At 42.1% G+C, this 57,671-nt stretch carries 52 protein-coding genes and 1 pseudogene (1 of these 53 cut by a window edge); 34 read left to right on the top strand and 19 right to left on the bottom strand.

The window, feature by feature from the left end; all coding sequences use genetic code 11:
• The 3 genes from C0J08_RS13095 to C0J08_RS13085 form a co-directional block, all read right to left on the bottom strand.
• A protein-coding gene (locus C0J08_RS13095) for a carbohydrate ABC transporter permease (protein ID WP_012070453.1) crosses the window boundary here: on the bottom strand, nucleotides 1-332 show its 5' end (the start). 496 nt of this gene lie to the left of the window's left edge; the window shows 332 of its 828 coding nt (coding positions 1-332); its start codon is at nucleotides 330-332; the stop codon falls past the left edge of the window.
• 12 nt (nucleotides 333-344) lie between these two features.
• Nucleotides 345-1,292, bottom strand: coding sequence for a carbohydrate ABC transporter permease (locus C0J08_RS13090; protein WP_212652388.1), 948 nt, complete (start codon nucleotides 1,290-1,292; stop codon nucleotides 345-347).
• 70 nt (nucleotides 1,293-1,362) lie between these two features.
• The gene (locus C0J08_RS13085) at nucleotides 1,363-2,658 is read right to left on the bottom strand and encodes an ABC transporter substrate-binding protein (protein ID WP_212652387.1); all 1,296 of its coding nucleotides are present in this window, start codon (nucleotides 2,656-2,658) and stop codon (nucleotides 1,363-1,365) included.
• Between the two features lie 592 nt (nucleotides 2,659-3,250).
• Here C0J08_RS13085 and C0J08_RS13080 point away from each other — a divergent pair.
• The 6 genes from C0J08_RS13080 (at nucleotide 3,251) to purU (ending at nucleotide 12,184) form a co-directional block, all read left to right on the top strand.
• Nucleotides 3,251-5,617, top strand: a complete 2,367-nt coding sequence (locus C0J08_RS13080) for a glycoside hydrolase family 3 N-terminal domain-containing protein (protein ID WP_212652386.1) — start codon at nucleotides 3,251-3,253, stop codon at nucleotides 5,615-5,617.
• A gap of 354 nt (nucleotides 5,618-5,971) precedes the next feature.
• The gene (locus C0J08_RS13075) at nucleotides 5,972-7,225 is read left to right on the top strand and encodes a sarcosine oxidase subunit beta family protein (RefSeq protein ID WP_212652385.1); all 1,254 of its coding nucleotides are present in this window, start codon (nucleotides 5,972-5,974) and stop codon (nucleotides 7,223-7,225) included.
• 15 nt (nucleotides 7,226-7,240) lie between these two features.
• A complete protein-coding gene (locus C0J08_RS13070; RefSeq protein WP_212652384.1) occupies nucleotides 7,241-7,540 on the top strand; it encodes a sarcosine oxidase subunit delta in 300 nt (99 codons plus the stop codon).
• Between the two features lie 11 nt (nucleotides 7,541-7,551).
• Nucleotides 7,552-10,569 carry a sarcosine oxidase subunit alpha gene (locus C0J08_RS13065; protein WP_212652383.1) on the top strand — a complete coding sequence of 1,006 codons (3,018 nt, stop codon included), beginning with the start codon at nucleotides 7,552-7,554 and terminating at the stop codon, nucleotides 10,567-10,569.
• The gene (locus C0J08_RS13060; RefSeq protein ID WP_212652382.1) at nucleotides 10,562-11,215 is read left to right on the top strand and encodes a sarcosine oxidase subunit gamma; all 654 of its coding nucleotides are present in this window, start codon (nucleotides 10,562-10,564) and stop codon (nucleotides 11,213-11,215) included. Before C0J08_RS13065 ends, C0J08_RS13060 begins: the two co-directional genes overlap by 8 nt.
• A gap of 102 nt (nucleotides 11,216-11,317) precedes the next feature.
• The gene (gene purU, locus C0J08_RS13055; RefSeq protein ID WP_212652381.1) at nucleotides 11,318-12,184 is read left to right on the top strand and encodes a formyltetrahydrofolate deformylase; all 867 of its coding nucleotides are present in this window, start codon (nucleotides 11,318-11,320) and stop codon (nucleotides 12,182-12,184) included.
• Between the two features lie 80 nt (nucleotides 12,185-12,264).
• Here purU and C0J08_RS13050 read toward each other — a convergent pair whose 3' ends face one another.
• Nucleotides 12,265-13,641, bottom strand: a complete 1,377-nt coding sequence (locus C0J08_RS13050; protein ID WP_212652380.1) for an FAD-binding oxidoreductase — start codon at nucleotides 13,639-13,641, stop codon at nucleotides 12,265-12,267.
• Nucleotides 13,642-13,828: 187 nt separating this feature from the next.
• Between C0J08_RS13050 and C0J08_RS13045 the strand changes: the two genes are divergently transcribed.
• Nucleotides 13,829-14,707 (top strand): alpha/beta hydrolase, encoded by an 879-nt coding sequence (locus C0J08_RS13045; protein ID WP_212652379.1) that lies wholly within the window; start codon nucleotides 13,829-13,831, stop codon nucleotides 14,705-14,707.
• Here the strand turns inward: C0J08_RS13045 and C0J08_RS13040 are convergent.
• Nucleotides 14,704-15,450 carry a helix-turn-helix transcriptional regulator gene (locus C0J08_RS13040; protein ID WP_212652378.1) on the bottom strand — a complete coding sequence of 249 codons (747 nt, stop codon included), beginning with the start codon at nucleotides 15,448-15,450 and terminating at the stop codon, nucleotides 14,704-14,706. The two genes, C0J08_RS13045 and C0J08_RS13040, sit on opposite strands and share 4 nt — an antisense overlap.
• A 90-nt stretch (nucleotides 15,451-15,540) precedes the next feature.
• Here C0J08_RS13040 and C0J08_RS13035 point away from each other — a divergent pair, with 90 nt between their 5' ends.
• Together C0J08_RS13035 and C0J08_RS13030 are read left to right on the top strand one after the other, a co-directional pair.
• Nucleotides 15,541-15,993, top strand: a complete 453-nt coding sequence (locus C0J08_RS13035; protein WP_212652377.1) for a GyrI-like domain-containing protein — start codon at nucleotides 15,541-15,543, stop codon at nucleotides 15,991-15,993.
• A gap of 134 nt (nucleotides 15,994-16,127) precedes the next feature.
• Nucleotides 16,128-16,559: a BLUF domain-containing protein gene (locus C0J08_RS13030; protein ID WP_212652376.1), complete on the top strand. Its 432-nt coding sequence runs from the start codon at nucleotides 16,128-16,130 to the stop codon at nucleotides 16,557-16,559.
• A 46-nt stretch (nucleotides 16,560-16,605) separates the two neighbouring features.
• Here C0J08_RS13030 and C0J08_RS13025 read toward each other — a convergent pair whose 3' ends face one another.
• A complete protein-coding gene (locus C0J08_RS13025) occupies nucleotides 16,606-18,462 on the bottom strand; it encodes a hypothetical protein (protein ID WP_212652375.1) in 1,857 nt (618 codons plus the stop codon).
• A 349-nt stretch (nucleotides 18,463-18,811) separates the two neighbouring features.
• On the opposite strand from C0J08_RS13025, the gene dld reads away from it, so the two are divergent.
• Nucleotides 18,812-20,551 (top strand): D-lactate dehydrogenase, encoded by a 1,740-nt coding sequence (dld, locus tag C0J08_RS13020; protein ID WP_212652374.1) that lies wholly within the window; start codon nucleotides 18,812-18,814, stop codon nucleotides 20,549-20,551.
• A 42-nt stretch (nucleotides 20,552-20,593) separates the two neighbouring features.
• Here dld and C0J08_RS13015 read toward each other — a convergent pair whose 3' ends face one another.
• Both C0J08_RS13015 and C0J08_RS13010 read right to left on the bottom strand, forming a co-directional pair.
• Nucleotides 20,594-20,761 carry a hypothetical protein gene (locus C0J08_RS13015; protein ID WP_212652373.1) on the bottom strand — a complete coding sequence of 56 codons (168 nt, stop codon included), beginning with the start codon at nucleotides 20,759-20,761 and terminating at the stop codon, nucleotides 20,594-20,596.
• Between the two features lie 14 nt (nucleotides 20,762-20,775).
• Nucleotides 20,776-20,973, bottom strand: coding sequence for an addiction module protein (locus C0J08_RS13010; protein ID WP_212652372.1), 198 nt, complete (start codon nucleotides 20,971-20,973; stop codon nucleotides 20,776-20,778).
• Nucleotides 20,974-21,115: 142 nt separating this feature from the next.
• Between C0J08_RS13010 and C0J08_RS13005 the strand changes: the two genes are divergently transcribed.
• From C0J08_RS13005 to C0J08_RS12960, 10 genes are all read left to right on the top strand, one after another.
• Nucleotides 21,116-22,624 carry a carboxypeptidase M32 gene (locus C0J08_RS13005; RefSeq protein WP_212652371.1) on the top strand — a complete coding sequence of 503 codons (1,509 nt, stop codon included), beginning with the start codon at nucleotides 21,116-21,118 and terminating at the stop codon, nucleotides 22,622-22,624.
• A 702-nt stretch (nucleotides 22,625-23,326) separates the two neighbouring features.
• A complete protein-coding gene (locus C0J08_RS13000; RefSeq protein ID WP_212652370.1) occupies nucleotides 23,327-23,767 on the top strand; it encodes a hypothetical protein in 441 nt (146 codons plus the stop codon).
• 95 nt (nucleotides 23,768-23,862) lie between these two features.
• Complete coding sequence (locus tag C0J08_RS12995; RefSeq protein ID WP_212652369.1) at nucleotides 23,863-24,636, top strand: hypothetical protein; 774 nt, start codon at nucleotides 23,863-23,865, stop codon at nucleotides 24,634-24,636.
• A 63-nt stretch (nucleotides 24,637-24,699) separates the two neighbouring features.
• Nucleotides 24,700-25,107: a hypothetical protein gene (locus tag C0J08_RS12990; protein WP_212652368.1), complete on the top strand. Its 408-nt coding sequence runs from the start codon at nucleotides 24,700-24,702 to the stop codon at nucleotides 25,105-25,107.
• Between the two features lie 86 nt (nucleotides 25,108-25,193).
• Entirely contained in the window at nucleotides 25,194-26,243 is a 1,050-nt protein-coding gene (locus tag C0J08_RS12985) for a hypothetical protein (protein WP_212652367.1), read from the top strand.
• Nucleotides 26,233-27,552 carry a hypothetical protein gene (locus C0J08_RS12980; RefSeq protein WP_212652366.1) on the top strand — a complete coding sequence of 440 codons (1,320 nt, stop codon included), beginning with the start codon at nucleotides 26,233-26,235 and terminating at the stop codon, nucleotides 27,550-27,552. The genes C0J08_RS12985 and C0J08_RS12980 overlap by 11 nt, the downstream gene beginning before the upstream one ends.
• 297 nt (nucleotides 27,553-27,849) lie before the next feature.
• The gene (locus tag C0J08_RS12975; protein ID WP_212652365.1) at nucleotides 27,850-28,089 is read left to right on the top strand and encodes a hypothetical protein; all 240 of its coding nucleotides are present in this window, start codon (nucleotides 27,850-27,852) and stop codon (nucleotides 28,087-28,089) included.
• A 134-nt stretch (nucleotides 28,090-28,223) separates the two neighbouring features.
• Nucleotides 28,224-28,457, top strand: coding sequence for a PNPOx family protein (locus C0J08_RS12970; RefSeq protein WP_249344282.1), 234 nt, complete (start codon nucleotides 28,224-28,226; stop codon nucleotides 28,455-28,457).
• A gap of 176 nt (nucleotides 28,458-28,633) precedes the next feature.
• Nucleotides 28,634-29,104: a GNAT family N-acetyltransferase gene (locus C0J08_RS12965; protein WP_212652364.1), complete on the top strand. Its 471-nt coding sequence runs from the start codon at nucleotides 28,634-28,636 to the stop codon at nucleotides 29,102-29,104.
• Nucleotides 29,105-29,144: 40 nt separating this feature from the next.
• A complete protein-coding gene (locus C0J08_RS12960; RefSeq protein ID WP_212652363.1) occupies nucleotides 29,145-30,023 on the top strand; it encodes a transglutaminase domain-containing protein in 879 nt (292 codons plus the stop codon).
• 315 nt (nucleotides 30,024-30,338) lie between these two features.
• Here the strand turns inward: C0J08_RS12960 and C0J08_RS12955 are convergent, their stop codons facing one another.
• From C0J08_RS12955 to C0J08_RS12940, 4 genes are all read right to left on the bottom strand, one after another.
• On the bottom strand, nucleotides 30,339-31,754 hold the full coding sequence (locus tag C0J08_RS12955) for a Na+/H+ antiporter NhaC family protein (protein ID WP_212652362.1): 1,416 nt from the start codon (nucleotides 31,752-31,754) through the stop codon (nucleotides 30,339-30,341).
• Nucleotides 31,732-32,931, bottom strand: coding sequence for a pyridoxal phosphate-dependent aminotransferase (locus C0J08_RS12950; RefSeq protein ID WP_212652361.1), 1,200 nt, complete (start codon nucleotides 32,929-32,931; stop codon nucleotides 31,732-31,734). The genes C0J08_RS12955 and C0J08_RS12950 overlap by 23 nt, the downstream gene beginning before the upstream one ends.
• A gap of 5 nt (nucleotides 32,932-32,936) precedes the next feature.
• Complete coding sequence (locus tag C0J08_RS12945; RefSeq protein WP_212652360.1) at nucleotides 32,937-33,308, bottom strand: Rid family detoxifying hydrolase; 372 nt, start codon at nucleotides 33,306-33,308, stop codon at nucleotides 32,937-32,939.
• Between the two features lie 65 nt (nucleotides 33,309-33,373).
• The gene (locus tag C0J08_RS12940) at nucleotides 33,374-34,012 is read right to left on the bottom strand and encodes a helix-turn-helix transcriptional regulator (protein WP_212652359.1); all 639 of its coding nucleotides are present in this window, start codon (nucleotides 34,010-34,012) and stop codon (nucleotides 33,374-33,376) included.
• A 440-nt stretch (nucleotides 34,013-34,452) separates the two neighbouring features.
• On the opposite strand from C0J08_RS12940, the gene C0J08_RS12935 reads away from it, so the two are divergent.
• From C0J08_RS12935 to C0J08_RS12915, 5 genes and pseudogenes are all read left to right on the top strand, one after another.
• Entirely contained in the window at nucleotides 34,453-34,605 is a 153-nt protein-coding gene (locus C0J08_RS12935; protein WP_212652358.1) for a hypothetical protein, read from the top strand.
• 124 nt (nucleotides 34,606-34,729) lie between these two features.
• A complete protein-coding gene (locus C0J08_RS12930; protein WP_212652357.1) occupies nucleotides 34,730-35,809 on the top strand; it encodes a DUF418 domain-containing protein in 1,080 nt (359 codons plus the stop codon).
• Nucleotides 35,810-35,958: 149 nt separating this feature from the next.
• A complete protein-coding gene (locus tag C0J08_RS12925) occupies nucleotides 35,959-36,564 on the top strand; it encodes a pyridoxamine 5'-phosphate oxidase family protein (protein ID WP_212652356.1) in 606 nt (201 codons plus the stop codon).
• Between the two features lie 525 nt (nucleotides 36,565-37,089).
• Nucleotides 37,090-38,181, top strand: a pseudogene (locus C0J08_RS12920) (methyl-accepting chemotaxis protein); the annotation flags it as partial.
• A 414-nt stretch (nucleotides 38,182-38,595) separates the two neighbouring features.
• Complete coding sequence (locus C0J08_RS12915; RefSeq protein ID WP_212652355.1) at nucleotides 38,596-39,078, top strand: 2-thiouracil desulfurase family protein; 483 nt, start codon at nucleotides 38,596-38,598, stop codon at nucleotides 39,076-39,078.
• A gap of 197 nt (nucleotides 39,079-39,275) precedes the next feature.
• On the opposite strand, the gene C0J08_RS12910 is transcribed toward C0J08_RS12915, so the two are convergent.
• A complete protein-coding gene (locus C0J08_RS12910; RefSeq protein ID WP_212652354.1) occupies nucleotides 39,276-40,040 on the bottom strand; it encodes a hypothetical protein in 765 nt (254 codons plus the stop codon).
• Nucleotides 40,040-41,146: a hypothetical protein gene (locus tag C0J08_RS12905; protein ID WP_212652353.1), complete on the bottom strand. Its 1,107-nt coding sequence runs from the start codon at nucleotides 41,144-41,146 to the stop codon at nucleotides 40,040-40,042. Before C0J08_RS12905 ends, C0J08_RS12910 begins: the two co-directional genes overlap by 1 nt.
• Before the next feature lie 113 nt (nucleotides 41,147-41,259).
• Here C0J08_RS12905 and C0J08_RS12900 point away from each other — a divergent pair, with 113 nt between their 5' ends.
• Nucleotides 41,260-42,165 (top strand): ankyrin repeat domain-containing protein, encoded by a 906-nt coding sequence (locus tag C0J08_RS12900; RefSeq protein ID WP_249344278.1) that lies wholly within the window; start codon nucleotides 41,260-41,262, stop codon nucleotides 42,163-42,165.
• Nucleotides 42,166-42,249: 84 nt separating this feature from the next.
• On the opposite strand, the gene C0J08_RS12895 is transcribed toward C0J08_RS12900, so the two are convergent.
• Nucleotides 42,250-43,125 (bottom strand): MYG1 family protein, encoded by an 876-nt coding sequence (locus C0J08_RS12895; protein ID WP_212652351.1) that lies wholly within the window; start codon nucleotides 43,123-43,125, stop codon nucleotides 42,250-42,252.
• A 277-nt stretch (nucleotides 43,126-43,402) separates the two neighbouring features.
• Here C0J08_RS12895 and C0J08_RS12890 point away from each other — a divergent pair, with 277 nt between their 5' ends.
• Complete coding sequence (locus C0J08_RS12890) at nucleotides 43,403-43,756, top strand: DUF1428 domain-containing protein (protein ID WP_212652350.1); 354 nt, start codon at nucleotides 43,403-43,405, stop codon at nucleotides 43,754-43,756.
• A 55-nt stretch (nucleotides 43,757-43,811) separates the two neighbouring features.
• On the opposite strand, the gene C0J08_RS12885 is transcribed toward C0J08_RS12890, so the two are convergent.
• On the bottom strand, nucleotides 43,812-44,246 hold the full coding sequence (locus C0J08_RS12885; protein ID WP_212652349.1) for a MarR family winged helix-turn-helix transcriptional regulator: 435 nt from the start codon (nucleotides 44,244-44,246) through the stop codon (nucleotides 43,812-43,814).
• A gap of 211 nt (nucleotides 44,247-44,457) precedes the next feature.
• On the opposite strand from C0J08_RS12885, the gene C0J08_RS12880 reads away from it, so the two are divergent.
• The 3 genes from C0J08_RS12880 to C0J08_RS12870 all read left to right on the top strand — a co-directional run bounded on the left by C0J08_RS12880 (nucleotide 44,458) and on the right by C0J08_RS12870 (nucleotide 46,573).
• Nucleotides 44,458-44,631 (top strand): hypothetical protein, encoded by a 174-nt coding sequence (locus C0J08_RS12880; protein WP_212652348.1) that lies wholly within the window; start codon nucleotides 44,458-44,460, stop codon nucleotides 44,629-44,631.
• Nucleotides 44,632-44,778: 147 nt separating this feature from the next.
• On the top strand, nucleotides 44,779-45,855 hold the full coding sequence (gene hppD / locus C0J08_RS12875) for a 4-hydroxyphenylpyruvate dioxygenase (protein ID WP_212652347.1): 1,077 nt from the start codon (nucleotides 44,779-44,781) through the stop codon (nucleotides 45,853-45,855).
• 337 nt (nucleotides 45,856-46,192) lie between these two features.
• Nucleotides 46,193-46,573: a nuclear transport factor 2 family protein gene (locus C0J08_RS12870; protein ID WP_249344276.1), complete on the top strand. Its 381-nt coding sequence runs from the start codon at nucleotides 46,193-46,195 to the stop codon at nucleotides 46,571-46,573.
• A gap of 95 nt (nucleotides 46,574-46,668) precedes the next feature.
• On the opposite strand, the gene C0J08_RS12865 is transcribed toward C0J08_RS12870, so the two are convergent.
• The gene (locus C0J08_RS12865) at nucleotides 46,669-48,156 is read right to left on the bottom strand and encodes a Na+/H+ antiporter NhaC family protein (RefSeq protein ID WP_212652346.1); all 1,488 of its coding nucleotides are present in this window, start codon (nucleotides 48,154-48,156) and stop codon (nucleotides 46,669-46,671) included.
• Nucleotides 48,157-48,413: 257 nt separating this feature from the next.
• Between C0J08_RS12865 and C0J08_RS12860 the strand changes: the two genes are divergently transcribed.
• From C0J08_RS12860 to C0J08_RS12850, 3 genes are all read left to right on the top strand, one after another.
• Nucleotides 48,414-49,205: a class I SAM-dependent methyltransferase gene (locus C0J08_RS12860; RefSeq protein ID WP_249344274.1), complete on the top strand. Its 792-nt coding sequence runs from the start codon at nucleotides 48,414-48,416 to the stop codon at nucleotides 49,203-49,205.
• A gap of 67 nt (nucleotides 49,206-49,272) precedes the next feature.
• On the top strand, nucleotides 49,273-49,962 hold the full coding sequence (locus tag C0J08_RS12855; protein WP_212652345.1) for an alpha/beta hydrolase: 690 nt from the start codon (nucleotides 49,273-49,275) through the stop codon (nucleotides 49,960-49,962).
• A 392-nt stretch (nucleotides 49,963-50,354) separates the two neighbouring features.
• Entirely contained in the window at nucleotides 50,355-53,054 is a 2,700-nt protein-coding gene (locus C0J08_RS12850) for a glycoside hydrolase family 2 TIM barrel-domain containing protein (protein ID WP_212652344.1), read from the top strand.
• 82 nt (nucleotides 53,055-53,136) lie between these two features.
• Here C0J08_RS12850 and C0J08_RS12845 read toward each other — a convergent pair whose 3' ends face one another.
• A complete protein-coding gene (locus tag C0J08_RS12845; protein WP_212652343.1) occupies nucleotides 53,137-56,025 on the bottom strand; it encodes a ligand-binding sensor domain-containing diguanylate cyclase in 2,889 nt (962 codons plus the stop codon).
• A gap of 440 nt (nucleotides 56,026-56,465) precedes the next feature.
• Entirely contained in the window at nucleotides 56,466-57,272 is an 807-nt protein-coding gene (locus C0J08_RS12840; RefSeq protein ID WP_502711616.1) for a M48 family metallopeptidase, read from the bottom strand.
• A gap of 137 nt (nucleotides 57,273-57,409) precedes the next feature.
• Between C0J08_RS12840 and C0J08_RS12835 the strand changes: the two genes are divergently transcribed.
• The coding region (locus C0J08_RS12835; RefSeq protein WP_212652342.1) for a helix-turn-helix domain-containing protein at nucleotides 57,410-57,671 on the top strand (262 nt) is incomplete at its 3' end.

The raw sequence follows: 57,671 nt of genomic DNA, 5'->3' as shown, positions 1-57,671 counted from the left end.
ATTAAGAAGTAGTTATAAATGTATTTGTAGCCCGCAAACTTAATATGAGAAAAGGTAAACGCGGTCATGGTGCCGATGATAATGGTCAGTAGCACCGAGAAAAACGCAATAATCAGTGAGTTTTTCATCAGCTGCCAAATGGAACCATCGGCAAAAACCTGTGCGTAATATTCAAACTCCCACACATCTGGCAAGCCAAATGGGTTGGTGCGTAATTCGCCTAAGCTTTTGAACCCACCGAGCACAGTGGCAAACATAGGCACTAAGACAAAGCCCGCGACCAAGATTAAGAAGATGTATTTTCCCCAAGATATTCTTCGCATTGCTAACATAGGGTGTTCCTTTTATTTTTTGTCTTTCATAATGGTGCTTTGATACGTGAAGGCAAAAATCACACAGCATATAAACAACACCACACCCACCGCACTACCAAAGCCAACATTCATTCTGGTAATACCAAAGGTGTAGAGGTAAGAAACCAAGGTGTGAGTACTATGAGATGGGCCACCGCCAGTAAGCGGCATAATCAGATCGAAGGTTTGTAGCGCCCCCAAAATACTGAAAAAGATGGAGATGGTGATGCCCGACATAATGAGCGGAATCTTCACATACCAAATCGCCTGAAAACGGCTCGCGCCATCTAACTTGCTCGCTTCGATAAGGTCTTTTGGAACGCCTTGCAAAGCCGCGATGTAAATCATCATATGGAAGCCAAAATATTTCCAAACAAGCACCACTAAAATGGCAACAAATGCCCAGTTTTTATCCGCCAAAATGTACCAAGTGTCGGTATTAAGCGCCTCGGTAAATTTTGCCATCACGCCGTAATCGCCATCAAAAACAAAACGCCAAATAAGCCCTGCGGCCACTTCGGCCAAAATATAAGGCAAAAAGAAAATCAAACGGAATAGACTGTTGGCCCAGCTTTTTTTGTAGATAGAAAGGGCGATAATCAAAGCCAAGGGCAGTTGAATAATCAGTGAAACAATAATTATTTTGAGTGTATTCCACACCGCCGTTTCAAACGCACTGTGTTTGAATAGACGAATGTAGTTACTGAATTCCACCCATTTGCTCGGCTCTCCATAACCATTCCAGCGGAATAAACTGTAATAACCCGCTTCACCAATGGGCAAAATGACAAAAATGGTAAAAAGTAATAGGGCGGGTGGCAAAAATAATACGAGTGTCAGTAGGCGATTGCCGTGATTGTTTTTTTTAAACCAGCGAGACACGTTTTGATTCGAAGAAGTACTGGAGCGATTTTCAATAGTGGTGACATCATTACTCATAGCAAGCCTCATGAAAGAGATAACAGCCAACCTGAGTTGGCTGTATGGATCGATTCGTGCTTAGTTCGCGTTATTCAAATTCCCACGCTTCTTGCACTTGTTCAGCGGCTTCTTCTGGAGTGAGCGAGTCACTAACAATACCTACAGAGACATCATTCACCACGCTACCAACATTGGCACCAAAGGCTTGATCATAAAACAACTGGTGCCAAGTTGAGTTGGCAATGTTTTGCGCAATACGCTTCTTGAAAGGGTTTTCAATCGCGCTATCAGCGCCTTTGACAACGGGAATGATCATATTGATTTTGGCCAGGTGTTTCTGCATTTCGATATTCGAGAAATACTTCAACCATTGAACGGCTTCAGGGCTGGCTTGGGCGGTTAAAACCCAACCGGCAATACCACCTAGCGTATCGGTCGCTTTGCCTTTGCCATCTTTTAGAATAGGGAAGTTCATCCAACCTAAGTTTTTATCGCCCACGCCTTTGCCGGTAATAGATTGTTGAGCTTGGAATAAGTAGTTCCAATCTCCCATTAGCTGCATAGCGGCTTTGCCATCACCAAAGTTACCTGATGAGTCTCCAAAGGATGCGGCTAAATAGCCAGGTTGGAAGGGTTTTAGGTCGACTAAACGTTTTAGCTCTTCGCCCGCTTTGATGAAGTCTTTACCCGCGAAGCCATCGCCTTTTTTGTCAATGGCATCTTGAATACCTTGCTGACCAGCTTGGCGCATAGTCAGTAGCGCCCAATAAAATTGCACTGGCCACTTATCACCACCCGCGGTGGTAATAGGCGTAATACCGGCGGCTTGGAGTTTTTGGATGGCGGCTAAAAAGTCATCCCAAGTGATAATCTTATCGGCGTCTACACCGGCTTTTTGGAACAGGCTTTTGTTGTACCAAAAACCCACTTGGCTCACCATGTAGGGAAGGCCATATTGCTTGCCATGATAGTTGTAGGCATCAAAGCTGGCTTCAGAGAATCTGGATTTGATGTCTTGCATTTCTTTCGTAACGTCTTTTAACAGACCCGCATCAACACGAGTTTGAAAGTTTCCGCCACCCCAGCTGTAGAAGATGTCAGGGCGCTGATTGGATTGAAGCAGTGTTGGCAGTTTTTGTTTGAAGGCTTCGTTTTCTAAATACTCTAGTTTGACGTGTTGGCCTGGGTTGGCTTTTTCATAGTCTTTTGCGACTTGTTCCCAAATGGCAACCACTTTGGGGTCCGCTTCAAGGTGAAGCATACGAATGGTCGTATCCGCCCAAGAGAAGGAAGAAGTAAGAGAGGCCGCAATGGCGACTGGATAAAAGAGTTTTTTCCAATTTGTTCTATTAGGTTTAGTATGCTTATTATTTTGCTGGTACATAAAGAACGTCCTTTTTTATTATTAATGTGATCGTGCTTTTATTTTATCGCTTGTGCTTTTTTTATATGGAATAAAGTGCGTCTTTTAAACGTCTTAATTATCTTTTTAAATTCAATGATTAAGCTGTTAAGTAGATTTTAAGTAATTTGTCTCTAATCCACTTTGACAACAAACTTTTAGTGGCTTGATCATTGCTGTATATGCTTTTTTGCTCAATTATGAAATTTGATATTCAAGTTCATTTATTTTTTGGTTGTGCTGTGTCTATGATTAGATCCAGTTCATAACTGAGGGTTTTTATTTATTAACTGTATGATTTTAAAAAATAAAATATGATTTTTTGGGACGTTTTGGCTCTCTATTAGGTGACTTTCAAAGGCGAATTTTCTGGTAAGGCTCGGTTACTTATCTATGTGAAATAACGTAGCGGATTTGGGATATTACATAATGTTAATTTTGATGGTCTTATGGGAAAAAGAAGTCAAAATCGAGGAAGCGAAATCCATTTTCTATATAAGGTATTGGTCGCAAGAATAATCGTTTCTAAAATGAAGTAATGATAATAAATATAAATAGTTAAGGTATTCGTTATATGGAAGTTTATAAAGACTCAAACTTTACTGTTCAGCAACGGGTGGATGATTTACTGGCTCGTATGACGCTAGAAGAAAAGATTGCTCAGCTTGGTGCGCAATGGTTGATCTTAGCCTCGAATGGCGAGCATCAAGACCGCGATTTTGAGATGGGATCTCAGGACGAACGTAAATCCATTCAAGAGCGCTTAAAACACGGTTTGGGACAAATTACACGTCCCTTAGGTACGCAAGTTATCAGCCCCAATGAAGGGGTTAAAGCACTCAATCATCTGCAAAAATATTTGGTCGAAGAAACCCGGCTGGGCATTCCTGCTATGTCTCATGAAGAGTGCTTGGTGGGGTTGATGGCCAAAGACGCGACACTTTTTCCTTCCTCTTTGAATTATGGCCATACCTGGAATCCGGAATTGATTCATCAAGTTGGGCAAGCCATTGGCGAGCAAACTCGGCTGGTTGGTGCTCATCATGGTTTGGCCCCTGTATTAGATGTTTCGCGGGATGTTCGCTGGGGCAGAACCGAAGAAACGCTGGGTGAAGACCCTTATCATGTTGGTGTATTGGCAACGGAGTTTGTTAAAGGCCTTCAAGGTGAGAAGCGCGACCTTCTGGCTACGCTAAAACATTATGTTGGCCATTCGTTTAGTGAGGGGGCGAGAAACCATGCCCCCGTGCATCTAGGTTTTAAGGAGCTCAACGATACCTTTATGTTGCCGTTTGAAATGGCGGTGAAGCTTGGCAATGCGGGTTCTGTTATGCCGGCTTATCACGATATCGATAATGAAGCTTGTCATGCTTCCTATCATTTATTGACCGAGGTGTTGCGTGAGCAATGGGGATTTGATGGCTTGATTGTGGCTGACTACGGTGGGGTAGAGCTATTGGCGAGTCATCATGGTGTTGCCGCCGATAAAGCCCATGCCGCCGCTTTAGCCTTTAATGCTGGCTTGGACATCGAATTGCCTGATGATGCTTGCTCAAGTCAGCTGATTTTGGCATTAGAGCGAGGTTTGATCGAAGAGCAGAAGATAGATGACATCGTCGCGCGTATTTTATCGGTGAAATTTTCAATGGGCTTGTTTGAAAATCCCTACTGCGATGAATCGCCTATTGAACTGCAAAATGATACAGCGACTGAATTGGCTTATCAGGTGGCTTTGCAGTCCGTGGTCATGCTTGAAAATCGTGCGGGTTTGCCACTGAAACAGGAACAAAAAATCGCCGTTGTAGGACCCACAGCGGATGATCAACTGGCTTTGTTAGGAGGTTACAGTTTTCCCATTCACCTTATTTTGAGCAGTGATGACGACAACAGCAAAGTGTGCCCAACGATACTGGAAGCTATGCAGAAGGCATTTGCGCAGGTTTCATACAGTAAAGGTTGCGACATTTTAACGGAACGTCATAGTAATGCCCCGGTTTTTCCGGGTGATGTGGATTTGGCCATGAACCAGACTATGACGTCTCCGGTCTCGCGGGATACCAGTCAAATCGCGCAAGCGATTACAACGATTGAGCAAGCCGACGTGGCGGTTGTTTGTGTTGGGGATCTCGCCGGTTTATTTCAAACTGGAACGGTAGGGGAAGGCTCAGATACCGACAGCTTGGATTTACCTGGCGTTCAGCAACAACTCATTGATGACGCCATCGCGACAGGCAAGCCTGTGATTATTCTGGTCACTGGTGGCAGGCCTTATAATTTGAATGGCGCGGAAGAAAAAGCTGCTGCGGTATTATTTGCTTGGGCGCCGGGTCAAGAGGGCGCTCGCGCTATTGCTGACATTATCGCGGGTAACGCCTCACCATCGGGGCGTTTGACGGTATCCATTCCGAAAAATGCTGGCGCTGTGCCCTATTTTTATAATCACAAATTGAAAAGTGGCGGTACTCCTATCGCTTATCACTTTGGCTCCAAATATAACTTTGGCTACGGTCTGACCTACACGGATTTTGCTTATAACAATATGCAGGTCGATCAGTCGCAGTATCCTATTGAAGACGGTGTGATTCGAGTATCCGTTGACATAGAAAACATTGGCAGCCGCTCAGGTTGTGAAGTGGTACAGCTTTATGTAAGAGATAAACTCTGTTCTTTAGTTCGACCAATCCGCGAATTAAAGGGATTTCAGCGGGTAGATTTGTCTGCTGGTGGCTCGGCTACAGTCGTTTTTGAGTTGCCGGTTGATATGTTGAACTTTACTAATTCTGCTCATCAAAGAATGGTCGAAGCCGGTGAATTCGATATCATGATTGGCAAATCTGCCACTCATATTTTGTTTACTAAAACCATAGATGTGGTTGGAGACAATCGAGTGTTACCACAGCATTGGAATATGCTGTGTCATTCTTACTATAACCTCCATTAATGCTTTCATGCCATCAATGTGAGAGGGAGGAAGAATCGCTTTCTTCTCACATTGATTAATCTCTGATAATTCAATTTATTAGCCTTTGTTTCTGACATAGTAAAATGGTCGTTTTGTACGATAAATTTTGTCTTTTGCTACCTCCTTTTTTATACCATATCCAAAGCCGTCATCTCCTCTGTCGTAAATTGTCATTCGCTGGACGCTTCCAAGCATTAGGAGCGAAATCTTTCTCTCTATTATCACGGTGAACGCTTAATCTACGGCGCCTCGGCAGGCCGTGGCGTTACAACCTTTTTTTAACCACACCACGATAATCGTTGAATCGATTATTTATGTAAGGGAGCTGATCTGATGCAGCATTATTCAGGCTTTGGGTTGTTAAAGCACAGTTTTAGCCACCATGAGAACTGGCAACGGGTATGGCGCAATCCAACCCCTAAAAAGAAATACGATGTGATTATTGTGGGCGGCGGTGGCCATGGTCTGGCAACAGCCTATTATTTAGCGAAAGAATTTGGCGTCACCAATGTTGCTGTAATCGAGAAAGGCTTTTTAGGTGGTGGTAATACGGCGCGTAATACAACAATTGTACGCTCAAATTATTTATGGGATGAAGCCGCGCATTTATATGAACATGCGATGAAATTATGGGAAGGTCTGTCACAGGATTTGAACTATAACGTCATGTTCTCCCAACGTGGTTGTTTGAACCTTGGGCATACCTTGCAAGACATGCGTGACATCGAGCGTCGTGTTAACGCCAACCGTCTAAACGGTATTGATGGTGAAGTGCTAGATGCCAAACAAGTTCAAGAAATTGTCCCTATATTAGATTGCTCAGATCGAGCTCGCTACCCAGTGATGGGAGCGTCTTGGCAGCCACGTGCGGGTGTTGCTCGTCATGATGCCGTTGCTTGGGGATTTGCTCGTGGTGCTGATGCCCATGGTGTGGATTTAATTCAGCAAACCGAAGTAGAAGATTTAATTATTGAAGACGGTACTGTCGTTGGTGTTCGTACTGGTCGTTACGGTGAAATACGCGCGGACAAAGTAGGCTGTGTTGTTGCTGGTAATTCCAGTGTGTTGGCAAAAATGGGCGGCTTTGAATTGCCATTGGAGTCTCACCCTTTACAGGCTTTGGTATCTGAACCAATTAAACCAATTCTTGATACTGTGGTTATGTCCAACCAAGTGCATGGTTATGCGTCACAGTCAGATAAAGGTGACTTGGTTATTGGTGCCGGGATTGACGGCTATAACGGCTATGGTCAACGTGGTTCTTACACGACTATTGAGCATACCATACAAGCGATAGTGGAAATGTTCCCTATTTTTAGTCGTGTGCGCATGAATCGTCAGTGGGGCGGTATTGTTGATACGTGTCCTGATGCTTGTCCAATCATTAGTGAGACACCAGTGAAAAACTTGTTTTTTAACTGTGGTTGGGGAACGGGTGGCTTTAAAGCAACGCCTGGGTCAGGTCATGTATTTGCTGCGTCTTTGGCGAAAGGCGAAATGCATGAGTTGGCTAAACCTTTTTCTATGTTCCGTTTCCATGACGGCGCGCTGATCGATGAACACGGCGCTGCTGGTGTAGCGCATTAATCGGGAGAGTTAATCATGTTTCATATATATTGCCCGCATTGTTGCGAATACCGTGAAGAAAATGAATTTCACGCAGCAGGACAAGCACACATTTCTCGTCCGGTCGATCCAGATAATTGTTCGGATAAAGAATGGGGGGAGTTTTTGTATTTCCGTTCGAATCCTAGAGGAATACACCATGAACTTTGGGTGCATGCGGTAGGTTGTCGTAAGTATTTTAATATTACTCGTGACACCCAAACTTACGAAATTAAAGAAGTCTACAAAGTTGGCGAAAAGCCTTCTGTTGTGGCCAACGCAACTCAGAGTAAGTAAGGAGCGGATCAATGACTCAGAAGAATCGTCTTCAAAATGGCGGCCGTATCGATCGCTCCAAAACGCTGACTTTTACCTACAATGGGAAAAAGTACAAAGGGTTCGCTGGCGACACACTTGCGTCTGCTTTGTTGGCTAATAAGGTTGATATTGTCGGCCGTAGTTTTAAATACAGTCGTCCACGTGGCATTGTTGCAGCGGGAGCAGAAGAGCCAAATGCGATTATGCAAATTGGTGCGACCGAAGCGACACAAATTCCAAACGTGCGTGCAACTCAACAGTCGCTGTATGAGGGTCTAGTTGCTGGTTCAACAAACGGTTGGCCGAGTGTTGAAACTGACCTGATGGGGTACATCGGCAAATTCGGTGGGAAAATGATGCCGCCGGGCTTTTACTACAAGACTTTTATGTACCCAAAATCCATGTGGGAAACGTACGAGTCTTATATTCGTAAAGCGGCAGGTCTTGGTCGATCTCCAAAAGAAAATGACCCAGATATATACGATAAAATGAACCAGCACTGTGATGTGATGGTGGTTGGTGCGGGTCCTGCAGGTTTGACTGCGGCTTTAACTGCTGCACGAGCTGGTGCGCGGGTAATTATTGCTGATGAGCAAAGTGAATTTGGTGGAAGTTTATTAAGCAGTAAAGAAACACTTAACGGTAAGCCTGCAACGGAATGGGTGGCTGAAACCGTTAACGAATTGGCTGGGTTTGATAATGTATTAATGTTGCCAAATTCGCAGGCGAACGGCTATCACGACCATAACTTTTTAACTATTCAGCAGCATTGTACTGATCAGTTTGCCGATCGTGCACCTAACGGTCAGGTTGCTCAGCGCTTACATCACGTGCGTGCTAAATGGGTTGTTTTGGCTACAGGTGCCCATGAACGTCCTCTTGTTTTTGGTAACAATGATGTTCCTGGCTGTATGGTGGCTAATGCCGTTTCTACTTACATTAATCGTTATGGTGTTGTGCCTGGTAATGAATTGGTATTAATGACTTCTAACGATAACGCATATCGTACGGCATTGGATTGGCATGATGCTGGTCGTAATGTAGTAGCCATTGTCGACTCTCGTAAAAATCCTCAGGGTACTTTTGTTGATGCGGCGCGTGAGCGTGGCATTAGTATTATGGTTGGCTCCGGTGTCATTGATGTTCAAGGCAGTAAACGTGTGACTGGTGTTTCCGTTGCGCCATTGAATGAAGAGGGCGATGCGATTGTTGGTGCTATTGCTAAGTTATCTGCTGACACAGTTGCCTCATCAGGTGGTTGGAGTCCTGTTATTCACTTGTCATGTCATACAGGCGCACGTCCAGTATGGAATGAGGATATCCTTGGCTTTACTCCTGGAAAAACGCTTCAGAAGCAATTAACAGCTGGTGCTATCAATGGCTCATTTGATACTAAGCAAGCTTTAGAAGAAGGTTTAAAGGCCGCTTTGGATGCTTTGTCTCATTTAGGATTAGAAGCACAAGAAACAATGCTTCCCGAAACAGAAGTAATTGAAGAAAGCAAAGCCATGGCTTTGTTTCATATTCCTCACACTAAGCCAACATCACAGGCGCCTAAGCAGTTTGTCGATTATCAAAATGACGTAACCGCATCAGGCATTGAATTAGCATGTCGTGAAGGTTTTGAGTCCATTGAACACGTTAAACGCTATACCGCGATGGGCTTTGGTACTGATCAAGGTAAGCTTGGCAATATTAATGGTATGGCCATTGCGGCAAAAGCTTTGAAGCAATCAATACCAGAAACTGGCACAACGATATTCCGCCCTAACTATACACCAGTAACCTTTGGTGTCATTGCTGGCCGTGATTGTGGCGAGTTGTTTGATCCAGAGCGTTACACGGCAATGCATGCTTGGCATGTTGAACGAGGTGCGAAATTTGAGGATGTGGGTCAATGGAAACGTCCTTGGTACTATCCTCAAGGTAACGAAACAATGCAGCAAGCATTGGATCGCGAGTGTTTAGCGACTCGTGAATCCGTTGGTATTTTGGATGCTTCTACTTTGGGTAAAATTGATATTCAAGGTAAAGATGCACGTGAATTCCTAGGTCGTGTCTACACAAACGCTTGGGCGAAATTACCAGTAGGTAAATGTCGTTATGGTTTGATGTGTGGTGAAGATGGCATGGTGTTTGACGATGGTGTGACGTCATGTTTGGCGGAAAACCATTTCTTGATGACAACGACATCAGGTGGCGCGGCTCGTGTTCTTTCTTGGTTAGAAATTTATCATCAAACTGAATGGCCTGAATTGGAAGTGTATTTCAATAGTGTGACAGATCACTGGTCAACTATGACCATTTCTGGTCCAAATAGCCGCAAGTTACTAGAAAAACTGACTGATTATGATGTTTCCAAAGAAAACATGGCTTTTATGGATTGGAAGGCTATGACGGTCGCGGGTGTACCAGCTCGAGTGTTCCGTATTTCTTTTACAGGCGAACTGTCTTTTGAAATCAACGTACAAGCCAACTACGGCTTACATGTTTGGAAAGAACTGTTTGAAAAAGGTGCTGAGTTTAATTTGACACCTTACGGCACAGAAACCATGCATATATTACGTGCGGAGAAAGGCTTTATTATTGCAGGTCAAGATACCGATGGCTCTGTTCATCCATTTGATCTAGGCATGCCTTGGGCTGTGTCTATGCAGAAGCCATTTAGCTTTATTGGTAAGCGCGGTATGCAACGTGAAGATTGTGTTCGAGCTGACCGTAAGCAACTGGTAGGTTTGAAGACAGTTGATCCAAACGTAGTATTGCCGGAGGGCGCGCAAGGCGTTCTTGATCCTAAAGCGCCGATTCCTATGCCAATGGTTGGTCATGTTACTTCCAGTTACTGGAGTGCAAATTTAAATCGTTCGGTAGCAATGGGATTCGTTAAAGGTGGACACAACAAAATGGGTGAAAAAGTCTTTTATCCATTGGTTGATGGTCGCGTAATTGAAGCTGAAATTTGTAGCCCAGTATTCTTAGATCCAAAAGGGGAGCGTCAAAATGTCTGATGTCACGTTAGGAGCAATGGAAGGGAAGTTGGTAACAAACCAACTTCCAGACGCAACTATTGCAGGTGAAAGTCCACTGCATCACTCTGATCTCGCTACTATGGCTAAGAAAGGGCCACAAGAAGGTGGGGTGTATTTCCATGAGCGTAAACTTATGGGCTTGCTCACTTTGCGTTGTGTGCCATCTGATGAACAAAAATCAGTAATTGAGTCACTGCTTGGCGTGGCTTTGCCAATGGAGCCTCTGACTTCAGTAACAACAGATAAGGTGTCTGTTCGTTGGATTTCTCCTGATGAATGGCTAATTATCGTTGCTGGTGATCAGGCGTTTGAATTGGAGAGTCGTTTTCAAGAGACGTTACCAGGCCACTATGCCTTAGTGAATATCAGTGGTGGTACGACGATATACGATGTTTCAGGTAGTCAAGTTGTTAACATGCTGAAAAAGTCTACCAGCGTGGACTTGTATCCAACAGAGTTTCCTGTTGGCAAGGTTGTATCGACGGTATTTGCTAAAAGTAGTGCGATGATTTGTCGTCTAGCAGATGACAAGTTTGAATTAGTGGTGCGCCGTAGTTTTGCTGACTACTTATGGTTGTGGATTCAGGACGCAAGTCGTGAATACGGTCTAGTAGTAAAAGCTTAATTCCTTCTCATCCACTTGCTTTATTTCACTGTTTTGGTTGGCCACTTTTTGTGGCCAACCTCATTTTGAAGTAAAAAGCCTAATATAATAAGAGACTATTGTATGAAATCAAAAACCGCTCCTTGGATTTTTACTGCCAGCTGCCCAAGTATTATTGGAACCGTTGATGTAGTAACTCGATATATGGCGCAAGCTGGTAATTATGTAGATGAGATTCATTCCTTTGACGACAGAGAATCCGGTCGTTTTTTTATTCGCATAGAATTCCTGCCGCAAGATACTGATTTCAATGAAGAAACGTTTAAAGAAGGTTTTACCGAACGTGCTGCTGAATTTTCAATGGATTGGTCGCTAACTGCTCCGAATCATAAGCCAAAAGTCGCTATTATGGTGTCCAAGTATGACCATTGTTTGAACGATTTACTGTATCGTTTTCGTACTGGTCAATTGAACATTGATGTTACTGTTATCATCTCAAATCACCCTGATTTGGAGGATCTTGCGAAATGGCATGGTATTCCGTATTACCATTTGCCGATTACCGCTGAGACTAAGCTTGAACAAGAAGCGCAAGTGCGAGAATTAATTGAGCAATACGATACCGAATTAGTCGTGCTAGCGCGCTATATGCAAGTGCTTTCACCGGGGATGTGTGAATATCTAGATGGCCGCGCCATTAATATTCACCACTCTTTATTGCCTGGTTTTAAAGGCGCTCGACCTTATCACCAAGCATGGGAGAAAGGCGTGAAAATGGTTGGTGCGACAGCTCATTATGTTAATAATGATTTGGATGAAGGCCCGATTATCTCCCAAGGTATTCAAGTAGTTAACCATGCTCATTACGTTGAAGACCTTATCGCTAAAGGCCAAGACATCGAACGTGTTACTTTGTTTAATGCTGTGAAATGTCATGTTGAAAAACGTGTGTTTTTAAATGGCAAGCGTACGGTCGTATTTGGTGGGTAACCTGACGACTTAGAAGAAGGTTGGTAAAAGCCGCTCTCACGAGCGGCTTTTTTGTTTTTGAAATACGTTAATGAGAGGAGTTAAATAACTCTACCTGCATTTAAAATCCCATTCGGGTCCATGGTGTTTTTTAACGCTCGCATGAGGGCAATTTCTTCTGGCGTTCTTGAGTAGTGTAAGTACTTTCTCTTTAAGACTCCGATACCATGCTCCGCTGAAACCGAGCCTTTAAATTGCCCTGTCATCGCCATTATATTTGCCGAGATAGCGTCTAGGTCCTCAGCAGATCCGGTTCCAGCGCAAAGGTGCAAGTTACTATCGCCGATATGACCAAAAATACGCAGTTTGATATCCGAAAAGGCTTCATAGAGTGATGATTCTAGTTGTTCTACAAAGTTTTCCATTTGGCTGATTGGTACACTGATATCGGTATTAACCACAGGACCCATGGTGGCAAGAAGTTCACCTATGCCGTCACGGATCTGCCAGAATGAAGCCGTTTGTTTAGCGGACTGGGCAACCACGGCATCAGAAACTAATTCCGCTTCCATGGCTTCGAACAGTACCCTTGAGAAGGTTTCATTATCCTGTTCATGGTCTCGCCCTTGGTATTCGATCAGAGCGTAAAAAGCATGTTTCTCTTGAAAAGGACTGCTGGCTTGCTCAACCGTATCAATGACTTCATCAAAGTAATTGGCCCACATGACTTCAAAAGAGGTGATGCCATCACCTAATTCGGAATAGCTTTTTTTGAGTAATGCGAGCACATCGGAAAAATTCGATAAAGCGCACAAAGCCGTTTGAACGGCGTTCGCTTTTGGAAAAAGTCGCATCACGACTTTAGTGACAATCCCCAATGTGCCTTCAGAGCCGATAAATAAATGTTTAAGGTCGAATCCCGCATTGTTTTTCAGCATCTTGTTGAGAGCGCTGATAACGGTGCCATCAGGAAGCACGGCTTCTAAACCAAGTACCAAGGCTCGGGTTGAACCATAGCGAATAACTTGATTACCACCTGCGTTGGTAGAAACGACACCGCCAGCCGTACAAGTGCCACGTGATCCCATATCTAAGGGTAAACAGAGTCCTACTTCTTCTGCGGCTTCTTGGAGAACTTGGAGAGGGGTTCCCGCGTGAGCGGTAATGGTCATTGAGTCTGTGTCTATTTCGATAACGCCAGACATTCTTTCTAATGAAATGGCGATTTCGTTGTGTTGCGGTACAGCGCCACCGCTAATACCGGTGAGGCCGCCTTGAATGACCACAGGCTGTTTATTTTCATTGCAGATTTTTAATGTGTTGGCGACGTCTTCTGTTGAAGAAGCTCGAATAAGAGCAATAGGTAAAGAGCCTGCAACGCCACTCCAATCGGTTTTGTATTTATCACTAATCGAAGAGCCTGAGATAAGCGTGTTTTTTCCAAGTGCATCCGTTAATTGCGCAATGATATCCTTCATGAGTCCTACCTGATGTTAGTCAATTGTTATTGTTGTGTGTCGTGTGACTTTTCTTTATGAAAATAAAGTAAGGAGGTCAGCAAAGCAAAGGGCAGCTTTAAAAATTTCAAAAAATTGTGATCTTCTTTCCTGTTGTCTTCGTAGTAAATAACTATGTGCTCAATGTAAACGAAATAAGGAGACCGTCTTGGGCGTAAAAAAAATAGGTGTCGCGCTAAGCTCTTTGCTACTGGCGGCCTGTACCAAAGTAGGTATTGAAGTCGCCAACTTACCAAGTCATTTTAGTGATACTAAATCTACAAAAGACATAGCCTATGGGGCGAAGAAGTGGCAGAAACTCGACATTTATGTGTTTCCTAATGAGACGCAAGAATCCAAGCCAGTCATTGTCTTCTTCTATGGCGGAAGCTGGAAAGACGGTTCAAAAGACATGTATCCTTTTGTGGGTGAGCTGTTTGCAAAGCAAGGTTATGTGACGGTTATTGCCGATTACAGCAAGTATCCACAAGTCAAATTCCCTACCTTTGTTGAAGATGGGGCGAAAGCGGTCGCTTGGACCTATCGTCATATTGCCGAATATCAAGGTGATCCGGAGCGCTTATACGTAGCCGGTCATTCTGCTGGTGCTCACATTGGTGCTTTGGTCACCGCCGATAAACATTATTTGGAAGCAAATGGATTGTCTCCCTCAATTATTAAGGGCTTTGCGGGTCTGTCCGGTCCCTACGATTTTGTGCCGAGGGAAGAAGATTATAAAGATATGTTTGGGCCGCCTGAAAACTACCCCAATATGCAAGTTCCTACTTTTATCGATGGTACGGAGCCTCCAATGTTACTTCTGTGGGGAGCCGATGATGAAATTGTCTACAAAAGCAACATGGATAAGCTGATCGATAAAATACAGACAGAGAAAGGGCAAGTTGAGAGCAAGGTATATGAAGGCGTAGACCATGTAGAAATGGTTTCAAGCCTAATGTGGTTCTTTAAGAGCAAGGCGCCAATTGCCCAAGATATGAATGCATTTTTTCAGCGACATGGCGCAAACGCAAAAAAAGTGAAGGATTAGAGAGTTCTAACATTCTGCTTGGTAAGAATGTCATGAAAATCACTTAGCGGTCTTACTGTAAATTCTTGTGGCAAAATGTCCGCTTGTTTGATGCGATCATAGCGAAAAATGCGTACGTCATTTCTAAGATAATCCCACGCTAATAGATACCAAACAGGGAAGCCCAAATATAAATAATGGGCTTCAATGTCTCGCTGCGTTTCTTGGTTATAAAAGTCTTGATAAATAATTGAGAGACGACGATTAAAAAGAAAAGCGTGATGTAGGGTTTCAATCGTTGCTTTTGTCTCTTGTTTTTTTGTGCTGAAAGACTGTAAAACATCTGGAGATGCTTGCTCTCCAACATGGATACGTTTGCGTAGTTGGTGCATTTTTTCTTTTTGTTTAGGAGAAAAAGATGCCATCAGCTTTTGACGAACGGTATCGATATTCCTCATAAACAAGGTTGGCCCCATGCTTTCTGCAATGGCGAGACTGATGAGTAAATCAATTATTTCTTGGCTTTCTAATGACAGCCGTCCAACGCCCCAATGTCGATGAAGTTTAATGCCGCCACCGCGACCTTTGTCGGCTTCGATGGGTAAACCCCGTTCTCGCAAAATACCGATATCGCGAAATAAAGTTCGCTCACTGATATTCAATTCTTCTGCAATCATTTTACTCGTCAGAGCATCTTCTGATTTCAGAATGGCGGTTAATTGCTCTAATCGATCTAAATGTTTTGTTGTATTGGCGCGGGTCATTATTTTAATGTGACATAAAGTGTCATAGTTGTCGATATAGTGGCAACATTCGAGTTAAGTCCTATTAAGATGAAGAAAGTTGGAGGAGCCATGAAGCAAGTCACCCTAGTTGAACATCGTGTAGCAGGTTTAAGTGTAAGAACCAATAATGCCAGTGAAATGCAGCCGGAAACGGCGAAGATCGGAGCTTTGCATCAAACTTTTGCACAGCAAGCTAATGTGAACTACGAAAAGGGGGCCTGTTTATATGGCGTGTATTATCAATATGACTCGGACTATACGGGTGACTTCAATGTTTTAGTGGGATCTGATCCCAGTATGGTGGAGTCAAAAAAAGAGCTCGAAATGGTAGTCCTGCCAGCTGGGGAATATTTAGTCTTCTCCGGCGAAGGAGAAATGCCACAAATCGTGATCGATGTGTGGGGTGAGATCTGGCGCTACTTTAGTGGTGACAATTGTGCTCACCAGCGCCTTTATACTGTGGATTTTGAATGTTATACCAGTGAAAACAGCGTTGATGTATATATTGCTGTTGAGCACTAACATTAAGATTGGAAAATATCCGATTAAATAAAAAACCATATAAAAATTACTAAAGTCCACATTATTTTTATAGATAAAATCGTTAACCTCAACCTGAATGATGTATTTATGTATTCGTTAGGGGAGGGCTTAATGTGGATTTAGTTCGACTTATTTATACAAGTACTATTACTGAGCAATTTGAAGTGGATGACATTGCTCGTATTCTAAAAGTGGCTAGAGTGAATAATAAAGCCTTGAATGTGACTGGCTTGTTATCATTTAATCGCCGCTTCTTCCTTCAGTGCTTAGAAGGAACTCGTAAAGATGTGAATGAGATTTATCATAAAATAGTGACAGATGATCGTCATAAGAACCCCGAGATTATAGATTATCAAACGATTTCAGCTAGAGAGTTTGCTGGTTGGAATATGGGCTATTTACAGAATACAGACAGCCTTCGTGAACTCTTTTATCAGCATACTAAGAGCGTAAACTTTGACCCTTATAATATGAATGGCGAGAATGCGTTATCGCTTTTGCTGGATATCCGAGATGAGATTAAAAAAGCAGAAGCGGTATCTTAAGCTTCTGCTTTAGTTTGGACTTTAGATTAAAACGTAACTGATCTTGTTATGGCTGTTTGCTAGCGGGTACAACATCTTTGGCAAATAAAAATCCCCAAATAAAATCGGTTTGTAAGGCTTCAACTTTAGGTGCATCACTGTGGTCGTTGTAAAACCAATTAGGGTTAGGAATACCATGAGTGCCACGGCGGTATCCAAAAGCACTTACATCTCGTTGGAACATAGATAAGGGGGAAACGATCGCTGTATCGCCAGGTACCGGGTTAAGATTGGGGGCAATGGTCGCTCGTGAGTGACAGGAAATACAGCTAGAACCCTCCATAAAACCGGCTTCAGTAATCGAATTGCCCAGTATTGTCGGCATCCCTTTTGCGTTAACAAACTCCACTTGAGAACCTTTCAAACGATAATGTCGCCAAGCCTTGTCTGCGGCGCTCGGTTCTATCGCCGATTTCTCTTCTGTACCAATGTTTAATGTATTAAGCAGGGCTTCCCACTCGGGACGTATGTCTTCTGCCGGATAGCCGGCATCGTTATCAAAAACAATTTGCCCATCGCTCAAATTATCACTGTGTTGATTGGCGGCCACGTAGTTGTCTGCTGTGCCTTCTGGGCGGCGTTTATCTGAGCTTTTGAATCCATATGAATCATTGCAGCCGGTGAGATCGCATCGTCCCGGTAGATTGACGTGTTCGAAGGTTGCCCACACCCAGTTTGGTATGTCTTTCGATGAGATATGAAAGGACAGCAAATAATGTGTGCCTGTTAGATTGCAATGCCGCTCTTCATGGCTAATACCAAGCGCCTGCAAATTAATATCCGTTGAAATGTTAGCCGTATGGATAAACTGATTTGACTGAGCGGACTCTTTTCGCTGTGCTAGGGCGTTATCTAGCTCGACTTTCTGTTCCGCATTTAATCTTCCACCATGAGCTTGAATAAACTTAGTGGCGTATTGCTTAGCAAAACGCTCAGCCAGAGTTTCGTACAGCGCTTGATGTACCCAATTGCTTTTCATCATGACGGCATCAGGAGGCAGATCAATCCGGGAAAGGTTTGCTGACCTTGAGCGCGTCGCGGATTGATTTCGTAAATGATAAGGGGCGCTGTTTTGTAGGTTGTCGTTATTTTGGTTATAAATCGCTAACAAACCTGAGGTGTTATAAAGATTGTTCTTGAACAGATAATCATGGAAAGGCTGATTTCGTAACGTTAATTCCGTACTGGTTTGTCGAATAATACGGCCAATACTTTCGCTATTTTCTGGGGCAAATGTGGCGTAAATCTGTTTTCTTACATCGGTGACAGAGCCATTTATTTCTACCGCAGAGCAGCTTTGCTGGTTTGAGCGAGATTGTTTTTTGGCGTTTTTAATACGCTGTTTAAATTCAGATTTACTGATGGCGGCGCCATGAAGAGACGCGCTAGTAGAGCGCAACGGATCTTGTGTTTTATTTGATGATGTTTTGTTGCCCGGATAAATAGGGCAGTGGCCTTGGCTGTTTTGATTATTCCCAAAGGCACAACACTGATCGGCTGGTGGACTCTGCCCTGCTGCACACAGTGGATAGGGTTCATTTGGCCAATTCTGCTTTTGGTCCGCCCAATTACGCCAGAATTGATCTTCAACTGATTCTGCAAATAATTTCCATGAAAACATGTCTGGGCAGGTCATGGCAGGGTTGGAAATGATTTTGCCATTGTATTTATTAACAGCGAGCAATTGCTGATTTTCTTGAGAGAAGACCATAGAACAAAACTCAGCATCTCTGATATTGGCATTAAAATACAGGGCTTTATCAATATTTGATGGTTCATAAGTTTGTGCGTCGGCCAGTGAAGCGATAAGAGCGCTCATCAAAAAAAGAGAAAACCAAAGTGCTCTGCCGATTGTTTGAATCATTATATAAACTCTATTTCATTCAAATAATTAGATAAATTTCTATTGTAATAGAAAGAGATAAACTTACAGGATAAAGCGTAAAGCAAGATGACCCTAATAGTATTTCCTATGTTACTACATCTTATGATTGGTTTGAGCTTCTAGGTATTTTAGAGAATGGCGCCTTATGCTTGATTCAGTATTTCTATGCTTGTCAAATGATTGATGCAACCCTCTTTTTGCATAAGCATCCTTTATGAGTAGGATTCCTATTTATTTTACTGGAGTTTTTTTTACTGGTTGATCGGTTTAGTATACCCGCCTCTTTCCCCCGACACGTTGCGAAGTACCCTCTATGACGGAAAACAGTATGACGGAAACTCATTTCAACTTAGATTTGGCTGCTGAATTAAAGGCCATTGTAGGAAATCAATATACCTTAACCGATGAAGATAAGACCAAACCTTACAGTCAGGGTTTTCGTCTTGGTGGTGGCAAGGCCTATGCGGTCGTTCGTCCTGGTAGTCTGGTTGAAATTTGGAAATGTTTACAAGCTTGTGTGAAAGCGGACGTGATTGTCATTATGCAGGCGGCCAATACTGGTCTGACAGGCGGTTCAACACCTAATGGTGCGGACTATGATCGTCCTATCGTGATCATCAGCACCATGCGTATTGACGACATTCAGTTGCTTGACCAAGGTAAACAGATTGTGGGTTTTGCGGGAAGCACCTTATTTGGTTTAGAGGACACCCTAAAACCATACGGCCGTGAGCCACATTCCGTCATTGGCTCTTCTTGTATCGGTGCCTCTATCGTAGGTGGTGTATGTAACAACTCTGGCGGTGCCTTGGTGCAACGTGGGCCAGCGTATACAGAAATGTCCTTGTTTGCCCAAGTCACACAAGACGGCGAACTGCAATTGGTGAACAACTTAGGCATTGAGTTGGGAAGTGATCCAGAAGAAATTCTGACCAATCTGCAAAACAAAACCTACCAAGAGAAAGACGTACAGTTCCCAGAAAAACGCGGTTCTGACAACGAATACCACGAGCGTATTCGTGACGTCGATGCAGACACCCCATCACGTTTCAATAACGATCCTCGTCGCTTGTACGAAGCATCTGGTTGTGCGGGTAAATTGGCGGTCTTTGCCGTGCGTATTGATACCTTCCCGATTCCAGAAAAGTACCAAGTCTTCTACATTGGCACCAATGATCCTGCGGTTATGGAACAAATGCGCCGTGATATGTTGTCTACCTTTAAAAATCTGCCTGTGTCTGGTGAATACATGCACAGCAGCAGCTATGACATCAGTAAAAAATACGGCAAAGACAGTTATTTGGTGATCGATAAATTGGGCACTAAATACATTCCTAAAATGTTTGCGCTAAAACGTACAGTGGACAGATGGGCTGGCAAGCTGAAATTCATGCCGTCTAAATTCTCTGACATCATGATGCAATACGCGAGTCAGCTGTTCCCAAATCATTTGCCAAAGCGCATGGAAGATTTCCGTGAAAAATACGAACATCATTGGATAGTCGAAACCAGCAACGATGGTGTAGCCGAAGCGCAAGCCTATTTAGAAAACTTCTTTAAAGACAATGAAGGGGGCTTCTTTGCTTGTACTAAGCGTGAAGCAGACCAAGCCATCTTACATCGCTTCGTGACCGGTGGTGCTTTGACTCGTTACCACATAATGAACAAAAAAGACTTGGGTTCTATCATGACCATCGACGTGGCCTTCCCACGAAATGAGCGCGATTGGTTCGAAGAACTACCACAAGACATCGAAAAAAAAGTCGCGGTGAAAATGTACTACGGTCATTTCTTCTGTCACGTCATGCACCAAAACTACATCATGAAAAAAGGCGTTGATGCCAAAGCAGTGAAGAAGCAAATTCTTTCTAGCTATGACGCCCGCGGTGCAGAATACCCAGCCGAGCATAACGTTGGACATGAGTACATTGCCAAGCCTGCGTTGCGTGAGTTTTACCAAAAAACCGACCCAACCAACAGCTTCAACTCAGGCATCGGCGGCACTAGTAAATTGAAAAACTGGCAAGAACTCAGTGGCGAACACACAGGCTGTGGTTGTCATAAATAAGCGTTAGAACAAGAGTTAATGCAAAAAGCCGAGACGTTTCTTTTAAAGATGTCTCGGCTTTTTTGTTGATAGGTTGTTTGCTTTGAATAGTTTATTTGTTTTGTGATTTGAACTAGACATATTGGCAATGATTTTATCAGCTTTTGCCTTTGCAGCTTCTTGTACTTCTGGCTTAATTTTCTTTCTAAATTCTTTTAGTGATTTTGTCATTTGGTAATCACCCTTTAGTTAAAAAATTTAGACTTAACGTTGTCCCAATCTGAGCCGACATTTTGATCTAATTCGAATTGTGCCAGTCTATTGTCTAATTCATTTTTTTGGGTTGTAGTGAGCTTTATGGCATTTTGATCACTTGCGACAGAGTCCCAAAGCTGCTGAGCTAGTGTCACTTTTTCGCTCGCAGTTAAATCGTTTAGTTTCATCGTCGTCACCTAGCAATATTTCATGTCTAAGAAGTATAAAACGATTTAGACTAAATGTAACTGATGACAAATTTTACCTCGCTATCACACATTTATATCAATCTGACACGAAGAACAACTGTTACATAGGATGAAAACGACCATGTCCAACTACGACAAGTTAACGTCACACTACCAAACACTCAGCCATTTTAACCACGCTCAAGCCATGCTGGGCTGGGATGCGGCCGCGAACATGCCATCGGGTGGCAGCGAAGCACGTTCTAACGCCATGGCGGAATTATCGGTTCACATTCATCGACTATCGACACAACCCCAACTAGAAGAATGGTTTGGTAACGCCGAGCAAGAATCCTTCAATACGGAACAAATAGCCACAGAACAACAAGCCAGCCTACGCGAGATGAAACGCCAATGGCAGCAAGCCACTGTGGTTCCAGAAGACCTAGTACAAGCGCAATCCATCGCGGGTTCGAAATGTGAACATGCGTGGCGCACTCAACGCCAAGAAAACGATTGGACAGGTTTTGAGAAGAACTGGAAAGAAGTGGTCACCTTATCTCGTGAAGAAGCGAAAATTCGTGGCGAAGCACTAGGTCTTACACCTTATGATGCCATGCTCGACAAATTTGAACCGAGCACCACAACCGCATCTCTTGATACCTTATTTACCGATGTGAAAACTTGGTTGCCAGAACTGATTGAAAAGGTTTTAGAAAAACAGAAGTCTGAATCCATCCTATTGCCGTCTGGGACCTATTCTACAGCAACGCAAAAAGCCCTTGGTTTAGAAGTGATGAAGCTGCTGCAATTCGACTTTGACCGTGGCCGACTTGACCAGAGTGTGCATCCATTTTGTGGTGGTGTACCAAGCGATGTGCGCATTACCACGCGCTATGATGAAAAAGACTTTGTGCAAGCCTTAATGGGCATCGTACACGAAACAGGGCACGCCCGTTATGAACAAGGTTTACCCAAAGCCTTTGCTGGATTGCCTGTTGGCGAAGCCCGCTCCATGGGCATTCATGAATCTCAGTCGCTCTTCTTTGAAATGCAAATAGGGCGCAGCAAGCCGTTTATTTCCCACTTATCACGACTCTCTGCCGAAGCTTTCAACGCACACAACGACCCCGTCTTTGCCGAAGACAACCTGTACAAAATCTACACCCAAGTAGAAAAAGGTTTCATTCGTGTTGACGCCGATGAACTCACGTATCCCGCTCACGTCATCCTGCGTTACGAGATCGAGCGAGACCTGATCAACGGTGTGATAGAACACACAGACGTACCCGCATTGTGGGATGAGAAAATGAAAGCCGCCCTTGGTATCTCCACCAAAGACAACTATAAAAACGGCTGCATGCAAGACATCCACTGGACAGACGGCGCTTTCGGCTATTTCCCAAGCTACACACTCGGTGCCATGTACGCCGCTCAATACAAAGCCACCATGATGAACACTGTAGACTTCGGCTGTGATTTCGATATGGCCATCCAAAGTGGCGACCTAAACCCAATCTTCCAATGGCTCAGCGACAACATCTGGTCACAAGCCTCGCTTCACACCACAGATGAGCTCGTCAAACGCGCTACAGGCGAAACCCTAAACGCCGCACATTTTAGAAAACACCTAGAAGGGCGGTACTTGTAGTCGGACTGTGCCTTCCCTTTTTACTTGAACTAAAGAGCCAAGGGGAAGGCTTTACCTCTGACTGCCACCTCGGCGCTTGGAGCAAACCAAACACCACCGCTCGACTTTATTTTGAGAATTGACGTTTAACCTCGCTCTGGCGTTCTATTTGCTCCTCGCTACTGAACATAAACTCCCCAAAATGTAGGGCACGATGAGCGAAGCGTGATCTGCCTTTGTTCGTAAACGCATAACTTTTAAATACTGCTGCAAAGTCTTTTTACCTTTCTTCAAGGGGAAGACGGAAGATGGGGTGGTGGTTTTTTCCGATACAAGTTAGCCGATCAGGTTTAGCAAGAGGCTTGAAAGTATCTAAAACCCTATGTGGATAACAGAGTCAATTAACTGCATGTATATACAGTCTATTTTTATGGTGGCCATTTTTTAGCGCGCTTTGCCTAAAAAACATTCACAATTTTGCGCGTTTTTACTGGTGGAATATAAATAAGTCTTTTAGTATCAATGGATAAGCATCTACCACACAGAAATAACGCGCTGTGGATAAATGAAATAACGCGCATGCTCGTTTATCCAGTTTTGATTTTTGTGGACATGAGTAAAAATGTATTGTTCTTCAGAAACTTAAAAGGATTTTTGAATGAATTTAATAATGTGTAAACGCGCATGCGCACTATTAAAATGTTAGCTGTCCGAGGAAGAGTCATGGGATACGATTTACATATCACCAGAAAAGAAGAATGGTTTGAAGAAGAAGGTGATCAGATAACGCTTGATGAATGGAATAATTTTGTAAATTCGTCATCAGATATGAGGCTAGACGGATACGCAGAAGCAGAGACTCCCAATGGGGTTTTAAGAGTGGAAAGCGAAGGACTAGCCGTCTGGACTGGTTATTCTGGTCATGACAAAGATGGGAATATGGCCTGGTTTGATTATTTTGAGGGCAACATAAAAGTTAAAAACCCCGATGATGAAATTATAAAAAAAATGTATCAGATAGCTGTTGCTCTCAATGCAAAGGTTCAGGGAGAAGAATGTGAAGTATATGGAGAGGATGGCCAGTCCAACTGGAAAGAGCTAAAAGCCGAAGGTGAAGCAATGAGAGCCGCCGGTTCAAAAAAATGGTGGCAGTTCTGGAAGTAGCAGCTAACAATCCAAGCCAGCAGGACTTATTTCGCTGTCGCTTCGCTCCAAAACGCAAAATAAGCCTCTGCTTGGGGCGTTAGGAATACTAAAAAATGGCAGGACCACAAATCATACCTGAAAAGGTAACTAGCCCATTCCAATTAATGGCTGCATGGTTTGTCATGTTGGTCTTACTAACTTCTGTGCTGTTGACGGCTGCTTCAAGAATAGAAAAACCTGACTGGGCAGCAGGCTATTTAGTGATATTCACATCCATTCTAGTCTTGCTGGTTATTGGCTGTGTAACGTTAATGCTTACAAAGTTCAGGCCTCACCTCCAAGACGGTAAAGAATATGCTCAGTGGCTTAAGGATAAAGGAAGATATTCCTCAGGAATTATTTTTAAAGAAAATAAAACGAAAAGTAGTTTAGCTATTAAGAGCAGCTCAAATGTCATAGAAACAAAATCGGTGCCAATTACTAATGTTGATATTAGTGTTGTAAATGCTTACGACTCTGGAAAGATGATAAAAGCTCTCAAAGAGAATGGCTTCAACGCCGATATTTATCAGCCTAATAGCGCCCCATACAATAGCCACTCTTCACATGAAGCGATCTGGCTTGGCTATCTTGTGAACTCAGCGGTCGCATGCCGGGTTATTAAAGCTGCAATAAAGCAGTGGCCGCATTTAAAGTATGTGCATTTATCGAGTGATGGCGGTGGCGATCCACCAGATGAAGTACATGACCAAATATTCTTGGGTGGCTCAACTAATACCGCTAAAGAATTTGGTTTGAAAAAATGGGAACCTCAAGATTTTGAAAATTTGAGTGAATCTATGAATGGAAATGAATTGCATGCCATCGTGCGTTCAAAGTATTCCTAACAATCGCATCAAAGACGACGCTCGTACCTCGCGCGCTTTATGCGGGCGTTATGCGTAATATATATGAATACATGGATCGAAATTAACAGGCCTGTGGATGTAGAAGCAGATATTCCTCTAAAGGATCAGGCACCTAGTGGTGTTAAAGAAAAGTACGCCAATTCTTGCAAGGACAAATTTATCGCTTGGACTAGCGAAGATGGGAAGTTTATAGGCTGCATTAAAAATAATAGAAGTGTTGTTGCTAGTACTGCTGAAGCTTATGCAGTCGAACTTTATGAGATGGAGCCTGCGAAGGGAACTGGTTTTGTTGGGCTTGATATTATATCTGAAAATGGTGAATGCCTAGCTGTTATAGTAGCTTCTAGATATTCGAAAAAATCATTAAGTTGGCTCAAGAACATTCAGCCTGTTTTAGCAAAAGCATTTGGATTAAAAGAAACATATGATTATCAAGGCAAAGACGCATAACAAAAGGCTCAAGGTAATGGACAGCGCAGAGCGCCGCCCCTTAGCCTAGGCGTTAGATTATCTATATAAATCGGGGATACTAATAAATGGAAGAGAGGTCGCTTAGATCTCATGTATTGGATTTGATTGGAAGCTTTCTTTACCAAGAAAAATTTCCGAGCTATCCGTATTTGAGAGAAGGTATTCTGGATTTAGTTGACTCTACTTCTTCGTACAGAGAGGAAGGTGAGGAGTTATATCCAGAGATATTTATTACAAATAATATTGAGTCAGTTCTTGAAACCCTCCCATTCTGCAAAAATCTAGAGATAGATAGGAAATCAGCATCCGTAAAAGAATTTTCTAATGCTTTAAAGTTATGCGCACCATTGTCACGAAATGGATGGGTCATATACATAAATGTAGAAGAAAAGTATATAAGCTACGGTGTGGTCTCTTCTGAAATATCAGAATTAAGCCCTACATTCAGAACTCAGGCTGTTGGCGAGCTGAGCCAGAATGCCGACGAATATAGTATTGCCTACCTACAAAACGTGGGCAATAAAACAGTTCTTTTAAAAGGCTCTGAAGCTAGCGCTCTTATCTGCCTTACTTTAAACAGTAAAGGGTCTGCTCATGGCCATGAGCTGCAAAAACTTTGCTCATTCATCACTCAAGATGTCGGTGAGCAATACAAAGATATTTCGGCCTCCTACTTTGAAAAGCTAATTGGTAGTGCATTAATTGTCGGCCATGGAAATTTAATTGGTGTTGTTAAAGATGTGGAAGATAAGTTGACTACTTTAAAATCAAGACATAGTGATGGCATATACCTAAGTAAGCCAATTGACATGTATGAATTGCTAGCCGCTTCAGAAGAAGAGAAAACTCGGGAAGCATGTACGTCTAATCGGCTTTATAGCTCATTGCTTGAGTCGATGCTAAACCATGATGGTATGACTGTATTGACAACTTCAGGGAAAATCCTGGGCTATCACGTATTCGTAAAACCTCAAGGAAATGAGGAGGATGGCCTTGTAGGGGGAGCTAGAACTAGAGCTTTTGAAATAATGAAGCGTAGTGAATGTTTTGAGTGTTGTTTTTATAAGTCTCAAGATGGAAACGAGAAGATTTGGAGCGTAACCGATGCCCAGTAAAGAGTTAGTGTGGGCTGGCCCCACGGGTACAGTAATACCTGCAAGTTGCTCAGAACCGCAAGAAATTGTTCTTTACGCAAACGGTTTGAACGATAAGCAGAAAACAGATATTGCACGTGCCTTTGAGCATGGCGCTTACGACATGGGTGCAGAATACACGTGGCGTAGAGCCATGGTCAGGCTTAAATCAACCTTAAAAACATTAGGCATGGGCTTTATCGGAGAAATGCTTAATGATGATGATATTGATGAATACAGCAATATCGATATTGTTTTGAACGACTATAGTGCGATTAGCTTGGCAGAACAGCTTGGCGCTATCAATAGTACTGGAGCATTGAAACTCCGACATGCATTGGAAGTAATAAGTCATTACTTGTCTGATGAAGCTGAAAAGAACAATGAAGAATTATCAAAAATCGATGCTGCGGCTTTGGTTAGCTCTTGTGTTAGATATGTTTTAGGCGAAGCAGACATATCTATAGCAATCGAGTTTTCTGAGCTAAGAAATCGACTTTACACTGAGACATTAACATTAGCTGACCCTCAGATTGAACAGCTTTTAGATTCCCCGCCGTTTTATATAAAAACAGTTGTTTCTGTACTGCTTTCAGGAATAAAAAATGAACAAGGCGCAGCTCAAGAGCATGCCGTTGGCAATTTGGGGGTATTGATACAGCCCATTTGGAGTCATATTCCAGAAAAAGACAAATGGCAAATTGGTAACGCGTACAGAGATGCAACTGCTGCAGGTGACATTTCAGCGACAAAAGGCCTTAAGAATGCGTTGCTGAAGGTGAAAGGTTTCGATTATGTTCCAGAGAATCTACGCTCATCTACCTTTAAAAAGGCAGCCAAATCTCTAATTGATGCCCATTTTGCAATGAATAACTTTTATACTGAAGCCCCATTGGTTGCCAATTTATCGAAGCTTGGGAGTTCAATACCAGCTCCGGCTTTTATCGATTGCGTTCAAGCATACCTATGTGTTTATCTCGGAAATTCGTATGGTGTATCCAATGCAGCATTTCCAACAGCTAAAGCTGAATTGCTAAAGATTCCAGAGGATCGGTGGAGGTATTATTTTGATAAGGTGTTGAGTACTGATGAAATAATACTTTCAAAATTGTTTAATGAAAAACCAAGAGAAAGATTCAAAACCTTGATACAGGATCATCTATCGTTTCTTGTTGATAGTGAAAGCTTAAATACGGACATTCTTAAATTGGTCCAAGCTTTAAACAATGGCTACAATAGGCGAATTAATTCAATTTCGCTTAAACTATACGACAAATTGCGAGAGAAATAATCTAACAAGTGGCTGTTGTCGGACACGTCTACGCTACGCTCCGCTCCGACACGCCGCAAAGCCAAGCGTTGGTATCGTACTGATAGCCAACATATTTAATATCTCCAAAGCTGCGCGTGTTGGCGGCGTTACAAAAATTGGAATGAATTGGGGTCAGATGAAAAATTAAGATATTTAGGATTTTTTATCTGACCCCTTTTACTCCTTTTACTCTCTCCGGTGGTTTTTCAAGTGTTGTGTATTTTTTATATTGGGCGCGTAAGTTTTCTAATTAATTTTTACAAAGGAGGTATGTCGGTGAATTTAATAACGGATGATGAAATAAAGAGTATTGTTAAAAAACATATACGTTTTTCTATTTTTTTAGTCATTGTGCCAATTGTTTTCATACAATTAATTGAATATTTTTCGGGTGATGCGCAATTGAATTATTTAATGTTCTATATTACCCCTATTTCTTGTGTTGGTGCATGTGGGTATTTAATCCAAGGTGTACTAATCGATATAAATGCAAGTAGATCAAAAAACACAGGATAATTCGGATCATAGTAAACTCAAAAAATGCGCTATAGCTAAATAAAGAAGCAAAAATACTGAGTAAGAACAAAACCATTTTTTAGTTATACTCTGATTTCTTTCCGGAAGTTAAGCGCTAAATATAAGGAGGTTTTATGTATCTTGAATCCGAAGAGCAGCTTAGAGAACTCTATGGTTATCCAAAAGGGCACGCCAAAGACAAGCAATTAACTTCCTTAGAGCGTCACTCCAGTAACTTTCTCGCGCATTCTCCGTTTGTGACAATTTCGACCTACGCAAAATCCGGCTCTGTTGATTGCTCTCCTCGTGGAGGAAATCCGGGATTCGTAAGGGTATCTTCGATTTTTTCGATTTTTTGGTTTCTTTGAAAACGCCAAAATGATTAGAGCCAAGTCAGTATCGTTTGCAGGAAATAGCATCAGGGATAAATGCTAAAAAAGGATTTATAACAATCCGAATAGATGGCAGCAAAACGGTTCTTGTTAGATCTTGATTTTGCTTGCAAAATTGAGGTCCATAGATTTTAAGTTATTGGGAGACATTGATGATTATAAGGAAGATGGAAGAGAAGGACCTTGAAGCTGTCAGTGCCGTTTGCATGGACTCTTTTTTGCAGTCTGTTGCAGATACATTATCTGATGAGGGCATTTCAACCTTTTCGAGTATTTCTAGGTGCAATGCTTTCCTAGACAGAATGAAGCAGGATAACTTGATGTTGGTTGCTGAAAACGAGGGGAAAATAGAAGGGGTAATAGAATTAAAGGAAGGTCGTCATGTTGCAATGCTCTTCATCCGCCCTGAGAGTCAAAAAAGTGGTATTGGGAGAAAGTTGCTTTCATCAGCCCTAAATCATGCAAAGGTGGAAACTGTTACCGTCAGCGCATCTCTAACTTCAGTTCCCGCCTATGAAAAATATGGTTTTGAGTGCAACGGGGAAGTGGGTGAATCGGCAGGCTTAGTTTATCAGCCTATGGAGATCAAACTTAACAAGGCAATGCACGCGACAAGCGCGTGATTGCGGTGTGACTGACTAAAATTGTGGAAAATACTCATATATGGATATAGACCAATACAAATCACATAGTGCTATTTCAAATGTGGGCGAGTTTAGTAAAGAAATTGGGCTGCTCCCAAATGATATTCGCGAGTTATGCAAATTCGTGCAAGACAACCTGATTCACTCTTATTGGATCTCTCACTACGGCTGTGAAGTTGAAGATCATATTCGATATTCAGAAATGCAAATCCGCAACGCACAGGATTTGCTAGTGAAGTCGAAATCTAAACGAAAACAGTCAACTACTGAACATAGTAGTCCAGTAAATAAAGTGGTAAGTGTCTGCCGAGATTTCTCATTGTTACTTTGTGCTACTTTAAGAGAAAAAGGTATCGCTGCTCGAATTAGGTGTGGTTTTTCAAAGTATTTGAATCCGGGTAAGTACGAGGACCACTGGATATGTGAGTATTGGAGTGAATTGCAAGCTCGCTGGGTGTTGGTTGATGCACAACTTGATGGCATCCATCGTGAAATTCTTCAGTATGAATTTGATGAATGCGATGTACCAAGCTCCGAATTTATTTATGCTGGAAAAGCTTGGCAGCTTTGTCGTAATAGTGAAGCTGTACCGGAAAGTTTTGGTATATTTGAGTTAAGTGGGCTTCCTTTTATCAAAGGAAATATAGTTAGAGATCTTTTTGCTTTATGTAAAGTAGAGCTAATGGCTTGGGATACAGGCTGGGGAATCCTAAAAAATCCTCATCAAACCATAGTGGATGATGTTGAGTATCAGTTATTGGATCAACTAGCTGTTCTTAGCAGTGAGTCTGATTACATGAATGCTATGATTGCCATTCAATCTATGGAGGAATTAAATTTCCCAGAAGGATGGGAGATTACTCAGGCTCCAACAATATCCGAGTTGCTTTCTACTTAGATTAAACTGGGATAATCAGGGTTAGACTAAAATTAAAGCAAAGAAATAGTCTGCAGAAAGATAGTGTAGCGAACAACAACTAGGGTCACTTTTGGGGGCGGTGCCTCTAGTTTAATTGTAAAAAATTTCCGGTTACTTTTGTTTAGGCTGACTCGAGATATTCAGTTTCGCGTCATGGGACAGAAAGACAATGTTAATGTAGAAAAAATCCAATTAACAAACATGTTAGTTGGATTTTTGTAGAAAGTTTCATTAAACATAAAATTGTAAGTGAACAAGACTTTAATCAGTGTTCAGTTTTAGGTTTCATTAATGTTATTCGTTTTCCATACGACGGCCATAGCCAGTAAGCACTGAGGCCATGAGTACAAAGAACAATATGACGGGGTAGAAAAAAACGCTTGCAATCGCATTGGGTTCTAAGCCGCTCAGGGCTGCTGGAATGAAGACAAATACACTGAAGAATGGTACTACTACCGCTAACGTGTTGGTGAAACCATCTAAGATATTTGCTCGACGATAAGGATGAATATTTAAGCGTTGACCCGCTTCATTTATGATAGGTCCAACGGACAGTATGGTTGCACTGGTAACACCGCCAAATAGCATAGTGACAATATTTAGCACAAGCGCACTAACTATCTCAAAACCACGGGCGGTTTGACAAATGGCAGAGTTCATCAAGCTATTTGTGATGGTTTCTACGATTTTGGCGGCTTTTATCACTCCCATGATACCAAAGATAGAAACGACCAGAACGGCGGTTCCCATCATGCCATTAATGCCATCGGCTAAGAAACCTGCTGCATGGTTACCCAGAGTACCATCTGAATTAAATACTTGAGATAGGTCAAAAATACCAGTTACAAGTCCAAGAATAACGCCAAATGTTAATGCGATGCTGGTGGCAATGAAGATGTTTTGAGTCATTTTTGAAACGACAAGTAACACAACCACAGGTAACAGCATTAATAAGTTATAAGGTGAAACTTCACGAAGTGTGGCGTCATAACTTAAAGGATGACTATTGGAAAGAAAAAAGTATAGAAGTGAGGTGATGATTGCGGCAATAGCAGAGTATTTGAAGCGTGATCGAACAACGCCACCAATATCAGCAGATTGACCTGTTTTTTTCATGATTTGAGTGGAGGACGATGCAATGGTTGTATCAGAAATGGGGGCCAAGTTGTCGCCAAAAATAGCACCCGAGGCAATGGCTCCAGCAAGAAAAGCACTATCAACACCAATATCTACACCCGTTTGAAAAAACACTGGAAAAGCAGCAAACATGGTTCCAATAGAGGAGCCTGTGGCGGTTGCAACAATACACACTGAAATAAAGGTAAAAGTGACAAATCCTCCTTCTGAGAAACGGAAAGATTGTGCAAACCAAATCAGACCATCGGTTAAACCACTAATTTTGATCATCTGCGAAAACATACCGATCAATAAAAGTAGTAAAAAAATAGTGACGCTTTCTTTGCTCGAAATGCCTTGGATCACCGCATTCCAATAGGCATGGCGATTAGAGGCTAGTAAGCTAGTTAACATTAAACTAATAAAAGCCGCACCTGCCAACACATGCATGTCGTATGTCATGTAGTGCATGAACAAGGTCATACAAGATAAGAAAAAAAGTACTAAAGGAATTAATGCTAAAATCTTGTTATTGAAAATTGGGATCTCTGGGATCAACCCTTTTTCTGTATTATTTAAAGTTGATGATGCCATTTTTAATCCTCTCACAAGCGTTGAACAAAGTGTTGTTATCACGAAAACAGCCATAAATCATGCGTAAGTTACTTTCATAACCTTTGCCATATTGACCACCAGGATTCACTAAAACGTTTTGATCTTTCAGGATGAACTGAGTTACCTCGTTGCCATCACCGATTCCACTAATATCAACCCAATGTAAAATTCCGCTTTCTGGTTTATTGCAGCTGACACCAGTAATAGTGTTGAACATTTCGGTCACGGTTGAACGTCTTTGATCGAGGCGTTCTTTGCGCTCGTTGATGATGCTTTCGTCGTTTAATGCGGCAATAGCGCCTGCACATGATAGGTGAGAGGGCGCTCCCAAAATATTAACTGCAGCTCCGTAATATTTGTCGATCATGACATCGCTGGTATATAGATAGCCGATTCGTAAACCACTTAATCCATAGCCTTTAGAGAGAGAACAAACTGTAATAGTCCTTTCTAACATGCCTTCTATCGAGGCGGGTGCGATAAACTCTATGTCATCAAATATGATGTCTTCGAAAGCTTGGTCGCAAACTAGAATAAGGTCGTGCTCAATAACAAATTCGGCTATATCTCGAATGGAATCGGGGCGATAGACTACTGAAGTGGGGTTGTTAGGATGGCAAATAACCAACATTTTCGTATTGGGAGTGACATACTTTTCTAGGTCCGCTTTTCGAATTTGGTAATTATCTTCTTTCGAGGTGGGAACTTGAATGGCATTTGCGCTCATTAAGCCAACATTAACAAGATTGTTAGGGTATGTGGGGGTTGGAATGAGTACGTCACAGCCTTTCTCAAGAAACGGGTACATAGCGTAGAAGAGTCCAGAATCCGAACCTGGGGTGACGATGATGTTACGACTTGGGTCCAGCTCAAGGCCTGTTTGGCGTTGAATCTTTTTGGCAATGGCAAGACGAAGTTCTCTTGGTCCGATTGGCATAACATAATGAGAGGAAACCCCATTTTGCACACTGTCCATTAACGCTTTTTGAACACTCTCAGGCATAGAAGGGTCGGGAAAATCAGGATCTGCCCACGCCAAAATTGTGCCACCGGATTCGATGATTTTACCTGCTCCTTCACCAACATCAGCCTTGATAACCGTATCAAATAAGCCGCCAGAAACAGAGGAGAAAGCATTACGTAGATGTTTTTGCATAGTATTTAACCCTCAGTCGCTATGGCATCAATTTCGACTATTGCACCTTTAGGCAGAGCTCGTACTTCTACTACAGCTCTAGCAGGGGTGTGATCACCAAAGAACGTTTGATATTCGTTGTTGATGTCCGTGAATGAGTTCAGGTCAGTAGTAAAAATCTGCACTTTTAAAACGTTATTTTTAGTGAGATTTTTAGCAGCAAGAATGGCTTCAATGTTTGTTAGGCTTTGTTTGGTTTGTTCTTTTACGCCTTCGACCATTAACCCTTCTTTGGTTAGAGGTAATTGTCCAGAAATGAACATCAAACCATTGCTAGCAGTGGCTTGAGCGTATGCGCCGATCGGCATAGGGGCATTTGGGGTATTAATAAAGTCCATATATCTCTCCGGGTGAATAAAAATTATCTTTCTAATAAAAAATTATCACCATTAGGTAAAATTTTTTATTTTAAGTTTTGAAGGTATCTGTACATGGTGGCATCAGAAACTTTCAATGTTTTAGCAACCTCAGTAATGGCGCCTTTCAATAAAAAAATCCCTTTTTTGTCTAGCTCGCGCACAATGTCAATACGCTCTTCTTTCGATAAATGACCGACATTGGACACTTTCTTATGTGTCACTTCATGGATGACACTCATCGGTAAACTGTCTACAAATGGAACAAGTCTTTCGTTCACAGTGGACACGGACTCAGGTTGCTGCGCTTTTGTTTTCCCTAGAATGCCTGCAACAGAGTCAAACACATTTTGGTATGTTGTTAAGTCTTGATTCACACATAACATACCTAATAAGGCATCGCCTTCTTTGATAAAAAATGTGGAAGAATTAAAAATCACACCGCTATTGGATACACTTTTATAAATACCAGTGAAATCCGCTTTTAAATATTCCTTATCTCTTAATACACGAAGCACTAAATCAGTCGCAGAATCACCAGCCTTTCGGCCACTAATATGACCATTACCGATGAAAACAATGGAGTGCTCCAGATTACTTAAATCATGTATAACGAATTCACAATCTTGCATTTGCTGTGCCAAAAATGCGGCTAAGCTCTTAAATAGGTCTAACTTACTGTTCATAATGAGTTTTTATTCCATTAATAAAAAATTATTAAAAATATGAGATATAGGCGGATATTGTATTAGTGCATTACGATGGTGCAGTGTAACTTTTATGGTGCAATAATTTAAAATGAATCCAATTAATATTTAAAATTCAATAAAATCAATGCTTTATTATTTTTATGTACTATTGATTATGTTAACAGGTAGTTAAGTAACTCTGTTTAATTGAATTGATAATAATTTATCAATTTATGCTAAGTTATCCTTCAGGTGTCTAAAAATCAACCGGTTTTTGCCTGTTACTACTGATAGTGGCCCTTAAAGTTTCTAAGGTAGGGAAAAGGTTTTTGATTTAAAGAAGGTAGAATCAGTCGTCGCTAAGATTTGTTATCTTCTAAATCCTTCCTGAGCTAGAATAGCGGCCTAATTCATACTTCAATACAAGAGATTTATAAATGACCGCATTTGATACAAAAGTGGAAGAGTTGATCGCTAAGCATCCCCATTTAACCAAGGATGAAGCCATCAAGATTGTGACTGAGAAAAATAACCGTAAGAAACAAAAGAGAAATGCGAGATCTAATAAAGGCAGTGTGAACAAGGGATAGAAACAAGCAGTAAGTGATCATTGTTATGATCACTTGTACGTCAATTAACGTCGTTAACTCTGCTCCAAAGTGGCCGCACTGTGTTGGTCGTTTTTGACGACGTCAGTTTTCCTAGAGACTTTTTATGAAGCAAAGAGTGAATGGATTCGACCTTGCAAGAGCGTTGGCGATATTTGGCATGGTCATTGTGAACTTCAAAATTGCAATGAACGCTGAAATGGGCAATGTGTGGTTGATGAAGTTTGCAGGGCTTTTTGAAGGAAGGGCGTCGGCCTTATTTGTTGTGCTGGCAGGTGTGGGTGTGACATTTCTTACGAAAGAAGCAAGAGGATCTAGGGACAGAATACAGGTATTTAAAAAGCGCGTCTTGCTGATAAAACGTGGACTCTTACTTATTACCATCGGCCTTTTATTTACGCCAATATGGGAAGCCGACATCCTGCATTTTTATGGTTTTTACTTTCTAATAGCCGCTGCCATATTTGGACTGAAAGACCGCACCTTGTTATTGGTATCAGCGGTCATTATGTTGATATTCCCTGTTTTCATGTTGTTTTTTAATTATGAGCAGAATTGGAATTGGTCGACATTAGCCTATGCAAACTTTTGGTCATTCGATGGAATGATTCGGCATATCGTATTTAATGGTTTCCATCCAGTTTTTCCTTGGGCGGCCTTTCTGGTGTTTGGCATGTGGTTGGGGCGACAGAATTTATTAGACAGGCTGGTAAGAAACAGACTGCTTGTTTGGTCGCTCATCATTTTGCTTGTAACCGAATGTGGCTTTTATTGGTTAAGAAACCTTGTGGGTGACGGTAGTGTTCTTGAAATGACACCGGATGAAGTGACATTTCTGTTTTCCACTTCGATTATCCCTCCGTTACCACAATACATTCTCTCTGCTGGCAGCTCTGCCGTTGTTGTGCTGGTGGCTTGTTTATATTTTTCAGAGATATTTTCTGAAAACCGTATCAATAAATGGCTGTGCCAAACGGGGCAATTGTCTTTGACCTTGTATGTGGCTCACGTCATTATCGGTATGGGGCTTCTTGAAGCGATTGGCCGCTTAGAACACCAGACCATAGATTTCTCTCTATGTAGTGCGCTGATATTTTGTGTTGGCGGGATTGTTTTTAGTCTTGTATGGCGGAAGCGTTTTAAAACTGGGCCACTAGAATGGATCTTCCGTAAGATGGCAAGCTAATTAAGCTTTGATGTTTAAAAGCTGAAAACTTAGGCCTCGATATTCGTGATAGTTTCGCAGTTTTTAAGCGACCTAGTTAATGTCATAACATAGCCGCGCGAGGTGTTTGTGTTGATTACCAAGTTCGGCGGTAAATATAAGGAGATTTTATGTATCTTGAGTTCGAAGATCAGCTCAGAGAAATCTATGGTTATCCAAAAGGGCGCGCTAAAGATAAGCAGTTGCCTTCCTTAGAGCGTCACTCCAGTAACTTTCTTGCGCATTCTCCGTTTGTGGCGATTTCTACCTACGCAAAATCCGGTTCTGTTGATTGTTCTCCTCGTGGAGGAAATCCGGGATTCGTAAAAATAATCAATGACAACTGCATTATTTTGCCCGATGGGAAAGGGAATAATCGGCTTGATAGCCTTGTTAATATCATTGAAACGGGGCAAATCGGGTGTTTGTTTTTGATTCCTGGTGTTGATGAAACGCTTCGAATTAACGGGCTTGCTCGTATTTCAACCTCACCTGAATATTTAAGCTTGTTTTCTGACGACAGAAACCCACCCAAAACCTGTATTGAGATCACCATCAAAGAAGTGTTTTTACATTGCGCTAAAGCGTTAATGCGCTCTGAACTTTGGTCTTTAAAGGCGCAAATAGATAGGGCGGATTTTCCTACGATGGGAGCGATGATTAACGATCAGCTATCGATAGAAGATGATCCCGAAGCGCAAGAAGATATGATCGCTCGATATAAGCGGGATTTATAATTTTGTCAGCATTTTAAATAAACGCCAATTCACTCTGAGCGAGGAGAGGCGGCCCCCGTTGTGTTTATCATTAGAGGTGTCGTACGCTTAATATATTGTGTTTAGTTGTATGACGTGATTAATCTTAATGAGTTGTTTTTTATCACGGAAGTTAGGCTATCCATTTCGATGGGTCGTTCTTATTAAAGTTATTTCGTCGGAAAGCTATATAAGCGGATGAAAGAGCGGCTATCATTTGGCTGTTGCTAAATTCAATTAATCAATACTGAAAGAGTTTCTTTATATTGTCACATGTTGATGGCATAGAGACTTGAATTCTTTTTCAAATCGTCGATGCATTGTTTTTCTTTGGAGTGCGTTTTATTTCCATTGAATGTATAGAAAGGTTACTCGACTCACCTAACCATCGTTTATTGTTACTAACCCTTACTAATTAGCATCGAAAATGCAGCTTATTAGTTGGCACTGAAAATGTAGATTAATACTAAGTCTATAACCATTAGAATAGGCCATAGAGGAAAGACCATGAAAAAGTATTACCGTTTGGCACTAGGTATCATTATTGCGTCGATAGTCGTTGCTTCCCTGTTTGCTAAAGAAAACTTGTATCTGTTGATTTTAGTTGTCGCATTGGTGGTTTTGTTAGGTTGTCTGGTAAAGATGGAGCGTTTAGCAAGAGAGCAATTCAATTTTTATGAACAGATTCTCGATACTATTCCAAATCCATTGTCTGTTACCGACTTGGATATGAAGTGGACCTTCGTTAATAGCGCTGCAACCGATCCGTTAGGAGTAAAGCGTGCAGATGTGCTCGGAATGCACTGCTCAAATTGGGGGGCAAATATCTGTAATACCGAAGATTGTGGTGTGAACTGTTTAAGAAAAGACAAACCAACGACTTTCTTTAACCAGTGGGATAAAGATTTCCGAGTCGATACTTTTTATATTCATGGATTAGATGGTAAAGAGATTGGTCATGTGGAATATGTACAGGAAGTATCTGAAAAAATGGCACTAAAAGCCGTTTACAATGATGTGGATGACATCAGTGCCAGCCTAACAACAGGTGCAAACGAGCTTAATGTAGCCAGTAATGCTTTGACAGTTGGGTCAAATCAACAAGCGGCTTCGATTACTCAAATTGGCAACTCGCTCAATGATATTCTTATTCAGGCCAATGAAAATGCTGAACGTGCTGCAAGAGCAAGCTCTGTCTCTTCCGAAGCTGAGCGAGCGGCAAATATGGCAACTGATGAAATACGGGATCTTGAGCAAGCTATGCAAGAGATTAATCGCTCAAGCGAAGCCATTAGCGAGATTATCAATGTTATTGATGATATTGCTTCCCAGACGAATTTGCTCGCGCTTAACGCTTCTATTGAAGCCGCTCGTGCAGGAGAAATGGGGCGCGGTTTTGCTGTGGTAGCGGATGAAGTAAGAAAACTTGCTGAGCGTAGTACTACAGCGGCTAGTGAATCGGCACAATATATTCAGTCATCGGTAGAAAATGTTGAAAAAGGAAATGCAATATCACAAAAATGTGTGGGTGCATTGAGCGAGATTGCTAAGCACGTGTCATCGATCTCAGAAACCATTGGAGAAATAGATAATGCATCGCAAAGCCAAGCCGTGGGATTGAGTCAGATTAATCAGGGCATGTCTGAAATTGATGGTGTTATTCACTCTACAGCTGCATCAGCGGAAGAGACGTCCATCTCCGCCAATGAAGTGAACGAGCTGTCATTGAAGCTTCAAGCTCAGCTTGCAAACATTAGAAAAATTGATGGATTAATCGTCGATACGGCCAAGAAAGACGATAACCAGATAGAAATTAAAGACGTTACGAACAGTTAACTCCTTTCCTAGAAAGCACATGGAATGTGCTTTTCCCCACTTTGATTACTGCGCGTCCATTTTATAATAAGCTTGGTTAATAAAATCTTTAAGAGTGACTCCAAACGCCTATCATTTCGCTTTGATTAAATTTGGTTTAATTGTTTATCGCACGTTAGCTATTTAAAAGGAGTTTTAGTGATAAAAGTACTTGTTAGTTCGTGTTTGGTTGGCAATAAGGTGAGATACAATGCGAGCTGTTTATCAGTTCCAGAGTCCGATTTGTCTTGGCTCAGATCGAAGGCTGAACTGGTGGTTTTTTGCCCTGAGGTGTCTGCTGGTCTGCCTACACCAAGAGCGCCAGCTGAAATAATCAAAGGAAGAGGCATGGATGTACTCGATGGCTCTGCATACGTTGTTGGAAACGATGGCGTTGATGTTACGACTCAATTTATTAGTGGGGCCAAGAATGCTTTGGAACTCTGTCAAAAGCAAAAAATAGAGTATGCAGTGCTTGCTGAAGGAAGTCCTTCATGTGGCAGTTCAAAAATATACGATGGTACATTTAAGGGGAATAAAATCGATGGCGTAGGAGTAACGGTTGCGTTGTTAGAACGTCATGGTATCAAAGTATATAGTCAGCACACGATAGCGAAATTGCGAAGCCTATTGGACGGATAGATAACTAAGGCTTAACAGTGGCCTGCTATATCGGTGTTTAGGGTGTTTTACCGAGTGGAAATTTATGCGGGTTGTTTTCTTACTTCATCGGGCCGCGTTTTGTGTACTTGTTCGCAAGGAGAGCATCTGCGTGGAAACCTTGTTCCTCTGAAGATGGCAAAATGTATGTCACTCCAATGGAACAGGAGTGATTTTATTCACCCTCTAACTCCTATTCCATTTTCTTTCGGCGGAGTTGGTCGTTTTGGCTGAGAATCATGCTCATCTGTTAGCTGTTTCAACTGGTTTATGATTTTACTCATCAAATCTTGATTTGGCTTTGCAAAGGGCTCACAAGCCAGTTTGATAAAATCTTCATTTAGTATAGTTTCTTTGTTGATAATTCCCTTGGATTTTTGGCTATTCTTCCATTGATAAACGCCTTTTTTTAATCGTTTCAGGGTTAGAGTTTGTTTTTTTCCACCATGACAATCGAGTGTATAAATTAATTCATGCTGCATACTGGCAACGCCTTGATCTGGTGCTTCGTCTGAGTTCAACATAGCAACTACGCCACCTCTAGCAAAACAAGCGACTTGAGGTTGCCCAATTACTCTAGGCTCCTTGCTGGGTAGAATGATACCTCCTAGATGAAAGCGGATTATTTCTACCGATTCATCCGCACATCTAACTTGGTAAGAAACACTGTCTAATTGCACTGCAGATTCGGAATTGTTAGTGACACTGAGCTGAAGCATACTTTGACCATTTTCTTGCCGAATACTGGGTTGATAATACAGTTTTTCATTGATCGTATTGTGTGGGGATTGTATTACTGAAGGCGTTGTGCAGTTTTGGTAGCTAGATCGGCAAGTGGCAGGATTACCAGTCGTTTGCACGCATTGAACAAATTGATCACGACAGGAATCAGCATGGATACTTATTGAAATCAATAGAAGTGTTAAACCAAGTAAATATCTCACTAGTATATCTCCGAAGCACAGGCACTGTAATAGGCACTTTGTGCCGCTTCTAGATCGTCTATCAAGTTACAACTGGCCGCTTTGGCGTAACGTTTCATGGCATTAGCACAAGCTTGGCTATTGGTTTTAATCGGCGCGTTAATTTTCGTACTGCTTGGCGAAGGGCAAGAGTCGCGATAAACAAAGTCGATGGAAAAGCTTTGCGTTTGACCATTAGATGGGCTGTTCTGATTTCCCGACGCTTGTTTCATTTGGGAGCTCAGTCTATTTACTGTTGCTTGTAAATTATTCATGGAGGAGTCATTAGAGTAGCCATCTTGAATAATGCTACTGATAATTTCTGTTTGCGAATCAATATCTAACTCGCCTAAACCACCAGCCAGTGCACCAACGCCCATCGCCATCGCTTTACCCCAATCAAACCCTGAGTCTTCTTCTTGCTGGGCAATAGCCGCTTCTATTTGGCGGTTCTGTTTTGTCAGCTTTTGTGCAGTCTCTTGGCTGGCTTTTTCTACCTCATTAAGAAGGCTCTTATAGCGTCTAATCACCACTACTTGTTGTTGCATAGCTTGGGGATCATCTGAGGTAAAATTTTTCGCGTTATTCCAGCTCTGGCAAATAGTTTTTGATTGATTGGTAAGAATTTGATTCGCTTCATTGGCGGCATTTATGACATTTTTCTGAGTCAGACGTAATGAGCGAGCGCTAAAATCGTAGCAAGCATTAGATGAACTTAATGAGCAGGAGCAATCGTTTCTTAGTTGACTGTTCAGAGAAACTAGTTCTTGCTTTGCGGTCATCAGTTGATGTTGTGTCCTTCCTTGATAAATATTTTCCAGAGAAAGTTCCCCTTGCTTCGTTGGAGCTTTATCCATCATAGTCCCTATGGAAATGCTTAACTCTGGTGCTGTTTCTGTTTTTGTTTTTGTTTTAATGGCTTCTTCAAAAGCAGTGGTGGGCGAAGCTTGAGAGCCACTAGAGGTACTTTCTTGATCTTCGTTCATTAGTGATTCAAATGATAGGGCATTTGCCTTCACACTTAACAAAAATACGACGCTAACAAACGTTGCTGATACAAAATCGATTAAGCGTTTTTTTATCTTCATTAGATTCTCTTCACATACTCAACATGCTGGTTAAATACTATGGTATATAGCAAAAAATTGTATTATGGTCTTAACTGTTTCTAAAGCTAAACTGTAGTATAAGTAGAGATTTTATGAATATATCCCTTTCTAAACTCACAAAATCCTGTGCGTTACTGCTTATCCTGATCCTTACAGGGTGCTCTTCACAACCCGCTTTAATTTCTGCCACTAGGAATAACGATATGGCAGAAGTTGAAAACCTACTGAGTAACGGCTATGACCCAAATGTCCGTAATTATAATGAGAGCTATGACAATGGGCGCTCTCCAATTTATTACGCCGCAGAAGGCGGTTATAACTCTTTGGCAAAAAAACTGATTGCGGCTGGCGCTGATGTAAACCAAGCTTCTGATGAACAATGGACGCCTCTTTTAGCTGCTGTACGATACAGCGGTAACCTTGAAACCGTTCGTATTTTAGTCGACGCTGATGCTGATATTTATTTTACCAATAGCTATGCTTGGAACGCTTTAATGCTCGCTGCTTATTCAGGCAAGGCTGATATTGTGCAATATCTACTTGGTTTGGGAATGGATCCAGAAATTAAAAACAATAATGGGAAAGATACTTACGACTACGCCAAAGATAACAAAAGCATTTCTTCAGATATGATTCGCCAGTACAGAGAAGCCTACTTGAAGAAGCAAAAAGTGGCTGGGATTGAAAATCGCATAAAAGAAATCGAAGCCCGTGACGAAGAGCTTCCAGAGTCGCTAAAACACGACAAATACCTTATCGCTTATACCGATGCCTTAAAACAAGAAGAGTATTTAGATGCGGTTATATACGCCAATTTACTTGATAAGCTTAATACTCCAATGGAAGATGCGTTTTATTATTTCTGGGGAGAAGCCTTATTAAAACTGGACGATCCTGAGCAGGCTAAAAGTAAACTTAATGAATATTTAAAGCGAACCGGTTCTGGTGGAAAATACTATACACAAGCCTTAAGACTGATTATTCAAGCGGAAGCTTAGTTCGCGACTAGCGGACATAATACGTACGGCAAAAATAGAAAAAACCGATGTGTGAAGTCACATCGGTTTTTTTATGCCAAATATCTAATATTCCAACGCCATTTCTGCCATTTTCATGGTGTTTTCAAATGACGCACAGCCTGCGATAAACAAGCCGTTATGACAGAACATAGCGTCATCTAAACCAGTAACGTCTTGTAGTTCTTTATCAGACAATCCAGCCCAAGGCGCTGGGAGTTTTTTGCGATCTTCAAAGGAGCCAAGCTCAACAGGGACGGTTTGAATGCGCCATTGCCCAGTCTGAGATGGGTAAACCATGAATAAGGCTTCTTTAGATAACCTAAGAACCGTAGTTTTCCATGGCGTGTATTGTTCTAAGACGATGACTCTTGGGTCAGCGGCTTTTTCTATCGCATCAGCAACAATGGCTTTTGCGTTTACGCCTCCACTTGCCGCGGCGATGAATCGAGTTAAGATTCGCGATGCAAAGGCAACGGCTTCGTCGAAGCAGGCATCAACATCGCTTTCTTCTTGCCAGGTTGGGTTAAACATGGAGATGGTTTGGCTCAAGCTAATGCCTGTTTGCACGCCTTCCACATGTCCGCAATCTATTGCATCGATAGCGGAAACGAGGTTTTTATCTAATGAGTTTGCGATTTCTTCATTGCCACCGCAGATCTCGACACCGTACTTTTGCCAAACTAAGCCAAAAGAGGAAAACGGAATGCCGTTTTCGCGAGCACCTGCACCACCTTTTTGGTGGTGATCAAAGCGATTGGTGTCGGCATCGTAAATTCCGCCAACGTCTAACACCATGTCGGCTTTGGCGATAACGTCTAAGTTACGTGTGCGTATTAATTCTATCGAAGAAAAAATTTGTTTTAGTGCCGCGACCGCAAATACGTCGTCTGCGTGAAAGTTGCCATTGTGCGTTGCGATTACTGGAGTTTGTTCGGGCATTCTAGATCTCTTTTATTGATGTTATGTCACTTAGCAGCGCATAGGTACTAAAAGCGGCATTCTACTGGTTTTTAAAGGTAGGTGACACCGTTCATTTCAATCGATACTAAACAGACTTACCTAAAAGTCTGTAAGAGAAGATCTCTCAGTAGTTGATTGATTTATTTCTCAAATGGCGATTGCGCTAAAAGGCGACTAAAATTGCAGTGGTAAAAAGTATGTCGGTCAATGGGGGAGGTGTAGATCCCGTTAGGTTAATGATAAGGAGGATGATTCAATGTCATATGTAGATGGTTTTGTTGCAGCCGTTCCAGAATCTAATAAAGAAAAATTTATAGAGCATGCAAAATTAATGGCAGCTGTCTTTAAAGATTATGGGGCTGTCAATGTGGTGGATACTTGGGGGGATGATGTTCCCGATGGTGAAGTCACATCTTTTCCGTTAGCGGTTCAAAAAAAGGAGGATGAAGTTATCGCCTTTTCTTGGATTACATGGCCTTCAAAAGACGTTCGCGATGCTGGGTGGCAATCAGCTATGGAAGACCCAAGAATGAACCCAGAAACGCATTCTATGCCTTTCGATGGAAAGCGTATTATATATGGAGGTTTTCATCTTGTTTCCGATGTGTAATTGAGTTGAGCTAATCCTTTTGGGGGAGATGGAATTGTCTTGATATTGAATATAACTAGGTGATTGTTCTGGCGGTGTCTTCTACTTTGCATAGCAGTTCTAAAAGTGTTTTTTGCTCGGCTTTACTGAGTCCTTGTAGTAGGAGCTTTTCTGTTGATGTTGCCAATATAACGACTTTTTCATAATGTTCTCGGCCATTATCGGTGAGAGAAAATTCGACCAAACGGCGGTCTTGTTCGTTAGCTATTTTCTGCACCCAGCCTTTACTGCACAAGCTTGTTCCTGCACGAGAAGCAGCGACTCGATCTAATCCGATGGCTTTTTCCAAATCACGTACTGAGAGTTTGTCATATTTTCCTAAGTGAGCCAGCACACGCCATTCAGGTACGGTTAATCCATATTGATTTCTGTATTTACGTGCCAAGGCTTCGGAAGTTTGCTGAGCGGCCTGGTTCAGGCGATATGGAATAAAACTATTTAAATCAAACATTTACTTACCTTTTGTTACGCTTTATACACACTCAAAAATGCAGGGCATGAGTGTATTAATGGGCCACCTAGAGATTAGTGTAAAGCTTTACTGAAAAGCTACCTATAAAAATTTGCCCGCAGAAGCGGTTAGATCATTTCAATTGAAATGAATTGACTCGTTTCAACTGAAATGATTATATGTTTTCCACTTATTTATTTTGGTTTTAGTCATGTCATCTCTTAACGACTTTAAAAACTGTCATACGACTGAGACATTCACTGGGGCTCTTGTTCTTGGAGAGATTCGTCCTCAGCTGAGTCTATTTGGTGGGTGTGTGAAACAAATAAGTGACTCTGAGCTTACCTTTGTATACAGAATATTGATGGATAGCAGTCATGGGTAACCTTTGTTCAGGTCGTCTACAATTATCTATTGCACTCCACTGGTCGCGCAGTGTTCGTGGAATGGCTATTCCACCACCTTCAGCGTCTTAAAAATTCTTGCCTCATTACATTATTGTCCGAATATAACTATAAATAGGAATACAGAAATGGCAGATTTATTTGAAAATCCAGCTGGCTTAGACGGTTTTGAATTTGTTGAGTTCGCAGGTCCTAACCCAGAGGAAATAGCTCAAGTTTTTACACTTATGGGTTTTGAATTAGTAGCGAAACACCGCTCCAAAGATGTTGAGCTTTATCGCCAAGGTGGTATTAACTTTATCTTGAATAAAGAAAAAGGCAGCGAAGCTTATTATTTTGGTCAGGAGCATGGCAATGCTGCCGCTGGTATGGGGTTCCGTGTTAAAAATGCTCACCAAGCTTATGAATATGTTTTATCTAAAGGTGCTAAGCCAATGGATATTCCCACAGGTCCAATGGAACTTAGACTGCCAGCAATCAAGGGCATTGGTGGTGCTCCCATTTATCTGATCGACCGTTATGAAGACGGCTTATCCATCTATGATATTGATTTCGAGTATTTACCGAACGTCGATAAAAAACCGATTGGACATGGTTTTTATGAAATTGATCACCTAACGCACAATGTTTATCGAGGTCGGATGGCCTATTGGGGGCATTTTTACGAGACCTTATTTAATTTCCGTGAGATTCGTTACTTTGATATTAAAGGCGAATATACCGGATTAACGTCACGTGCCATGACAGCTCCTGATGGAAAAATTCGTATTCCGCTGAACGAGGAGGCGTCTGGAGGCGAAGGTCAAATTGAAGAATTTCTAATGTCTTTCAATGGCGAAGGCATTCAGCATATTGCGTTGCGTACAGACAATTTATTGGCTAGTGTCGATTCTTTACGTGCCAGTGGTATTGAGCTGATGACAGCGCCACCAAGTACTTATTACGATATGTTGGAGGAACGACTTCCCGGCCATGGGGAGCAAGTTGATGAACTGAAAACTCGTGGCATTTTACTTGATGGAACGACCGACGGTTCGCCTCGGTTATTGTTGCAAATCTTTTCGACCAATCAGCTAGGGCCGGTATTCTTTGAGTTTATCCAGCGTAAAGGTGATGACGGCTTTGGAGAAGGCAATTTTAAGGCTTTATTTGAGTCCATTGAGCGAGATCAGATCGCTCGTGGTGTCATCGGAACCAGTGCATAAAGGATAAGATGATGGAATAAGGATGGTACTTTTTTGATCCTATTCGTGTTCGCCTAAGACTTACTTGAGTCACAATGGCACTTTCTTTTAAAAAGAGAATACCTTCACACCGCTTTCGTTCATTAATCGAATGGAAGTGGTGAACTTCATTCCACTACCTATGTACCTTTAAACTCATCGGACATTTTACTAAGTTGAGTTATTTTCTTTGTTTGGGCTGTTGCTGCTAATTTGTATGCTGGGCAGTAAATAAGCTAGATGTTTTTTTAAATTAAGAAATTGTTAGATATAGATTATTACAATAGTGCAATATTTGAAGCTATTTAAGGATGGACTTATGATCACAATGACTCCTCAAGAAACGCTTAAGCAATATGAACAGGCTTTAGCGACTCAAAGCTGGGATGCCGTAGAGCCCTTAATGCATAACGATGTGTGTGTGACTTTTTTGAATGGAACCTTTAAAGGTTTAGAAGAGGTGAAATCCGTTTTCGTCACGAACTTTGCTTCAATTCAAGAGGAGCAATATGAAATTTCAAATACTCATTGGGTTTATACGTCTAATACTAACGCGGTTTGTTTATACGATTTTAGTTGGAGGGGGATGATCGATGGGGAATGGTGTTCTGGTGGAGGTCGAGGAACCTCTGTCCTCATTTTCGAAGGTCATCAATGGAAGATAATTACGGAACATTTGGGACCATATGCATCGGAATAAACAAAGGTCACCGATCTGAAAGCAGTGTTGTGTTTGGATTGGTGGCGATTGCTAGTAGAAGAAGGCCAGAGTGACTGATCTGGCCTTCTTTTTTATTAGATGTTGTAACCCAAGATGACGAAAATAATAAAACTCATTACCGCGCCAAGGGCGGTGTAGGGGAGTTGCGTGATGGCGTGAGACATGGGGGAGCAACCTGCGCCTTGAGCCGCAAGTACCGTAGAGTCACTGAAGAAACACGCATGGCTACCGAATGATGATGCTGATAAGAGCGCACCTATGATTAATGCCATGTTGGCATCTACATTTAAAGCAATGGGGACAACAATTGGAATGGCGATAATAAACGCGCCCCAGCTAGAAGCTGTTCCAAAAACAACTGCAGCCATGACCAAAAATACCAGTGCTGGCATCATTTCTGCTGTCATCAGTGGTGCAGCAACACCGACTATATAGCTCGTCATCCCTAATTCATCGTTGATGCTTTTTAGCATAAAACCAGCGATAACCGTTGAGAGTGGGTACAGCATGACTTTAAAGCCTTCAAAGATGCCTTTCATTTGGTCTTCTAAAGAAAGCAGTCCTTGGAGATAGTACATAGCGACTGTGATGGCTAGGGTGACGATGACACCTTTTAGCAGATCGATGTCGTAGTAAATAGTGGCCGCGATTAGGATCAGCATAGGCACAATGAAGTTAAGCATGCCGATGAAATTACTGGTTTTGCGGTATTCAGGAGCCGCAGCTTCCATGTTGTCGCCAGAGTAGTCATCCGGTAATGGTTGGCCGTTGAGAGCCCGTTGTTCGGCTTTCTTCATAGCGCCAAAGTTACCCAGTATGCCGCTGGCTACTAGGAAAACAACAAACAGTGCGACCCAACCATAGACCATGTATGGAATCGCTGAAATGTAAACGCTTAGGCCTTTGCCTATGGGCGCTAGGTCGTTTTCTTCTAACAGTCCAGAGAAGAATACCGCCCAAGTTGAAACGGGAACCAAGATACACATGGGAGCTGCAGTGGAATCGATAATGTAAGCGAGCTTTTCACGGGATACTTTGTAGTGATCGGTCACTTTTTTAACCGAAGAGGAGACCGCCAAACAGTTGAGATAGTCGTCGATAAAGACCACCAAACCAATGAAAAAAGTGGTTAGCAAGGATTGGCGACGTGATTTAATTCGACCTTTTAGCCATTCACTGAAGCTATTAAGACAGCCACTTTTTTCTAGCAAGACGATTAAGCCTCCCATCAAGCCACAGACCAACACGATCCAGATGATGGTGGCGTTACCCATGACCGTTGACATGGTATCTGTCAGTGAAGCAACAACAGTCGCTGGGTTGATCATGATTAGACCGGCAATAACGCCGACCAATAAAGACTCAAACGGTGCGCGTGAGATCAAGGCAATAGCAAGAACAAGTAGCGTGGGTAATAAGGATTTGGCTCCCCAGTCTTCGCCGGGGGTATGAAAGACAGATAATGCCCAGAAGGATAAAATGGCGATCAGTGTCATCGCAACAGTGAGCAAAAGCGATCGCTTAGGTTGAATGGTCTTCAACGCCTTGATAACTTGTTCCATAGAGAGTTCCTGGTTTGGTGTGTAATTTTTATAAGCGTTAAATTACTCTTAAATGCTGTGTGAGGCCTATATCCCCTAGGGAGTAATATATTTGGGATATTGCAATTTTTTTCTTAGTATGCATTGCATATACAGCTGTATAGGGTTGTACCTGTTTTTTGTGTTAAGAGGATGGTGTCAGGGGCTATGCATAATAATTAGGTTGGTCATTTGATTGCAATAACAAGTTCGTTAGACTCTCAGAGAGAGGTAGTAAAATGAGTGATGGATACACTATGGATTATTTGAAAGTAAATAAAGAAGCTTGGAATAAGCGAACGCAAGTACACGTCGAATCAAAGTTCTATGATGTTACTTCTTTTAAAAAGGGAAAATGCTCATTAAACCCTATTGAATTGAATCAAGTTGGAAATGTAGAAGGAAAATCTCTTTTACATCTACAATGTCACTTTGGTCAGGATACCTTGTCTTGGGCCCGTTTGGGAGCCGATGTTACCGGCGTTGATCTATCAGCAGATGCCATCGAGCAGGCAAATCTATTAAAGAAGTCGTTGAACCTTAAAGCCAAGTTTATAGAAAGTGATGTGATTCAATTTGGCCGTGAAAATACGCAACAATTTGATATCGTATTTACGTCTTATGGTGTTTTGTCTTGGTTACCGAATTTAGACGATTGGGCACATACTGTCTCTGGTTCATTAAAGTTAGGGGGTGAGTTTCATCTTGTTGAGTTCCATCCTTTTAATGATTTGTTGTCAGGTTACTCTTACTTTTCTAAAAATGAGCCTGATGTTGAAGAGGAAGGTACGTATACAGAAAATTGTGATGGAACTAAGTCGACCACGGCGACTTGGTCTCATTCAATCAGTGATGTCATAAGTGCTTTAATTGGCGCGGGTTTGAGGATTGAGTCGTTCGTTGAGTATCCTTATAGTCCTTATAATTGCTTTGATGGTTTGCAGTTTGTGCCAAATTTGGGGTATCAAATGCTGCATAATGGACAGCAAATTCCACTGGTATATTCAATTAAAGCACGAAAAAGTGCCTAATACTGGGTGGTTCTCTATGCCTTTCTCTAGCTTTTATTTTTCTTATCGGCATTGATGGAGCAGGAAGATGAAGGCGACAGTACTGGGTGTCTTTGCTTTGGTTGCCGTCTTCACGGCTTGCTTATATGGACATAGATGGGACACCAAACCATTACGAGAGGCTAAGTTTCTGGGGGATACGAGCAGTCATAATATTGTGACTTATCTGCATGGAATGGATGTACCTAATATATCAGATCAAGAACTGGCAAACCGTCAAAAACTGGATGCTATTGGTAAGGCTTTGTCTATTAAGTTCTACTTGCCAAGGTCAGTGACTCAGTGCAAGCAAAATCCCCATCAACTTTGCTGGCCTCAGGATAGTTTGAAAGAATTGAAACACACACTTTCTGTGATTTCTAGTGATGATAACTTTGCCCCTGAAGATAAGCTTAAGGGCATGATTGGTTTTTCTAATGGCGGTTTTTTTACCAGCAAGCTGATCCAATACTGTTTGTTACCTGATACTTCTTGGGTGGTTTCTATCGGCAGCGCAGGTTCTTGGCAGGAGCCTGCGAAAGATTTATCGCATTGTGGCCGCCTAGTCTCAATGATAGGCAAAAATGATCAATGGCATTATTCTTATGCACTAGATTTTCATCACTACCTGCAATCTGCAGGGGCTCAAGTCGCGTTAATCGAATTCAACGGTGGTCATGAAATGCCACTGAAGGAATTGGAAATAGTTCTCTCTTCATTCCTCGATACAAATCGTTAAAACCACGACATTCATGATCCACTCTCACTAATACATGGTATCAATCTATTCGATGTGTATTCCTACCAAAAATATCTTAGCATGAATAAATGGATGGGAAAGGTGGAGTGAAAACATCATTTCACGATACTTTTCTCAAGATTGTTTCATTTAACACCAAGGAAAAGTAATGAAAAAAATAACAATATTTACTGACGCTTTATCTTGTTCTCTTTAGTGCGCTGAACACCACGCTAATCTAATAATATTCCACTCAATGCCAATATTGTTGCCTGTTGATTCTCTTTTTTAATGAAGAGGGTGATCAATGCTGTCGGAAATAATATGAAGAGCAAAGAGTGTGTTATTAGGATTATGAATAATTTGCTCTAGTTACAGAATGAGATAATGATATGAAAATTATAAAAATAATGAACCAAGTTGCCTTAGCGGCTGTGGTGCTTTCGATGTCCACGTTGTCGGCTGTTGCCTCCGCTTCAATGACCCGTGAACAAATAGTGTTGGGTTCAGGTTGGAAGTTTTTCTTTTCTGAAAAAGGAGAAGAGAAAGCGGAGCCAATTTTGCGGACCAATTACAATGATAGTGACTGGCAAGTGGTCAGTGTGCCACATACTTGGAACAACGTGGGTTATTACCAGAATGACACCACGTCTCACATCAATACTGAACAGAACATCAACAAACAATATGGTATTGGTTGGTATCGATTAAATTTCAATGCGCCTTCCAGCGATACAAAAGAACAAGCATGGTTAGAATTTGATGCTGCCAGCCGAGTGGCCGAAGTGTGGCTTAATGGTGTGCGTCTTGGTGAACACAGAGGCGGCTTTACACGCTTTCGTTTTGATGCGACTAAGGCCATTCATTTGAATCAAAAGAATATGCTTGTCGTAAAAACGGATAATACGAAGCCTACTGGAGATTCCTCAACAGCGGATACCTTACCCATTGCGGGTGATTTCTTTGTTCATGGTGGGTTATATCGCCCTGTAAGGTTGGTATTCACCGATCCCGTGCATTTCGATATGTTGGATTATGGTGGTTCAGGAGTCTATGCCACGACGGATTTAAGCGAGTCAAATAAGGCACGGGTGAAGGTAAGTGGTCGCGTCAAAAATGATGCGGATGAGTCTAAAAAGGTCAAAGTGCTGGCTCAACTTGTGGATGCCAAAGGGAAAACGGTCGCTCAGGCAGAGCAAGCATTGACGCTAAAGCCTAAATCCTTGGTGATGTTACAGCAAAATCTGGTTGTCACTAATCCGACCTTGTGGCAAGGCCAAGAAAATCCGTATTTATATACTCTGCGAACCGAAATTCGAGGTTCAAATAATCAGGTTCTCGATATCCTAGAGCAACAATATGGGTTGCGTAATATTGTTGTTTCTCCAGACAAAGGCTTTATTTTGAATGGTAAACCTTTACGTTTGCATGGTGCCGCTTACCATCAAGATAAAGAGGGGTTAGGTTGGGCAGTCCGTCCTGATAATGTCAAACAGGACGTGGATATGCTGGTAGAGATGGGCGCTAACACACTTCGTCTTGCGCATTATCCTCATGGTCAACCCGTACATGACTTAGCCGACAAATACGGCTTGATTCTTTGGGATGAAATTCCCTTAGTGACAAGCTGGACGTATGGTGAAAAGTATCAAGCCGCGAATGATGGGCTGATGCGAAATGCAGAATTGCAGCTCAAAGAAATGATTAAACAAAACTTTAATCATCCCTCAGTGGCATTTTGGGGCGTGGCTAACGAAGTAGACTTTGGTGCCGTGGTTCCTGCCTTTTTAGGGGCAACTCGTGGTAATACTCCAGACCCTATCCCTGTGTTGAAGGCATTGAATGAAAAAGTAAAAGAGTTAGATCCAAGCCGGCTATCAACGCTTGCGAATTGTTGCGAATCGAGAGAGGGGCTAGAGAAAATCGACATTCCTAAAACATCGCCAGTGGCCGATACGGTTGGGCTGAATCGTTATTATGGTTGGTATTTTGGGGATGTGGAAGATTTTGGCCCACACCTCGATCTAATGCATGCTCAATATCCTAAATTACCTATTTCAGTCAGTGAATATGGCGCGGGTGGCGCGGTGTCTTTGCATACCGATAATGTTTTGGGTGGACCGGTTGATTCAAGAGGGCATAGCCAGCCAGAAGAATACATGTCGTACATTCATGAAGAGAGTTGGCGTACAATCAACAGCAAACCCTATTTGTTCGCTAGCTGGATTTGGAATGCGTTTGATTTTGCTACCACAGTGAGAACCGAAGGTGACTCTAAGGATATTAATACTAAAGGCATCATCACTTATGATAGGACGACAAAGAAAGATGCTTATTACTTTTATCAAGCGAATTGGACAAACAAGCCAATGGTACATGTAACATCGAGCCATTATTCGCCACGTCATTATCAAGTGACTGATGTGAGAGTGTATTCGAACCTTGATCGTACCGAACTATGGTTGAATGGCAAATCTTTGGGAGTGAAATCAGGCTGCGAGCTGAAAATATGTGTTTGGCCAAATGTGAGTCTGGCGGTAGGCGAAAATACCGTGATAGCTAAAGGTGTTGGCCAGCAATCATCGATCCAAGATCAAGCGAATTGGCAATTAAATGAAAGTCAGAGCAACCGCTACTTTATTGATGCTGGTGCCTTGGTTGCCGCTTCATCTAAGCAGCATACTTTCGGTTCAGATAACTTCTTTAAGGGTGGTAAATCCGCATCGTTTGATCAGTTAGGCGGCTGGGGGCAACCACCTGTGAAACCTGACATAGCTCAGACAACAGATCGCGATTTGGCGACAACATATCGTCGTGGGAGTTTTGAGTATAACTTGCTGCTGAAAAATGGCCGTTACAAAGTCGTTTTATTGACGGTAGTACCGAAAGAAAACGAGTCTTCGCATTTTGTTGTAAAAGCCAATGGCCACAAAATTGCTGAGCTAGATAGTTCAGCGCAGGCGCCTAAACCCGCTTTAAGTGCCAAATATCTCTCCGCCGAAGTCGACGTTGTCGATGGAAAAATGACACTGCAGTTTGAGCCGGTTAAAGGTGAGGCATACGTTTCTGCTATTGAAGTGACGCCTCTTTAATCGCTATATAGCAGTGTTAACACAATAGTAAAAAGCCGAGACAGCTTTCATTCTGTCTCGGCTTTTTTGGTAATAATTGGGATCAATGCCAAATTTCAACACGGTTACGGCCGTTGTCTTTGGCGCGATATAAGGCTTGGTCAGCCAGTCTGAGTAAAGTTTGATAACTATCGGCTTGATGGGAAAACGCCACGCCCATGCTGACCGTCATGGTTAAGTTTGGAGCTATCTTGTGATTATCACAGATTTCAATTCTGTGACGTATTTTTTCGCAATAAGTAGCCACTTCGTCATCGCTCATACCTTTGATCATTAAGGTGAATTCTTCTCCGCCCCAGCGTGCTACATGTACTTTTTTACCTGCGAGGAGTTGTAGTTCGTTCGCAAGAGATTTAATGGCTTTATCGCCAATTAGGTGTGAGTAGTGGTCATTGATTTTTTTGAAGTGATCAATGTCCATAATAACCAAAGCTAGGGTGGTCTTCTTCTGCTTTGCTTTGATGAACTTTTCACTCAACCAATGATCAAAAGCGCGTCGATTTGGTAGGCCTGTCAGCTCATCTTCATTGGCTTGGCGCTGGAAATCTTTTGACTGTTTTCGAAGAGCGTAGGTTTGGCTTTCCACCAATTCTCTAAGCTTCAGCTCGCTTTGTTGTAGTCGATGTAAGCGCCATTTTATACCGCCAGCTAAAATAATTATCACTAAGATACCTAAGCCAATTTGTACCTCAAAACGCTGCCAGAAGTAAGGCAAAATAGTGAACGTATAAATTTGCTCCGAATTATTCCAATCACTATAAGGGTAGCGAGCCGCAACAAGAAATTGATAGGTTCCTGGGGCAAGATTGGTGTATTCCGCCATAGTGCTTTTGCCTCTTGAAGCCCAGTTTTTTTCGAAGCCGACTAATCTTGTTCGATATTCAATTCGTGACGACAGAATGTACCCTAAACCTGCATAGTGAAAGACGATTCTGTTTGTGCCTGCAGGCAATATGTTTACTTCAGTGGGAGAGAGTTCAGATCCGTCTGCCGATATAGACTCTACGGCAATGGGTAAACGGGCGGTGTTTTTTTGTGATATGGCGGCGCTGTCTATCGTAGCAACGCCTTTGGCCGTAGCGAACCATAACTTTCCATCAGGCATTGCAACAGCGGCTGGGTTAGAACCACCGTTTGCTTGAGAAGTCGCTAAACCATCACTTTCGGAAAAATGCTCAAAGCTAATCTTGTTTTGATGGCCTTCTGCTATGGCATGGGCCTCATGATAATCTATGCGTAAAATGCCGCGGTTGCTGGTGAGCCAAAGTCCGTTTGTACCGTCATAAATAACTTGGAATAGCTTATCAATAGGCAGGCCTGAATTTCGACCAATTAAGCCTAATTGACCATTTTTTTGATTATATCGAATTAAGCCCCGGTCCGTTGCAATCCACATATAGCCTGGTTCCGACCAGAAACCAAAAGCATATTCCGCCTCTTCTAGATTTTTAATGGGCACAATGTCAAAACCATTTGGAGTGAGTTTAGCCACACCTAACCCTGTTCCTACCCAGAGCTGCCCTAAGTCATCTTCAGCCAAAGCCATAATATAATTGTCAGGTAAACCATCGTTGCGAGTAAAGATTTGCAGTTTTCCATCTGGTGATCGGCGAACCAATCCATCCGTTGTACCTATCCAAAGGTTGCCCTGACTGTCTTCTAAAATGGACCTCACTTCATTACTGGGTGAGCCATTTTTATGGTTAAGTATGGGAAATAGCTGTTGATCTTTCCAAAGCATTAGCCCATTAAGGTAAGTACCAACCCAAATACCGCCATTACTCCGCTTGGCAAAACTAAGAACCGAAACGTGGGTTCTTTTAATGGTTTGAGCATTCTGCGCCTTGTTGTTACTGATAAGGCTAAGACCCTCGCTTGAGCCAACCAACACCGACTTGTCATCGAGATCTATAACGCTGCGAACATAATTACCGACAAGTTTACGCTTCTTATTCCATGTTGTGAAAGGGGCTTTGCGTAGCCTCATTAAACCACTGTTGGTGCCAATCCAAATACTGCCCTCGATATCTTGTAAGAGTGATAATACGCGATTATTAGGTAAACCAGACTGAGTATCTAATCGTTCTATATGGTTGTTACTTAATCTCACCACACCATTTTTACTGGTCCCTAACCAAAGGTTGTTTTCATTATCTTCCATTAACGTTTTAATGGATTCTCCAGCAAGGCTTGGGTGCAGTAAAGTAATTCGCTTATCATTGAAGGCATAGGCTCCATTTTCCGTAGCCACTAGTATTTTTCCATCATCTGTTTCAAGAATGGAATAAACGTGTTGTTCCGGAAAGTCATATTGCGCTAATACTTCTTGTTTATTGTCTCCATTGACGTGAAATAATCCTTTGTTTGTGGCTGCCCAAATTCGGCCTTTGCTGTCTTCTAATAATCGGTAGGCACTGACATTCTGCAAGACCCAGTTTTCTTTTTTGAGACCTCCCACCGTATTTGGGCTTGGCCGATGGAATACGCCTAACCCCTCAACGGCCAACCATAGGTCACCATTACTGTCTTTAAGGATGTTATTTATCATGCTAGAAGCGGCAAATTGAGGCTGCCAAGTATGCCCGTGACGGTAGGTGATTCCACCCCGAACCCCAGCAACCCATAAGCCATTATCTTTATCGGAAACTAATGTGCGAATACCTGAATCAATGATGCCCGTTTTTGTTGAACGCTCATAAAAACGAAATTCACGACCATTGTAGCGAGCCACACCTTCCCAAGTAGCAAACCATAAGTAACCATCTGAAGTTTGTGCGATCGCGTTAATACTGTTGTGTGGAAGGCCTTCTTGAGTCGACCAAGTGTCTTTGAAATAGTCTGAAAGGGAAATACTCTGACTTGCCTGAGCTAAATGAAAAGCACAAACCAGCACCGCTCCTATAATTATTTTTGACGAATGAATCTGCGTCATTTTTCCCTCATATTTTACAGATTAGTAACACCTGGTTTTGCTGTGCTTTACTAAAGAAAACCGTATTAAATCGTGGAGTGCATTAACGATATTTATTGCGTTTTTATGATGAAATGTACGCAAAAGATAGGCTAGGCCGTGTCAAACCTTAGCGAATTGGCTGGATGGTATCACAAAGAATTTTAACGAAATGTTTCCAAATGTTACCGAAAATCTGGTTTTTTCCTTAAAGTATGATTATGTACGGCATCATTAGTTGATATTTGGAGTGTTGCTAAGACAATCGTCTCAGTAAATGAGTACTGGCGTATCACTTACGTCTGAATTTAAATATTAAAAAAAAATTATTGTGTAAGAGGTAAACCGCAAAAAGTTAATTGAGCGATTTATTGGATAAGAATGAGGAACAGATTTTAACCTGTTCCTTAGAGGGTGAATGTTTAATAGCATTTAGCCGCTTTATTCTGTGCAACTAGGTTTTCGTAAATAGGTAAAGTCTTTGGTAAATCTGCTTGTAAATTCTTGATTCGATGGGCGTTAGATGGATGGGTTGATAACAGCTCCGGTGTTTTACTTTCTCCTCCTTTGCTCATGTTACGCCACAACTGAACGCTTTCTCGTGGGTCAAAGCCTGCTTTCGCCATGTAATCTAAACCAAGTAAGTCAGCTTCAGTTTCATGAGTACGGCTGAAGGGCAAAATGATCCCCACTTGCGCTCCCAGTCCTAATGCTTGAAAGATAGCAATCTTTTCTGGTGATTCTTCACCGCTTAATTGATACCCCAGCGCTAATGCTTGGCTGGTAGCTAACTGGGTGGATACGCGTTCATTACCATGTCGAGCAATGACATGGGCTAATTCATGTCCTACCACTGCTGCGAGTTGAGATTGATTATCGGCAACTTTTAACAAGCCAGTATAAACACCGATTTTGTATCCAGGTAGAGCAAAGGCATTGACTTGTTTGTCATCAAATAGCACGACTTCCCAGTCTTGCTTGCGGTATTTTTCGGGTAAGACGGCAATTAAAGAATCTGCAACGCATTGAACTTGATCACGTAAGTTCGTATTAGACGATTTAGGTATTTCCTTTTTCATTTCCGTAAAAGATTGGACGCCCATCTCGTTCATTTGGTCATCGGGCAGAACTGCAAATTGCTTACGACCAGTTGGCGAAGTGCTGCACCCAACCATGACTACCAACGCCGCCGCTATTACCGCCTTAAAAGAAACCTTCATCAACACCATCGTAAAACCGCCTTAAAAACTGCATAGACTCCTAGATAGAACAGCCATTATAGAGAAGGGCTTTTGTGAGAAGCAAATAGCGATTTTTTTATTTTAATGCCCTGTCCTGAAATAGGTTTACACCTAGGAGACCTATTATGGGGACATCAAGTAATACCAAGCGCAAGCGTACTCAACGTGACTACACAATGGGCTTTAAATTACAGATAGTGATGGCCGTCGAAAAAGGCGACATGACTTATAAGCAAGCTCAAAAAATCTATGGAATCCAAGGGCGATCAACGGTGCTGACTTGGCTTCGAAAACACGGCAAAATGGATTGGTCTACCAAGGTGAGGCTACCCATGTCTAAATCCCCGAAAGCAAAAGAGACATCTGCTCAAACAATCAAAAGACTTG

This window comes from Marinomonas sp. CT5, from assembly GCF_018336975.1.
Lineage (GTDB): Bacteria > Pseudomonadota > Gammaproteobacteria > Pseudomonadales > Marinomonadaceae > Marinomonas.
This window is presented reverse-complemented; position numbering and strand designations above follow the sequence as displayed.

Coding starts and splice junctions, on each gene's coding strand:
- C0J08_RS13025 (WP_212652375.1), bottom strand. CDS start 18,462: ATGATTCAAACAATCGGCAGAGCACTTTGGTTTTCTCTTTTTTTGATG.
- C0J08_RS13080 (WP_212652386.1), top strand. CDS start 3,251: ATGGAAGTTTATAAAGACTCAAACTTTACTGTTCAGCAACGGGTGGAT.
- C0J08_RS13065 (WP_212652383.1), top strand. CDS start 7,552: ATGACTCAGAAGAATCGTCTTCAAAATGGCGGCCGTATCGATCGCTCC.
- C0J08_RS12935 (WP_212652358.1), top strand. CDS start 34,453: ATGACCGCATTTGATACAAAAGTGGAAGAGTTGATCGCTAAGCATCCC.
- C0J08_RS12970 (WP_249344282.1), top strand. CDS start 28,224: ATGTATCTTGAATCCGAAGAGCAGCTTAGAGAACTCTATGGTTATCCA.
- C0J08_RS13015 (WP_212652373.1), bottom strand. CDS start 20,761: ATGACAAAATCACTAAAAGAATTTAGAAAGAAAATTAAGCCAGAAGTA.
- C0J08_RS12990 (WP_212652368.1), top strand. CDS start 24,700: ATGAATACATGGATCGAAATTAACAGGCCTGTGGATGTAGAAGCAGAT.
- C0J08_RS12880 (WP_212652348.1), top strand. CDS start 44,458: ATGTCATCTCTTAACGACTTTAAAAACTGTCATACGACTGAGACATTC.
- C0J08_RS13035 (WP_212652377.1), top strand. CDS start 15,541: ATGAAGCAAGTCACCCTAGTTGAACATCGTGTAGCAGGTTTAAGTGTA.
- C0J08_RS13050 (WP_212652380.1), bottom strand. CDS start 13,641: ATGAAGGATATCATTGCGCAATTAACGGATGCACTTGGAAAAAACACG.
- C0J08_RS12860 (WP_249344274.1), top strand. CDS start 48,414: ATGAGTGATGGATACACTATGGATTATTTGAAAGTAAATAAAGAAGCT.
- C0J08_RS12865 (WP_212652346.1), bottom strand. CDS start 48,156: ATGGAACAAGTTATCAAGGCGTTGAAGACCATTCAACCTAAGCGATCG.
- C0J08_RS13070 (WP_212652384.1), top strand. CDS start 7,241: ATGTTTCATATATATTGCCCGCATTGTTGCGAATACCGTGAAGAAAAT.
- C0J08_RS12850 (WP_212652344.1), top strand. CDS start 50,355: ATGAAAATTATAAAAATAATGAACCAAGTTGCCTTAGCGGCTGTGGTG.
- C0J08_RS13075 (WP_212652385.1), top strand. CDS start 5,972: ATGCAGCATTATTCAGGCTTTGGGTTGTTAAAGCACAGTTTTAGCCAC.
- C0J08_RS13060 (WP_212652382.1), top strand. CDS start 10,562: ATGTCTGATGTCACGTTAGGAGCAATGGAAGGGAAGTTGGTAACAAAC.
- C0J08_RS12980 (WP_212652366.1), top strand. CDS start 26,233: ATGCCCAGTAAAGAGTTAGTGTGGGCTGGCCCCACGGGTACAGTAATA.
- C0J08_RS12930 (WP_212652357.1), top strand. CDS start 34,730: ATGAAGCAAAGAGTGAATGGATTCGACCTTGCAAGAGCGTTGGCGATA.
- C0J08_RS12845 (WP_212652343.1), bottom strand. CDS start 56,025: ATGACGCAGATTCATTCGTCAAAAATAATTATAGGAGCGGTGCTGGTT.
- purU (WP_212652381.1), top strand. CDS start 11,318: ATGAAATCAAAAACCGCTCCTTGGATTTTTACTGCCAGCTGCCCAAGT.
- C0J08_RS13005 (WP_212652371.1), top strand. CDS start 21,116: ATGTCCAACTACGACAAGTTAACGTCACACTACCAAACACTCAGCCAT.
- C0J08_RS12995 (WP_212652369.1), top strand. CDS start 23,863: ATGGCAGGACCACAAATCATACCTGAAAAGGTAACTAGCCCATTCCAA.
- C0J08_RS12965 (WP_212652364.1), top strand. CDS start 28,634: ATGATTATAAGGAAGATGGAAGAGAAGGACCTTGAAGCTGTCAGTGCC.
- C0J08_RS13000 (WP_212652370.1), top strand. CDS start 23,327: ATGGGATACGATTTACATATCACCAGAAAAGAAGAATGGTTTGAAGAA.
- C0J08_RS13090 (WP_212652388.1), bottom strand. CDS start 1,292: ATGAGTAATGATGTCACCACTATTGAAAATCGCTCCAGTACTTCTTCG.
- C0J08_RS12960 (WP_212652363.1), top strand. CDS start 29,145: ATGGATATAGACCAATACAAATCACATAGTGCTATTTCAAATGTGGGC.
- C0J08_RS13010 (WP_212652372.1), bottom strand. CDS start 20,973: ATGAAACTAAACGATTTAACTGCGAGCGAAAAAGTGACACTAGCTCAG.
- dld (WP_212652374.1), top strand. CDS start 18,812: ATGACGGAAACTCATTTCAACTTAGATTTGGCTGCTGAATTAAAGGCC.
- C0J08_RS13040 (WP_212652378.1), bottom strand. CDS start 15,450: ATGACCCGCGCCAATACAACAAAACATTTAGATCGATTAGAGCAATTA.
- C0J08_RS12950 (WP_212652361.1), bottom strand. CDS start 32,931: ATGCAAAAACATCTACGTAATGCTTTCTCCTCTGTTTCTGGCGGCTTA.
- C0J08_RS12945 (WP_212652360.1), bottom strand. CDS start 33,308: ATGGACTTTATTAATACCCCAAATGCCCCTATGCCGATCGGCGCATAC.
- C0J08_RS12900 (WP_249344278.1), top strand. CDS start 41,260: ATGAATATATCCCTTTCTAAACTCACAAAATCCTGTGCGTTACTGCTT.
- C0J08_RS12890 (WP_212652350.1), top strand. CDS start 43,403: ATGTCATATGTAGATGGTTTTGTTGCAGCCGTTCCAGAATCTAATAAA.
- C0J08_RS12840 (WP_502711616.1), bottom strand. CDS start 57,272: ATGGTGTTGATGAAGGTTTCTTTTAAGGCGGTAATAGCGGCGGCGTTG.
- C0J08_RS12985 (WP_212652367.1), top strand. CDS start 25,194: ATGGAAGAGAGGTCGCTTAGATCTCATGTATTGGATTTGATTGGAAGC.
- C0J08_RS12855 (WP_212652345.1), top strand. CDS start 49,273: ATGAAGGCGACAGTACTGGGTGTCTTTGCTTTGGTTGCCGTCTTCACG.
- C0J08_RS12955 (WP_212652362.1), bottom strand. CDS start 31,754: ATGGCATCATCAACTTTAAATAATACAGAAAAAGGGTTGATCCCAGAG.
- hppD (WP_212652347.1), top strand. CDS start 44,779: ATGGCAGATTTATTTGAAAATCCAGCTGGCTTAGACGGTTTTGAATTT.
- C0J08_RS12940 (WP_212652359.1), bottom strand. CDS start 34,012: ATGAACAGTAAGTTAGACCTATTTAAGAGCTTAGCCGCATTTTTGGCA.
- C0J08_RS13085 (WP_212652387.1), bottom strand. CDS start 2,658: ATGTACCAGCAAAATAATAAGCATACTAAACCTAATAGAACAAATTGG.
- C0J08_RS12895 (WP_212652351.1), bottom strand. CDS start 43,125: ATGCCCGAACAAACTCCAGTAATCGCAACGCACAATGGCAACTTTCAC.
- C0J08_RS12905 (WP_212652353.1), bottom strand. CDS start 41,146: ATGAAGATAAAAAAACGCTTAATCGATTTTGTATCAGCAACGTTTGTT.
- C0J08_RS12925 (WP_212652356.1), top strand. CDS start 35,959: ATGTATCTTGAGTTCGAAGATCAGCTCAGAGAAATCTATGGTTATCCA.
- C0J08_RS12885 (WP_212652349.1), bottom strand. CDS start 44,246: ATGTTTGATTTAAATAGTTTTATTCCATATCGCCTGAACCAGGCCGCT.
- C0J08_RS12870 (WP_249344276.1), top strand. CDS start 46,193: ATGATCACAATGACTCCTCAAGAAACGCTTAAGCAATATGAACAGGCT.